Source organism: Micromonospora sp. NPDC047730, assembly GCF_043204765.1.
Lineage (GTDB): Bacteria > Actinomycetota > Actinomycetes > Mycobacteriales > Micromonosporaceae > Micromonospora.
In genome coordinates this window covers 400,354-455,765 of the sequence record NZ_JBIDCU010000003.1, presented here as the reverse complement: position 1 = coordinate 455,765, position 55,412 = coordinate 400,354, and the positions used below count along the sequence as shown (strand labels likewise).

At 73.2% G+C, this 55,412-nt stretch carries 52 protein-coding genes (2 of these 52 only partly in view); 27 read left to right on the top strand and 25 right to left on the bottom strand.

All coding sequences use genetic code 11. The annotated features are described in order from the left end of the window. Both ACGF5G_RS11425 and mdh read left to right on the top strand, forming a co-directional pair. Positions 1 to 555, top strand: the 3' portion of a protein-coding gene (locus tag ACGF5G_RS11425) for a bifunctional methylenetetrahydrofolate dehydrogenase/methenyltetrahydrofolate cyclohydrolase (RefSeq protein ID WP_393261439.1). The gene continues 306 nt to the left of window position 1, outside the view; the window shows 555 of its 861 coding nt (coding positions 307–861); its start codon lies beyond the left edge, outside the window; it ends in the stop codon at positions 553 to 555. 185 nt (positions 556 to 740) lie between these two features. Beyond that, positions 741 to 1,691 (top strand): malate dehydrogenase, encoded by a 951-nt coding sequence (gene mdh, locus ACGF5G_RS11420; RefSeq protein WP_350703967.1) that lies wholly within the window; start codon positions 741 to 743, stop codon positions 1,689 to 1,691. A gap of 59 nt (positions 1,692 to 1,750) precedes the next feature. Here the strand turns inward: mdh and ACGF5G_RS11415 are convergent, their stop codons facing one another. After that, positions 1,751 to 2,557 carry an MBL fold metallo-hydrolase gene (locus ACGF5G_RS11415; RefSeq protein ID WP_393261436.1) on the bottom strand — a complete coding sequence of 269 codons (807 nt, stop codon included), beginning with the start codon at positions 2,555 to 2,557 and terminating at the stop codon, positions 1,751 to 1,753. Positions 2,558 to 2,694: 137 nt separating this feature from the next. Between ACGF5G_RS11415 and ACGF5G_RS11410 the strand changes: the two genes are divergently transcribed. The 3 genes from ACGF5G_RS11410 (at position 2,695) to ACGF5G_RS11400 (ending at position 5,787) form a co-directional block, all read left to right on the top strand. Further along, positions 2,695 to 3,912: an NADP-dependent isocitrate dehydrogenase gene (locus ACGF5G_RS11410; RefSeq protein ID WP_350703963.1), complete on the top strand. Its 1,218-nt coding sequence runs from the start codon at positions 2,695 to 2,697 to the stop codon at positions 3,910 to 3,912. Between the two features lie 258 nt (positions 3,913 to 4,170). Continuing rightward, the gene (locus tag ACGF5G_RS11405) at positions 4,171 to 5,157 is read left to right on the top strand and encodes a LysR family transcriptional regulator (protein WP_393261433.1); all 987 of its coding nucleotides are present in this window, start codon (positions 4,171 to 4,173) and stop codon (positions 5,155 to 5,157) included. 87 nt (positions 5,158 to 5,244) lie between these two features. Further along, on the top strand, positions 5,245 to 5,787 hold the full coding sequence (locus ACGF5G_RS11400) for a DapH/DapD/GlmU-related protein (RefSeq protein ID WP_393261431.1): 543 nt from the start codon (positions 5,245 to 5,247) through the stop codon (positions 5,785 to 5,787). Between the two features lie 348 nt (positions 5,788 to 6,135). On the opposite strand, the gene galT is transcribed toward ACGF5G_RS11400, so the two are convergent. The 5 genes from galT to ACGF5G_RS11375 all read right to left on the bottom strand — a co-directional run bounded on the left by galT (position 6,136) and on the right by ACGF5G_RS11375 (position 12,010). After that, complete coding sequence (gene galT, locus ACGF5G_RS11395; RefSeq protein ID WP_393261428.1) at positions 6,136 to 7,263, bottom strand: galactose-1-phosphate uridylyltransferase; 1,128 nt, start codon at positions 7,261 to 7,263, stop codon at positions 6,136 to 6,138. Next, complete coding sequence (locus ACGF5G_RS11390; RefSeq protein WP_393261426.1) at positions 7,260 to 8,075, bottom strand: DeoR/GlpR family DNA-binding transcription regulator; 816 nt, start codon at positions 8,073 to 8,075, stop codon at positions 7,260 to 7,262. The genes galT and ACGF5G_RS11390 overlap by 4 nt, the downstream gene beginning before the upstream one ends. Positions 8,076 to 8,204: 129 nt before the next feature. Next, positions 8,205 to 9,734 (bottom strand): adenylyl-sulfate kinase, encoded by a 1,530-nt coding sequence (gene cysC / locus ACGF5G_RS11385; RefSeq protein ID WP_393261424.1) that lies wholly within the window; start codon positions 9,732 to 9,734, stop codon positions 8,205 to 8,207. Between the two features lie 119 nt (positions 9,735 to 9,853). Beyond that, positions 9,854 to 10,408: a DM13 domain-containing protein gene (locus tag ACGF5G_RS11380; protein WP_393261423.1), complete on the bottom strand. Its 555-nt coding sequence runs from the start codon at positions 10,406 to 10,408 to the stop codon at positions 9,854 to 9,856. Positions 10,409 to 10,495: 87 nt separating this feature from the next. Then, positions 10,496 to 12,010: a glycosyltransferase family 2 protein gene (locus ACGF5G_RS11375; protein ID WP_393261421.1), complete on the bottom strand. Its 1,515-nt coding sequence runs from the start codon at positions 12,008 to 12,010 to the stop codon at positions 10,496 to 10,498. Between the two features lie 223 nt (positions 12,011 to 12,233). Between ACGF5G_RS11375 and ACGF5G_RS11370 the strand changes: the two genes are divergently transcribed. The 5 genes from ACGF5G_RS11370 (at position 12,234) to ACGF5G_RS11350 (ending at position 16,426) form a co-directional block, all read left to right on the top strand. Continuing rightward, complete coding sequence (locus ACGF5G_RS11370; RefSeq protein WP_350703954.1) at positions 12,234 to 13,148, top strand: ABC transporter ATP-binding protein; 915 nt, start codon at positions 12,234 to 12,236, stop codon at positions 13,146 to 13,148. After that, positions 13,141 to 14,019 carry an ABC transporter permease gene (locus ACGF5G_RS11365; protein WP_363701158.1) on the top strand — a complete coding sequence of 293 codons (879 nt, stop codon included), beginning with the start codon at positions 13,141 to 13,143 and terminating at the stop codon, positions 14,017 to 14,019. Before ACGF5G_RS11370 ends, ACGF5G_RS11365 begins: the two co-directional genes overlap by 8 nt. Beyond that, a complete protein-coding gene (locus ACGF5G_RS11360; RefSeq protein WP_393261419.1) occupies positions 14,016 to 14,972 on the top strand; it encodes an ABC transporter ATP-binding protein in 957 nt (318 codons plus the stop codon). Before ACGF5G_RS11365 ends, ACGF5G_RS11360 begins: the two co-directional genes overlap by 4 nt. Before the next feature lie 2 nt (positions 14,973 to 14,974). Beyond that, positions 14,975 to 15,685, top strand: coding sequence for an ABC transporter permease (locus tag ACGF5G_RS11355; protein ID WP_393261418.1), 711 nt, complete (start codon positions 14,975 to 14,977; stop codon positions 15,683 to 15,685). A gap of 114 nt (positions 15,686 to 15,799) precedes the next feature. Next, a complete protein-coding gene (locus ACGF5G_RS11350; RefSeq protein ID WP_393261416.1) occupies positions 15,800 to 16,426 on the top strand; it encodes a hypothetical protein in 627 nt (208 codons plus the stop codon). A 36-nt stretch (positions 16,427 to 16,462) separates the two neighbouring features. On the opposite strand, the gene valS is transcribed toward ACGF5G_RS11350, so the two are convergent. Next, positions 16,463 to 19,027, bottom strand: a complete 2,565-nt coding sequence (gene valS / locus ACGF5G_RS11345; RefSeq protein WP_393261415.1) for a valine--tRNA ligase — start codon at positions 19,025 to 19,027, stop codon at positions 16,463 to 16,465. A 56-nt stretch (positions 19,028 to 19,083) separates the two neighbouring features. On the opposite strand from valS, the gene ACGF5G_RS11340 reads away from it, so the two are divergent. Beyond that, positions 19,084 to 19,743: a nitroreductase family protein gene (locus ACGF5G_RS11340; RefSeq protein WP_393261413.1), complete on the top strand. Its 660-nt coding sequence runs from the start codon at positions 19,084 to 19,086 to the stop codon at positions 19,741 to 19,743. Positions 19,744 to 19,806: 63 nt separating this feature from the next. On the opposite strand, the gene ACGF5G_RS11335 is transcribed toward ACGF5G_RS11340, so the two are convergent. The 5 genes from ACGF5G_RS11335 to ACGF5G_RS11315 form a co-directional block, all read right to left on the bottom strand. Continuing rightward, on the bottom strand, positions 19,807 to 21,381 hold the full coding sequence (locus ACGF5G_RS11335; RefSeq protein ID WP_393261411.1) for a trypsin-like serine protease: 1,575 nt from the start codon (positions 21,379 to 21,381) through the stop codon (positions 19,807 to 19,809). 131 nt (positions 21,382 to 21,512) lie between these two features. Then, positions 21,513 to 23,381 (bottom strand): ABC transporter ATP-binding protein, encoded by a 1,869-nt coding sequence (locus ACGF5G_RS11330; protein WP_393261409.1) that lies wholly within the window; start codon positions 23,379 to 23,381, stop codon positions 21,513 to 21,515. Then, positions 23,378 to 25,198, bottom strand: a complete 1,821-nt coding sequence (locus ACGF5G_RS11325) for an ABC transporter ATP-binding protein (protein WP_393261407.1) — start codon at positions 25,196 to 25,198, stop codon at positions 23,378 to 23,380. Before ACGF5G_RS11325 ends, ACGF5G_RS11330 begins: the two co-directional genes overlap by 4 nt. 48 nt (positions 25,199 to 25,246) lie before the next feature. After that, positions 25,247 to 25,747 (bottom strand): methylated-DNA--[protein]-cysteine S-methyltransferase, encoded by a 501-nt coding sequence (locus ACGF5G_RS11320; RefSeq protein ID WP_393261405.1) that lies wholly within the window; start codon positions 25,745 to 25,747, stop codon positions 25,247 to 25,249. Then, positions 25,744 to 27,204, bottom strand: a complete 1,461-nt coding sequence (locus ACGF5G_RS11315) for an AlkA N-terminal domain-containing protein (protein WP_393261403.1) — start codon at positions 27,202 to 27,204, stop codon at positions 25,744 to 25,746. Before ACGF5G_RS11315 ends, ACGF5G_RS11320 begins: the two co-directional genes overlap by 4 nt. A 142-nt stretch (positions 27,205 to 27,346) precedes the next feature. Here ACGF5G_RS11315 and ACGF5G_RS11310 point away from each other — a divergent pair, with 142 nt between their 5' ends. Next, positions 27,347 to 27,829, top strand: coding sequence for a hypothetical protein (locus ACGF5G_RS11310; RefSeq protein ID WP_393261401.1), 483 nt, complete (start codon positions 27,347 to 27,349; stop codon positions 27,827 to 27,829). Between the two features lie 80 nt (positions 27,830 to 27,909). Beyond that, the gene (locus tag ACGF5G_RS11305) at positions 27,910 to 28,644 is read left to right on the top strand and encodes a Type 1 glutamine amidotransferase-like domain-containing protein (protein WP_393261399.1); all 735 of its coding nucleotides are present in this window, start codon (positions 27,910 to 27,912) and stop codon (positions 28,642 to 28,644) included. A 3-nt stretch (positions 28,645 to 28,647) separates the two neighbouring features. Here ACGF5G_RS11305 and ACGF5G_RS11300 read toward each other — a convergent pair whose 3' ends face one another. Beyond that, positions 28,648 to 29,208, bottom strand: a complete 561-nt coding sequence (locus ACGF5G_RS11300; RefSeq protein WP_393261397.1) for an exonuclease — start codon at positions 29,206 to 29,208, stop codon at positions 28,648 to 28,650. A 133-nt stretch (positions 29,209 to 29,341) separates the two neighbouring features. Between ACGF5G_RS11300 and ychF the strand changes: the two genes are divergently transcribed. Further along, complete coding sequence (gene ychF / locus ACGF5G_RS11295; protein ID WP_393261394.1) at positions 29,342 to 30,427, top strand: redox-regulated ATPase YchF; 1,086 nt, start codon at positions 29,342 to 29,344, stop codon at positions 30,425 to 30,427. Positions 30,428 to 30,548: 121 nt separating this feature from the next. Here the strand turns inward: ychF and ACGF5G_RS11290 are convergent, their stop codons facing one another. Further along, positions 30,549 to 31,415 (bottom strand): SDR family oxidoreductase, encoded by an 867-nt coding sequence (locus ACGF5G_RS11290; RefSeq protein ID WP_393261391.1) that lies wholly within the window; start codon positions 31,413 to 31,415, stop codon positions 30,549 to 30,551. A 118-nt stretch (positions 31,416 to 31,533) separates the two neighbouring features. Between ACGF5G_RS11290 and ACGF5G_RS11285 the strand changes: the two genes are divergently transcribed. The 5 genes from ACGF5G_RS11285 to ACGF5G_RS11265 all read left to right on the top strand — a co-directional run bounded on the left by ACGF5G_RS11285 (position 31,534) and on the right by ACGF5G_RS11265 (position 34,769). Further along, positions 31,534 to 32,148: a TetR/AcrR family transcriptional regulator gene (locus ACGF5G_RS11285; protein ID WP_393261389.1), complete on the top strand. Its 615-nt coding sequence runs from the start codon at positions 31,534 to 31,536 to the stop codon at positions 32,146 to 32,148. A gap of 84 nt (positions 32,149 to 32,232) precedes the next feature. Next, positions 32,233 to 32,694, top strand: a complete 462-nt coding sequence (locus tag ACGF5G_RS11280; RefSeq protein ID WP_393261387.1) for a hypothetical protein — start codon at positions 32,233 to 32,235, stop codon at positions 32,692 to 32,694. Beyond that, complete coding sequence (locus tag ACGF5G_RS11275) at positions 32,681 to 33,241, top strand: DUF3995 domain-containing protein (RefSeq protein ID WP_393261385.1); 561 nt, start codon at positions 32,681 to 32,683, stop codon at positions 33,239 to 33,241. Before ACGF5G_RS11280 ends, ACGF5G_RS11275 begins: the two co-directional genes overlap by 14 nt. Beyond that, entirely contained in the window at positions 33,238 to 34,248 is a 1,011-nt protein-coding gene (locus ACGF5G_RS11270) for a hypothetical protein (RefSeq protein ID WP_393261383.1), read from the top strand. The genes ACGF5G_RS11275 and ACGF5G_RS11270 overlap by 4 nt, the downstream gene beginning before the upstream one ends. Positions 34,249 to 34,253: 5 nt before the next feature. Beyond that, a complete protein-coding gene (locus tag ACGF5G_RS11265) occupies positions 34,254 to 34,769 on the top strand; it encodes a pyridoxamine 5'-phosphate oxidase family protein (protein WP_393261380.1) in 516 nt (171 codons plus the stop codon). A gap of 493 nt (positions 34,770 to 35,262) precedes the next feature. On the opposite strand, the gene ACGF5G_RS11260 is transcribed toward ACGF5G_RS11265, so the two are convergent. The 3 genes from ACGF5G_RS11260 to ACGF5G_RS11250 form a co-directional block, all read right to left on the bottom strand. Next, a complete protein-coding gene (locus ACGF5G_RS11260; protein ID WP_091103067.1) occupies positions 35,263 to 35,625 on the bottom strand; it encodes a PH domain-containing protein in 363 nt (120 codons plus the stop codon). 34 nt (positions 35,626 to 35,659) lie between these two features. Further along, positions 35,660 to 36,397: a class I SAM-dependent methyltransferase gene (locus tag ACGF5G_RS11255; RefSeq protein ID WP_393261378.1), complete on the bottom strand. Its 738-nt coding sequence runs from the start codon at positions 36,395 to 36,397 to the stop codon at positions 35,660 to 35,662. 80 nt (positions 36,398 to 36,477) lie between these two features. Beyond that, a complete protein-coding gene (locus ACGF5G_RS11250; RefSeq protein WP_393261694.1) occupies positions 36,478 to 37,362 on the bottom strand; it encodes a LysR family transcriptional regulator in 885 nt (294 codons plus the stop codon). 86 nt (positions 37,363 to 37,448) lie between these two features. On the opposite strand from ACGF5G_RS11250, the gene ACGF5G_RS11245 reads away from it, so the two are divergent. Further along, positions 37,449 to 37,646 (top strand): hypothetical protein, encoded by a 198-nt coding sequence (locus tag ACGF5G_RS11245; protein WP_393261377.1) that lies wholly within the window; start codon positions 37,449 to 37,451, stop codon positions 37,644 to 37,646. Further along, on the top strand, positions 37,643 to 38,035 hold the full coding sequence (locus tag ACGF5G_RS11240; RefSeq protein WP_350703914.1) for a VOC family protein: 393 nt from the start codon (positions 37,643 to 37,645) through the stop codon (positions 38,033 to 38,035). Before ACGF5G_RS11245 ends, ACGF5G_RS11240 begins: the two co-directional genes overlap by 4 nt. Positions 38,036 to 38,047: 12 nt before the next feature. On the opposite strand, the gene ACGF5G_RS11235 is transcribed toward ACGF5G_RS11240, so the two are convergent. Continuing rightward, positions 38,048 to 38,353 carry a 4a-hydroxytetrahydrobiopterin dehydratase gene (locus tag ACGF5G_RS11235; RefSeq protein WP_350703912.1) on the bottom strand — a complete coding sequence of 102 codons (306 nt, stop codon included), beginning with the start codon at positions 38,351 to 38,353 and terminating at the stop codon, positions 38,048 to 38,050. Positions 38,354 to 38,536: 183 nt separating this feature from the next. Here ACGF5G_RS11235 and ACGF5G_RS11230 point away from each other — a divergent pair, with 183 nt between their 5' ends. Beyond that, positions 38,537 to 38,977 (top strand): (deoxy)nucleoside triphosphate pyrophosphohydrolase, encoded by a 441-nt coding sequence (locus tag ACGF5G_RS11230; protein ID WP_393261374.1) that lies wholly within the window; start codon positions 38,537 to 38,539, stop codon positions 38,975 to 38,977. A gap of 76 nt (positions 38,978 to 39,053) precedes the next feature. Here ACGF5G_RS11230 and ACGF5G_RS11225 read toward each other — a convergent pair whose 3' ends face one another. The 6 genes from ACGF5G_RS11225 to ACGF5G_RS11200 form a co-directional block, all read right to left on the bottom strand. Next, entirely contained in the window at positions 39,054 to 40,151 is a 1,098-nt protein-coding gene (locus ACGF5G_RS11225; RefSeq protein WP_393261372.1) for a succinate dehydrogenase/fumarate reductase iron-sulfur subunit, read from the bottom strand. Further along, positions 40,151 to 42,103 carry a fumarate reductase/succinate dehydrogenase flavoprotein subunit gene (locus ACGF5G_RS11220; RefSeq protein ID WP_393261370.1) on the bottom strand — a complete coding sequence of 651 codons (1,953 nt, stop codon included), beginning with the start codon at positions 42,101 to 42,103 and terminating at the stop codon, positions 40,151 to 40,153. The genes ACGF5G_RS11225 and ACGF5G_RS11220 overlap by 1 nt, the downstream gene beginning before the upstream one ends. A gap of 13 nt (positions 42,104 to 42,116) precedes the next feature. After that, the gene (locus tag ACGF5G_RS11215) at positions 42,117 to 42,923 is read right to left on the bottom strand and encodes a hypothetical protein (protein ID WP_350703904.1); all 807 of its coding nucleotides are present in this window, start codon (positions 42,921 to 42,923) and stop codon (positions 42,117 to 42,119) included. Positions 42,924 to 43,277: 354 nt separating this feature from the next. Further along, entirely contained in the window at positions 43,278 to 44,708 is a 1,431-nt protein-coding gene (locus ACGF5G_RS11210) for a TldD/PmbA family protein (protein WP_393261368.1), read from the bottom strand. A 37-nt stretch (positions 44,709 to 44,745) separates the two neighbouring features. After that, the gene (locus ACGF5G_RS11205) at positions 44,746 to 46,182 is read right to left on the bottom strand and encodes a TldD/PmbA family protein (RefSeq protein WP_357694407.1); all 1,437 of its coding nucleotides are present in this window, start codon (positions 46,180 to 46,182) and stop codon (positions 44,746 to 44,748) included. A gap of 83 nt (positions 46,183 to 46,265) precedes the next feature. Further along, positions 46,266 to 46,814, bottom strand: coding sequence for a Uma2 family endonuclease (locus tag ACGF5G_RS11200; RefSeq protein ID WP_393261691.1), 549 nt, complete (start codon positions 46,812 to 46,814; stop codon positions 46,266 to 46,268). 273 nt (positions 46,815 to 47,087) lie between these two features. On the opposite strand from ACGF5G_RS11200, the gene ACGF5G_RS11195 reads away from it, so the two are divergent. The 5 genes from ACGF5G_RS11195 to ACGF5G_RS11175 all read left to right on the top strand — a co-directional run bounded on the left by ACGF5G_RS11195 (position 47,088) and on the right by ACGF5G_RS11175 (position 53,194). Further along, complete coding sequence (locus tag ACGF5G_RS11195; protein ID WP_393261689.1) at positions 47,088 to 48,143, top strand: ABC transporter ATP-binding protein; 1,056 nt, start codon at positions 47,088 to 47,090, stop codon at positions 48,141 to 48,143. Positions 48,144 to 48,198: 55 nt separating this feature from the next. After that, positions 48,199 to 49,293 (top strand): ABC transporter ATP-binding protein, encoded by a 1,095-nt coding sequence (locus ACGF5G_RS11190; protein WP_393261366.1) that lies wholly within the window; start codon positions 48,199 to 48,201, stop codon positions 49,291 to 49,293. Next, positions 49,290 to 50,297, top strand: coding sequence for an ABC transporter permease (locus ACGF5G_RS11185; RefSeq protein WP_393261364.1), 1,008 nt, complete (start codon positions 49,290 to 49,292; stop codon positions 50,295 to 50,297). Before ACGF5G_RS11190 ends, ACGF5G_RS11185 begins: the two co-directional genes overlap by 4 nt. Positions 50,298 to 50,306: 9 nt before the next feature. Then, positions 50,307 to 51,293, top strand: coding sequence for an ABC transporter permease (locus ACGF5G_RS11180; protein WP_393261362.1), 987 nt, complete (start codon positions 50,307 to 50,309; stop codon positions 51,291 to 51,293). Between the two features lie 158 nt (positions 51,294 to 51,451). Then, positions 51,452 to 53,194, top strand: coding sequence for an ABC transporter substrate-binding protein (locus tag ACGF5G_RS11175; RefSeq protein ID WP_393261360.1), 1,743 nt, complete (start codon positions 51,452 to 51,454; stop codon positions 53,192 to 53,194). Positions 53,195 to 53,331: 137 nt separating this feature from the next. Here ACGF5G_RS11175 and ACGF5G_RS11170 read toward each other — a convergent pair whose 3' ends face one another. After that, on the bottom strand, positions 53,332 to 55,412 hold the 3' portion of the coding sequence (locus ACGF5G_RS11170; protein ID WP_393261357.1) for a prolyl oligopeptidase family serine peptidase. Its footprint extends 61 nt past the window's final position; the window shows 2,081 of its 2,142 coding nt (coding positions 62–2,142); its start codon lies off the right edge, out of view; its stop codon occupies positions 53,332 to 53,334.

Genomic DNA, 55,412 nt, shown 5'->3' with positions numbered 1-55,412 from the left:
CACCTCGACACCCAGCGGGTGCTGGAGCTGATCGACCCCGACAAGGACGCCGACGGCCTGCACCCGGTCAACCTCGGCCGGCTCGTCCTCGGCTACGAGGGCCCGCTGCCCTGCACCCCGCGCGGCATCGTCGAGCTGCTCCGCCGGCACGACGTGGCGCTGCGTGGGGCGAAGGTCGCCGTGGTCGGCCGGGGCAACACGGTCGGCCGCCCGCTCGGCCTGCTGCTGACCCGGCGCAGCGAGAACGCCACCGTGACGCTGTGCCACACCGGCACCCTCGACCTCGCCGCGCACACCCGCGCCGCCGACATCGTCATCGTGGCCGCCGGGGTGCCGGGCCTGCTCACCGCCGACATGGTCACGCCGGGCGCGGTGGTGGTCGACGTGGGCATCACCCGGGTGATCGGCCCGGACGGCAAGGGCCGCTACACCGGCGACGTCGCCCCGGAGACGGCCGAGGTGGCCGGCAAGCTGGTGCCGATGCCGGGCGGCGTCGGCCCGATGACCCGCGCGATGCTGCTGACCAACGTCGTCGAGCGCGCCGAACGCGACTGAGGCGTTAGGAAGGGCACCTTCCTAACGCCTGAGGTAGAGGAAGGGTCCCTTCCTTACACCTGCGGGGGCGACTGCGCCCGCGCGTACGGCCCATCGGGGTCATAACCGTCCGCCCCTGACCGGATCGGTGCCAGGATGACTGATACGGTCCGGAAAACCGACTGGTAGCAGGGAGTGGGACGACCATGGGTAAGAAGGTCACTGTCGTCGGGGCCGGCTTCTACGGCTCCACCACCGCGCAGCGCCTGGCCGAGTACGACGTCTTCGACACCGTCGTGATCACCGACATCGTGGAGGGCAAGCCCGCGGGTCTCGCCCTGGACCTCAACCAGTCGCGCGCGGTCGAGGGCTTCGAGACCAAGGTCGTCGGCGTGACCACGGGCCCGAACGGCGAGGGCTACGAGGCGATCGAGGGCTCGGACGTCGTGGTGATCACCGCCGGCCTGCCGCGCAAGCCGGGCATGAGCCGGATGGACCTGCTGGAGACGAACGCGAAGATCGTCCGCCAGGTCTCCGAGAACGTCGCCAAGTACGCCCCGAACGCCGTCGTCATCGTCGTGTCCAACCCGCTGGACGAGATGACCGCGCTGGCCCAGCTCGCCACCCAGTTCCCGAAGAACCGGGTGCTCGGCCAGGCCGGCATGCTGGACACCGCCCGGTTCACCAACTTCGTCGCCGAGGCGCTGAGCGTACCGGTGAAGTCGGTGAAGACCCTGACCCTCGGCTCGCACGGCGACACGATGGTGCCGGTGCCGTCGAAGAGCACGGTGAACGGCAAGCCGCTGCGCGACGCGATGCCGGCCGAGCAGATCGAGGAGCTGGTCGTCAAGACCCGCAACGGCGGCGCCGAGGTGGTCGCGCTGCTCAAGACCGGCTCGGCGTACTACGCCCCGTCCGCCGCCGCCGCCCGCATGGCCAAGGCCGTCGCGGAGGACTCCGGCGAGGTCATGCCGGTCTGCGCCTGGGTCGACGGCGAGTACGGCATCTCCGGCGTCTACCTGGGCGTCGAGGCGGAGATCGGGGCCGAGGGCGTCAAGCGGGTCGTCGAGACCGACCTGGACGCCGACGAGCTGGCCAGCCTGAAGGAGGCCGCCGAGGCCGTCCGCGCCAAGCAGGCCGACGTCGCCAACATGTGATCCGTCACGCGACGAGGGGGCACGCCGGTCCGCCGGCGTGCCCCCTCGTCGTCGCGCCCCTACAGCGCCACGAACGCCTCGCCGAGGTGCGGGGTGGCGAGCACCGCGGGGCCGCGCGCGGCCAGGTCGCGCAGCAGCGCCACCCGCGACGCGCGGGCCGCCGCGGCGTCCTCCTCGTGGGCGTACGCCAGCTCCGGGGCGACCAGTTGCACGGCGTGCACCAGCAGGTCGCCGGTGACCAGCAGCCGCTCGTCGTCGACCTCCAGCAGCACCGACTGGTGTCCGGGCGTGTGCCCCGGCGTCGGCAGCAGCCGTACCGTCGGATCGAGCCGCACCTCGCCGTCGACCACCCGGAGCTGGCCGGCGGCGCGTAACGGCGCGACCAGCCCGGCCGGCAGCCCGGGGTTGATGCTCTCCACGGCGGCCAGCTCGGCCCGTTGGAGCACGTAGTCGGCGTTCGGGAAGTATGGCGTGCCCGGCGAACCGGTGACCGCCCAGCCGATGTGGTCGGTGTGCAGGTGGGTGAGCACCACCGTGCGCACGTCGGCCGGGTCGATGCCGGCGGCGGCGAGTTCGGCCGGCAGCCGCCCGGGCACCGGCGCCCAGCTCGACGCGGGGGCGTCGGCCGGGCCGATCCCGGCGTCGACCAGGGTCACCGGGCCGTCCCCGGCGCGGATCGCGAAGCTGCGGAACGGCAGCCACCACCGCCCGTCGGCGGTCACCGTGGCCGGGTCCCGCCGGTCGGCCGCGCGCCAGTGTTCCGGCGTGGCGTCCGGGAACGCCTCGGCGCGGGGCTGGAAGAACGGGCCCTCGCCGTCGGTGAGCGCGGTGACCGTGATAGACCCGAGGGTGCGGCGCGGTGGCATCGGGCGATGGTGCCAGCGCGGTCCCGTGCCGTGCCACCCCGTTTTTCCGGCCGACCGAGGCCGGCTGGGGACTGCAAGCCAGTTTCCAGTACGCTCGTACTGCTTGAGCACGAGTCCCCCGAGAGGAGCGCCGGCCGATGGCGAAGATCAAGGTAAACAACCCGGTCGTGGAGCTCGACGGCGACGAGATGACCCGGATCATCTGGAAGCAGATCCGGGAGCAGCTGATCCTGCCCTACCTCGACGTCGACCTGCACTACTACGACCTGTCGATTCAGTACCGCGACGAGACCGACGACCAGGTCACCGTGGACGCCGCCAACGCCATCAAGCAGCACGGCGTCGGCGTCAAGTGCGCGACCATCACCCCCGACGAGGCCCGGGTCGAGGAGTTCGGCCTGAAGAAGATGTGGCGGTCGCCGAACGGCACCATCCGCAACATCCTCGGCGGCGTCGTCTTCCGCGAGCCGATCATCATGTCCAACGTGCCGCGGCTGGTCCCCGGCTGGACCAAGCCGATCATCATCGGCCGGCACGCCCACGGCGACCAGTACAAGGCCACCGACTTCGTCGTCCCCGGCCCGGGCACGGTGACCATCACCTACACCCCGACCGACGGCTCCGCGCCCGTGGAGATGGAGGTCGCCAACTTCCCCGGCGGCGGCGTCGCCATGGGCATGTACAACTTCGACGAGTCGATCCGGGACTTCGCCCGCGCCTCGATGCGCTACGGCCTGGACCGCGGCTACCCGGTCTACCTGTCGACGAAGAACACCATCCTCAAGGCGTACGACGGCCGGTTCAAGGACATCTTCGCCGAGGTGTTCGAGAACGAGTTCAAGGCCGAGTTCGAGGCCGCCGGCATCAGCTACGAGCACCGGCTGATCGACGACATGGTCGCCGCCGCGCTGAAGTGGGAGGGCGGCTTCGTCTGGGCCTGCAAGAACTACGACGGTGACGTGCAGTCCGACACCGTCGCGCAGGGCTTCGGCTCGCTGGGCCTGATGACGTCGGTGCTGATGACCCCGGACGGCCGTACGGTCGAGGCCGAGGCCGCACACGGCACCGTCACCCGGCACTACCGGCAGTACCAGAAGGGCGAGAAGACCTCGACCAACCCGATCGCCTCCATCTACGCCTGGACCCGGGGCCTGGCCCACCGGGGCAAGCTGGACGGCACCCCGGCGGTCACCGAGTTCGCCAACACCCTGGAGCAGGTCATCATCGACACCGTCGAGGGCGGCCAGATGACCAAGGACCTCGCGCTGCTCATCTCGCGGGACGCCCCGTGGCTGACCACCGACGAGTTCATGAACGCCCTGGACGAGAACCTGGCGCGCAAGCTCTCCGCCTGATCCTCCAGGCGCCCCTTGGCGGCACCGTCGTGGTGCTGCCGCCGGGTCACACAGGAGCCCGCCGGCACCCGCCGGCGGGCTCCTGCCCTTCCTCCCGGAGCCCTCTCCGCCTGTCGCTCTCCCCGCCTTCCCGACTCTTCGCCCAGGGAGGGGCGGGGTCGGGAGTGAGTCGGGCCGGGCCCGTGGCGCCGGAGCCTGGTCGAACAACCGGCCCACGGCGAGCCACAACGATCAGTTGTGCGCGCCTAGGGTGAACCGGTGGACACCGAGGCGTTGCGATCGTTCGTCCGGGCGGCCGAGCTCGGACAGTTGCAGCGCGCGGCCGAGGAACTGGGCGTCACGCAGCAGGCAGTCTCCAAGCGGATCGCCGCCCTGGAGCGCGAGCTGGAAGTCCGTCTGTTGACACGTACCGCCCGAGGGGTCGAGCTGACGCTCGACGGTCGGGCGTTTCTCCCCCACGCGCGGAGCATCGTCGCGGGTGTCGAGCGCGCCATCACCGCGGTCAGGCCGGGCTTCCGGGCCCTTCGGATCGACGTTCTCGGCCTGCGAAGCGCGCAGGCCGTCGTGCTGCACGACTACTGGCGGTCGCATCCCGAGATCAACCTCGACGTGGTGACCCTCCGGGTCGACGACCCACGCGTGGCGGTCGCCGCCGTCGAAGCGGGCGACGTCGACGCCTCGTTCCGTTCCGTCACCGCCCTGGACGCACTGCCGCCCGACGTGCAGATGATCCACGCGTTCGACTCTCCGCTGGAACTTCTCGTCGGCCCGGGGCATCCGCTCGCCTCCGCGCGAAGACTGACGCCACCGCAGTTGCGCAGGCACCGGATATGGGTGCCGGGGATCGCGCCCCGAAGCGAATGGGCGGATTTCTACGATCAGCTCACCACCGAATTCGACCTGCGCATCGACGCGGCAGGCCCGCACTTCGGCGACGAAGTGCTCCTGGACACCCTCGCGGCCTCCGCGGACGTGGCCACTCTCGTGGGGGCACGCGACCGGTATGTCTGGCCGACGAACCACGACCTACGCCGCATCCCTGTCGTGGGTCCGACCCTCGCGTACCCGATCTCTCTCATCCTCCCCAGAACGAATCCACATCCCGGGCTCCGGGGAGTCATCACCCATCTCCGAGCCCTGCCCGCGCTCCCTGGGACGGTCTGGCGCCCGTCCTGGGCGACGACGTCACGCAGCGGCGACAGCGGCAGCGCAAATGCTCGCCGGTCCCGGCCCCGACAAGGGTGACCCGATCGGCTGCTGGCAGCAGTCGTCGCGCCACCAGCGCGCCCGGTGAGTCCTGTCCGGTCACCGGTACACCAGAAAGGATCCTGCATGTCCAGCGACCGTCTCATGCGCATCCACGGCGCCGAGTTCCAGGCCATGGCCGAGAGGGTCCTGCGGGTCACCGAACTCACCTCCCGCCTGAACGTCCTGCCCTTCGACGACGAAGCGGGCAGGGCGGAACTGTTCGAACAGATCTTCGGCAGGCCGCTGTCGAGGAGAGTCACGATCTATCCGCCCTTCTACACGGACCACGGCCTTCACCTGGACCTCGCGGAGCGCGTGTTCATCAACCAGAACTGCACGTTCCTGGACTACGCCGGCATCCGGCTCGGCGAGCGCGTGATGGTCGGACCAAGGGCCACGTTCATCACCGTCGGTCATCCGGTCGATCCTGAGGAGCGACGGGGGTGGCTGAGCGGCGGGCCCATCGATGTGGCGGAGAACGTGTGGATCGGCGCCGGTGCCACGATCCTTCCCGGCGTCAGCATCGGCCGTGACGCCGTGGTCGCCGCCGGCGCGGTCGTGACCGACGACGTTCCGGCGGCGAGCCTGGTGACCGGCCGGAAGGCAACCGTACGACGACGGTGGTGACGACCTGTCCGGGGCCACACCGAGCCCCGCTCACCGCCGAGTTTCCGCTGCCGACGACGCCGTGGTCAGCGACATCCGGGGCCCTGGGCATTCGGGGCGGCGGCGTGTCGGGGGGTGACACGCCGCTGGCGTCACCTGCTTCGGCGCGCCTCGTTGACCTGGGTGGACGAGATGCCAGTCGCGTCCAGGAAGGTTGACCGCGGTCGCCTCGCGGCAAGCGTGCCGATCAGCCAACCTTCCCGGCTGTCGCGCACAGCCAGCCGTCCCTTCCCTGCGGGGGGCCCTGTCCCGGGCCCCCCGCGCCCTGTCTGCACCACCTTTTGCCTGACGCGCTGGTGCCACCAGACGTTAGGAAGGGGCCCTTCCTCTACCGTGGGCGTTAGGAAGGTGCCCCTCCTTTCGAACGGTGCGCAGGAGTTCGGCGGCGCGTTCCGGGGCGATGTCGTTGATGAAGACGCCCATGCCGGACTCCGAGCCGGCCAGGTACTTCAGCTTGTCCCGGGCCCGCCGGATGCTGAACAGCTGCAGGTGCAGGTGGCCCAGCTCGCGGTCGACGCGTACCGGGGCCTGGTGCCAGGCGGCGATGTAGGGCATCGGCAGGTCGAACAGCCCGTCGAAGCGGCGCAGCACGTCGAGGTAGAGCGGGCCGAAGGCGTCCCGCTCGGCGTCGTCGAGCGCCGGGATGTCCGGCACCGGCCGGTGCGGGGCCACGTGCACCTCGAACGGCCAGCGCGCCGCCGCCGGGACGTACGCGGTCCAGTGTTCGTTGGCGGCGACCACCCGGTCGCCCGCGGCCCGTTCGGCGGCGAGCACGTCGGCGTAGAGGTTGCGCCCGCCGGTGCGGTCGGCGTGCCGGCGGGCGGCGGCCAGCATCGCCCGGGTGCGTGGCGTCACGAAGGGGTACGCGTAGACCTGACCGTGCGGGTGGTGCAGCGTCACCCCGATCTCCACGCCCCGGTTCTCGAACGGGAAGACCTGCTCCACGCCGGGCAGCTCGCTCAGCACGGCGGTCCGGTCGGCGAGCGCGTCCAGCACGGTACGCACCCGGCGCGGCGGCAGGCCGGCGAAGGAGGCGTTGTGGTCGTCGGTGAAGCAGACCACCTCGCAACGGCCCCGGCCGGGCCGGACCGGGGTGAACGGCGTGATCTCGGCCGGCTCGTCGGCCACCCGGCCGCTCAGCGAGGGGAACCGGTTCTCGAAGACGGCGACGTCGTAGTCGGGGGCGGGGATCTCGCTGAGCCGACCGGCGGTGGTGGGGCAGAGCGGGCACTGGTCGGCCGGCGGGAGGAAGGTGCGGGTCTGCCGGTGCACGGCGACCGCCACCCACTCGTCGGTCAGCGGGTCGTGGCGCAGCTGCGACGCGGGCGGCGGCGGGGGCAGTTCGCGCCGGTCCGGCTGGTCGCGGACGACGTCGTCCCGCTCGTCGAAGTAGATCAGTTCGCGGCCGTCGGCCAGCTCGATCGCGGTGCGTTTCATCGCGCCACCCCCGTCGGCGTGGCCGCCCGCGCCCCGTCCGCCGCCGGCACGACCACCAGTTCGCCCACCCGGTCGCCGAGCGACCGCCGCGCCTCGGGAGGCAACCGGTCGTCGGTGACCAGCACGTGGGCGGCGGAGAGCTCGACGATGGCGGAGATGCCGACCGTGCCCCACTTGGTGTGGTCGGCGAGCACCACCAGCCGGTCGGCGGCGGCCACCAGCGCCCGGTCGGTCTCCGCCTCCATCAGGTTGGGCGTGGTGAACCCGGCCCGCTCGCTGATCCCGTGCACCCCGAGGAAGAGCAGGTCCAGGTGCAGCGACCGGATCGCGCCGACGGCCAGCGGCCCGACCAGGGCGTCGGAGGGCGTACGCACCCCGCCGGTGAGCACCACGGTCTGGTCCGGGCGGCCCCCGACGTGCAGGATCTCGGCCACCGGCAGCGAGTTGGTGACCACGGTCAGGCCCGGCACGTCGACCAGCCGGCGGGCCAGCTCGGCGGTGGTGGTGCCGGCGGACAGGGCGATCGCCGCGCCCGGCCGGACCAGTTCCGCGGCCCGCCCCGCGATGGCCGCCTTCTCCGCCAGCTGCCGCACCGACTTGGCCCGGAACCCCGGCTCGTCGGTCGAGCCGGGGCCGGCGACCGTGGCGCCGCCGTGCACCTTGGCCAGCAGGCCACGCTCGTGCAGCGCCTCCAGGTCGCGCCGGATGGTCATGTCGGAGACGCCGAACTCGACGGCCAGGTCGGTGACCCGTACCCCGCCCGTGGCGCGTACCCGGTCCAGGATGGCCGCCTGGCGCTGCTGAGCCAGCATCCGTCGCACCTCCGTGCTCCCCGCGCGCCCTCACGCGGTCAAACGTGTTCGAACAAAGACGAACACTAGCGCGGAGGAATGACCCACGGAAGGAACAGGGGCGGATCAACGGAAGGAAACGGGGGCGGCTCAGATGGACTGGAGCCGGGGTTCCACCCAGCCCGTCTCGGTCAGGTGGTGCAGGACGGCCTGGACCGCCTCGTCGACCGTCAGGTCACTGGTGTCGACCACCAGGTCCGCGTCGGTCGGCTCCTCGTAGGGGTCGTCGATGCCGGTCATCCCGGTGAGCAGGCCCGCCCGGGCCCGGGCGTACAGGCCCTTGCGGTCGCGCTGCTCGCAGACCTCCAGCGGGGTCGCGACGTGCACCAGCACGAAACCGGCCCCGGCGGCCAGGGCCATCTCCCGGGCGGTCGCGCGCGCCTGTGCGTACGGGGCGATCGGGCAGCAGATGCCGACACCGCGGTGCCGGGCGATCTCGGCGGCCACCCAGCCGATCCGCCGCACGTTGAGGTCGCGGTCGGCCTTGCCGAAGCCCAGGCCGGCGGAGAGCTCCCGGCGCACCACGTCGCCGTCGAGCAGTGTGATCGTCCGGTCGCCCTGCTCGCGCAGCGCGTCGGCGAGGCCGCGCGCGATCGTCGACTTGCCGGAGCCGGAGAGCCCCGTCAGGAAGACCACCAGGCCCCGGTGCCGTCGGGGCGGACGGGCCCGGGCCAGCTCCCTCGCCACCGCCGGCGGGGTGTGCCACTCGGGCAGCGGGAAGCCCCGGTCCAGCAGGTCGTCGATCTCCGCCTGCGTCAGGGCCAGGCGCCGGTTGCGCGGCGGGATGTCCTCCCGCCAGCGCCACTGCCCGTCGCGGTTGTCGTAGGCCAGCTCGCGCGGCACCAGCACCCGCAGGCCCGCGCCCGAGAGCATCTCACCGGTGGAGAGCAGGTGCGTCACCCCGTACGCCGCCGACACCCGGGCCCGCAGCAGCGCGTCGCTGATCTCGTCGCGGCGCCGGCTGAGTGGCACGGCGACCAGCGTGGCCGGCGGCATCCGGTCCCGGGCGGCGAAGATGCCGCGCACCAGCGCCTCCGGGGGCAGCCCACCGACGCCGTCCTCGCCGACGGGGATCATCACCAGCAGGTGGGCGCCGAGGGTGCGGGCGGCGTGGGCGATCTGGGCGAGCTGCGGCCGGTGCAACGGGCGGTCGGCGACCACCCCGAGCACCCGGCCGGGCGGCAGCAGCGCGCGTACCTCCTCGGGGGTGCGGCGCAGCCGCTGGAACGGGCCATGACCGCCGTCGCCGAGCCGGCGGACCGTGCCCCCGACGCCCGCCACCCCGTCGCGGACCTGCCAGGCGTCGGCGACCTCCAGCGCCGCGACCGGCGCGCCCTCGCCGTCGGTCAGCACCAGGGTGCGGCGCGCCTCGTCGCGCGGGTCCAGGCCCTGGGCGAGCGCCGAGGGCACCTGGAGCGTCACCGGCACCGGCCACGGGGTGCCGTCGGCGAGCCGGCCCCGGCGGCTCACCGAGACCAGGTCGGCGCGGGTCATGAAGCCGGTCAGCGGGGCGTACGCCCCGGTCAGCAGCAGCTCCAGGTCGGCGAGCTCGCCGGGGCGCGGCGTGTACGCCGGCGCGTCCCGGAGCACCTCGTCGGGCACCACCCAGCCGTTGCTCATCCATCCCCCAACCCGCTGACCGGCACACAGTTTCTCAGCCTGTCGGCGATCGGTCGAGAGCGCCACTCCACGCCACGCCACGCCACGCCGCGCCGCGCCGGCGGCCGGCGGCCGGCGGATCAGCGGAGCGGAGCCAGCGGTGCCGCGCCGAACGAGACGGCGAACCGCTTGCACCAGATCGAGACGCTGGTCACGCCGGTCAGGTCGACCTCGGCCGGGATGTCGTACCCCTGGTCGCCCCTGTTGCCCTTGAGCCGGCCCAGTTCGACCCACCGGCCGTCGTCGAAGACCCGCCAGCCGGCGGTGCCGCTCCGCACCGGTTGGTCGGTGAGCCAGACCCGCAGGTCCGGGCCGTTGGAGGTGGCCAGCCCGACCAGTTCCAGCCGGTGCCGCCCGTCAGGGGTACGGACGATCCGGGCGGTGCCCGAGGTGTCGTGCTCGTGGGTCACGAACTCGCCCCGGCTGACCAGGACCGGCCCGGTGGGGGAGGCCGTGGCGCCGGTGGTGGGAGCCGTCGGGCCCGGTGCCGCCTCCACGGTCGAGAGCGTCTCGTCGACCTCGTCGTCGGTGACCAGTTTCCAGGGCTGGAACCAGTAGAGGCCGAACGCCGACCCGGCGACGAGGACGACGGCCACGACCCAGGTCAACGGTGTGCGGAGCAGTCGCGTGAGCATGTGGACAGTCTGTCGGGCCGGTGCCGTCCTGTCACCGGTCGATGTCCTGCCGACCCGCCCGAGCCGGCCTCAAGCTGCCCCGGCCGGTCAGCGCCGCCTGATCCGGCGCCGCACGGCCCGGCGCAGCCGGTGCCAGAGCGCCCGCTCGTCCTCCACCACCGGGGCGGCGCCGTCGGCGGCGCAGCGCAGCAGCAGCGGCAGGCGGGCGTCCTCGGTCCAGCCGGCGCTGGTGACCCGGGCCTTCAGCGACCAGGTGCCCGCGGTGCGGCCCCCGTTGAGGGCGGTGAAGTCGATCGTGGCGGTGGCCCGGTGCACGACGTGCGCGGTGCCGTCGCCGGCGGGCACCCGCTCCGTGGCGAACGACACCGGCAGGAAAACCTCCTCGCTGGTCTGCCCGCGGCGGGCGACGACGTCCAGCCTGCTGCGGCCGAGCGCCCCGGTGAGGTCGCGCAGCTCCCGGTCCAGCCCGTCGACCGGGAGCACCAGCAGGTCCCGGCCGCCGTCCTCGGCGAAGGCGAGCGGCCGCCCGGCGGACACCAGCCGGGCGGAGACGTCGACGGTCAGCGTCCTGCCGGCCCGCTCGATGCGGTCGACGGCGCCGACGGCGCGGACGCCCGTCTCCCACTCGGCCAGCCGGCGCAGGTCCGCGACCCGGCCCTGCTCGGCGAGGTGCGCCAGCACCCGTTGCAGCGGGGGCAGGCCGGCGGCGACCCCGGGCGCGAACCGCTCCCGGATCACCCCCTGGATCTCCCGGACGACCTGGGCGAGCCACTCCTCGGGGGCGTCGAGCATCCGCCGGCCGCGTACCCGGTTGAGCATCTCGTTGCGCAGCCATCGCCGGTGCAGCCGGTCGCGCAGCGGCCCCGGCTCGGTGTGCGCGTCGACGATGTCGATCGCCTCCCGCAGGCTGGCGTAGTACTCCGCCGGGTCCAGCCGGCTGGCCGTGACGTTCCCGGCGTCGCCGCGGCGGGCGTGGTGGTAGCAGGTGTAGTCCGACAGCACGCACGTCCGCCTCGACAGGAGGTACGACCGGACCACCATCCGGTGGTCCTCCAGGCGCCGCGGCGGCCCCTCCGGGAACCGCAGCCCGTGCTCGTCGAGGAAGGCGCGGCGGAACATCTTGTGGCAGGTGAGGCTGTCGATCAGCGGCGAGTTGGCGAGCGTGGCGTCGAACCGGTTTCGCCGGAACAGCTCGCGCGGCACGCCGCGCCCGTGCCCGGCCATCCGGCCGACCACCACGTCGGAGTCGTGGGCCCGCGCGCAGCCGTACATCCGTTCGAGCGCCTCGTCGCCGAGCCAGTCGTCGTCGTCGGCGAACAACACGTACTCGCCCCGGGCGTGCGCGACGCCGAGGTTGCGCGGCCGGGACGGCCAGCCCGAGTTCTCGATGCGCAGCACCCGGAAGTGCGGGTGCTCGGCGGCGATCTTCTCGAGCCGCTCGGGCGTGTCGTCGGTCGAGCCGTCGTCGACGAAGACCGCCTCGAACTCCGTCGCAGGCAGCGACTGGCGCAGCAGCGAGGCCACGAGTTTCTCGATGTGCGGCCCGCTGTCGTGCGTGGGAACCACCACGCTCACCTTGGGCAACGGCGTTTCGCCGGTCATGATCCTCCCCGTGTGTCGGTCGCCGGCGGACCCCGGTCCGTCCCGGCCAGCGGTGACCCCGCTCTAGAGTGGACGCATCACCGGCCGTCGAGGTTGCGGGCGGATTTCCGTGAGGTTCCCGGTCACGGGGACCGGACCCTAGGGGACTCGGGCCGCGAGGATCAGGGGAGCGCCGGGGGCGTGCCGCTCCCAGCAGGGGCGTCGGCCTCCTACGCTGGACGTCGTGACACTGATCGCGACCGAGTCGCTGACCAAGACGTACGGGGGTGGGGTCACCGCGCTGGCCGACCTGACCGTCGCGGTCGAGCCGGGGATCATCGGACTGGTCGGCGCGAACGGCGCCGGCAAGTCCACGCTGATCAAGATCCTGCTCGGCCTCCTCGCCCCGACCAGCGGGCGGGTCCGGGTGCTCGGGCTCGACCCGACCACCGACTCCGCCGGGGTCCGCGCCCGGGTCGGCTACATGCCCGAGCACGACGCCCTGCCGCCCGACCTCTCGGCCGCCGAGCTGGTCACCCACCTTGGCCGGATCAGCGGGCTGCCGCGTACGGTCGCCCGCGAGCGGGCCTCCGAGGCGCTGCGGCACGTCGGGCTCTACGAGGAGCGCTACCGCCCGGTCGGCGGCTACTCCACCGGCATGAAGCAGCGGGTGAAGCTCGCCCAGGCCCTGGTGCACGACCCCGACCTGCTGCTGCTCGACGAGCCGACCAACGGCCTCGACCCGGCCGGCCGGGACGCCATGCTGGCCCTGGTGCACCGGATCGGCACCGAGTTCGGCATCTCCGTGCTGGTCTGCTCGCACCTGCTCGGCGAGGTGGAGCGGATCTGCGACACGCTGGTCGCCATCGACGGCGGGCGGCTGCTGCGGGCCGACCACATCTCCGCCATGACGTCGGCCACCGACGTGCTCGCCGTCGAGGTCAGCGAGGGCACCGAGGAGTTGGCCGCCCGGCTCGCCGCGCTGCGCCTGCCGGTACGCCGGGACGGGCGGCTGCTGCTCGTCGAGCTCGCCGACGACGCCACCTACGACCTCATCCTCGGCGCGGTCGCCGAGCTGGACCTGCCGCTGCACCGGCTCGACCAGCGCCGGCACCGGGTCGCCGAGCTCTTCGCCACGAGGGAGCCCAGCCATGCCTGAGCCCACCGGTGTCATCCACGACATCGGCTACCAGCGCTACACCGGCCCCCGCCTGGGGCGCCGGCAGGTCTTCGGCGCGCTCTACCTGCACGGGCTGCGTACGGCGTTCGGGTTCGGGCGCAGCGCCAAGGCCAAGATCTTCCCCTGGCTGGTGGTCGGCATCGTCACCGTGGTGGCCGCGGGCCTCACCGCGGTGCGCAGCCAGATCGGCGAGGCGGTGATGACGTACGCCCAGTTCGCCGACAACATGAGCTGGCTCGTCATCTTCTTCGTCGCGGTGGTCGCCCCCGAGCTGGTCTCCCGGGACCTGCGCAGCGGGGTGCTGCCGCTCTACTTCTCCCGGCCGCTGCCCCGGTCGGACTACCCGCTGGCCAAGCTGCTGGCGCTGGTGACCGCGCTCTGGCTGCTGCTCGGCGGCCCGCAGCTGGTGATGTTCCTGGGCGCCGCCTTCACCACCGACGACGGCATGCGCGGGGTCTGGAACGAGCTGCTGGACCTGCTGCCGGGCCTGCTCTACGCCGGGCTCTGGGCGGTGGTCTTCGCCTCGGTCGGCCTGCTCGTCGCGTCGCTGACCGGCAAGCGGGCGTTCGCGGCCGGCGGGATCGTGGCGGTGTTCCTGATGACCACCCCGGTCGTCGGCACCCTGTCGATCATGCCGTCCCGGACGGTCAACGAGCTGGCCTTCCTCGCCTCGCCGTCCACGCTGGTGCGGGGCGTCGGCGACTGGGCCCTCGGCGACCTGCTCCCCAAGGGACAGGAGGGGCTCATGATCGGCGACTTCGGCCCGGTCTACGCGGCCGCCGCCGTGCTGCTCGTGGCCGGCTGCGTCGCCCTGCTGCTGCTGCGATACCGGAAGGTGGCCGCCCGATGACCACGACGAGCGCCGAGCCCGCGGCGGGGGCCGCGACCGCCGCCAGCACCCTGGACCTCGCCGGCGTCTCCCGCTGGTACGGCAACGTGGTGGCGGTCAACGACGTCAGCATGACCCTCGGGCCCGGCGTCACCGGGCTGCTCGGCCCGAACGGCGCGGGCAAGACCACCCTGCTGCACATGATGGCCGGCTTCCTGGCCCCGTCGCGCGGCGCGGTGACCCTGGACGGCCGGCCCACCTGGCGCAACCCGGAGGTCTACCGCCGGTTGGGCCTGGTGAGCGAGCGGGAGGCGGTGCACACCTTCCTCAGCGCGTACGAGTTCGTGCTGGCGAGCGCGAAGCTGCACCGGCTGCCGGACCCGGCGGCGGCGGCCCGCCGGGCGATCGCCCTGGTGGAGATGGAGGGGGCGCAGGACCGCCGGATCGGCACGTACTCCAAGGGCATGCGGCAGCGCGCCCGGGTGGCCGCCGCGCTCGTGCACGAGCCGCAGGTGCTGCTGCTGGACGAGCCGTTCAACGGGATGGACCCGCGTCAGCGGCTGCACATGATGGAGCTGCTGCACCGCCTCGGCGACGCCGGCCGGACGATCCTGTTCAGCTCGCACATCCTGGAGGAGGTCGAGCAGGTCTCCGGCACCGTCCAGGTGATGGTCGCCGGCCGGCTCGCCGCCTCCGGCGACTTCCGCACCATCCGCCGGCTGATGACCAACCGGCCGCACGTCTTCGCCGTCCACTCCACCGACGACCGGGCGCTCGCCGTGGCGCTGATGGCGGAGGCGTCGGTGACCGGGGTGGAGTTGGGCCGCGCGGGGCTGACCGTGCGGGCCGGCGACTACGGCGCGTTCACCCGCGCGCTGCCGAAGATCGCCCTGGCGAAGGGCATCCGGGTGCGGCAACTGGTGCCCGAGGACGAGTCCCTGGAGAGCGTCTTCTCCTACCTGGTGGAGGCCTGAGCATGTCTACCGTTTCCTGGATCACCGCGCGGGGGCTGTTCGGGCGTCGCCGGTTCCTCCTGCTGGTGCCGCTTCCGGCGGTACTGGTGCTGCTCGCCGTGCTCTCCCGCTCGCTCGGGGTGGACCCGGGCGAGTGGGGCCCGCCGGTGCTGGTCGGCCTCGGCCTGGCCGTGGTGCTGCCGGTGGTCGCGTTGATCGTCGGCACCGGCGTGCTGGGGGCCGAGATCGACGACGGCACGGTCGTGCACATCCTGACCAAGCCGCTGCCGCGCTGGCAGATCGTGCTGCCGAAGCTGGCGGTGGCGACCGGCGTCACGGCGGTCACCGTCGCGGTGCCGCTCTACGTCGCGGGCGTGCTCGCCCATTCCGTACGCCTCGGCCTGGCGCTCGCCGCCGCCGCGGCGGTCGGGGCGCTGGCGTACTCGGCGCTGTTCGTGGCGCTGAGCCTGCTCACCCGGCGGCCCGTGCTGCTCGGCCTGGTCTACGTGCTCATCTGGGAGGGGCTGCTCGGCAACTTCGTCAGCGGCACCAAGGTCCTCTCCATCCAGCAGTACGTGATCGCCCTCGCCGATCGGCTGGCCCCCACCGGGCTGCTGGAGACCAGCGTCTCGGTGCCGGTGGCGGCGGTGATGACCGTGCTGATCAGCGTGGGCTTCACGGTGCTGGCGATCGACCGGCTCCGCTCGTTCAGCGTGGCTGGCGAGACGAGCTGACCCCCGCGTGACGGCCGTCCGGGCGGCCCGACCCCCGATGGTAGGGCTGGCCGGATGGACCGGGCCGCGCCACCCGGCGAGGCTGTGGAAGTGAGTGCGGAAGCGGGTCTGGTCATGTCGCGCGATTCCTACCCCGGTGCCGGCCGGCACTGGCTGGTCAGCCTGGCGGTCGCCGGGCTCGCGGCGGCGGCGACCACCACGGCCGCCCAGGCCAGCGGCCACTTCCACTGGTGGGCGGGGTTCGTACTGATCCCCGGGGCACTGATCGCCGCCGTCGGCGGGCCGCTGCTGGCCCGGGGCGGCGGGCGCGCCTTCGCCGGCTACGTGATCGCCTGCCTCGGCACGCTGGTGTTCGCGGTCGGGGCGCTGCTGATGTTCGGCGCCTTCGGCAGGGGCTGGCCGCTGATGGTCATCCTGCCGTGCCTGGCGGTCGCCGGCACCTACCACTGGCGGCCGCTCCACCCGCTGGCCCGGGGGTTGCACCGGGCGGTCGCCCTGCTGGCGCTGGCCGGCGCCCTGCTGCTCGGCGGGGCGCTGCAACTGACCCGCGTCGGCCTGGTCGACGTGGGGACCGCCCCGATGTGGGGCGCGTTCCTGATGCTGGCCGGGGTGATCGTGCTGGGCAACGCCGTCGAGCTGACCCGGCACCGGATGCCGTACCGACTCCAGGCGATCACCCTGCTGGTCGGCCCCGCCGTCGTCGCCTTCCTCCTCGGCCTGCGCCTGCTGCGCGGCTGGTGACCCCGCCGCGCCCCGTCGGGCGCGGCGGGGCCGCGCTCAGAAGGCGCAGGCGATCACCAGCTCGGTGGTGCGGTCGGGGAGCAGGTCCAGTTTCGTGATCCGGCCGGCGGCGCGGAGGTCGTCGGCGATCACGGTGAGCTGGTCCAGCAGGGCCGCCGGGCCGAGCGCCTCGGCCAGCGGCACCTCCGCCCGCATCGACAGTTTCCGCTCCGACTTGGCCCGGCGCACCTGGCTGAGCGCGTCCCCGGCCAGCCGCAGCAGCTCCGGCTCGCCGGCGCCCTCGATCGCCCGGCCCACCTCGTACGTGGTCGGCCAGGGCGCGCGGTGCACCGAGCCGTAGCGCCACCAGGACCAGACCTCCTCGGTCGCGTACGGCAGCACCGGGGCGAACAGCCGCAGCTGCACCGAGAGCGCGGTGGCCAGTGCCGCCCGGGCCGAGTCCGCCCCCGGCCCGGAGCCGTAGGCGCGCTCCTTCACCAGCTCGATGTAGTCGTCGCAGAACCGCCAGAAGAACGACTCGGCCGCCTGCAACGCCGCCGTGTGGTCGTACGCCTCCAGCGCGGCGGTCGCGGCGGCGACCACGCCGGACAGTTCGGCGAGCATGGCGCGGTCCAGCGGCTCGGTCGCCGGGGCGCGCAACGCGTCGGCGGCGCCCAGCCCGAGGGCGAACCTCGACGCGTTGAGCAGCTTGGTGGCCAGCCGCCGGCCGACCTTGATCTGGGCCGGGTCGAAGGCGAGGTCCATGCCCGGCTTGCCGTTCGCCGCCCAGTACCGCACCGCGTCGGAGCCGTGCTGCTCCAGCAACGCCATCGGGGTGACCACGTTCCCCTTGGACTTGGACATCTTCTTGCGGTCCGGGTCCAGGATCCAGCCGGAGAGCACCGCGTCCCGCCAGGGCAGCACCCCGTGCTCCAGGTGCGAGCGGACCACGGTGGAGAAGAGCCAGGTACGGATGATCTCCTGCCCCTGCGGGCGCAGGTCCATCGGGAAGACCCGCGCGAACAGGTCCGGGTCGGTCTCCCAGCCGCCCACGATCTGCGGGGTCAGCGACGAGGTGGCCCAGGTGTCGAGCACGTCCGGGTCGCCGACGAAGCCACCCGGCCGGCCGCGCCGGGACTCCTCGAACCCGGGCGGGGCGTCGCTGGACGGGTCGACCGGCAGCGCGGACTCGTCCGGCGTGAGAGGGTGGGTGTAGTCCGGCTCGCCAGCGTCGTCGAGCCGGTACCACACCGGCACCGGCACGCCGAAGAAGCGCTGCCGGCTGACCAGCCAGTCACCGGTCAGGCCGCCCACCCAGTGCTCGTAGCGGTGCCGCATGTGCTCCGGCACCCAGCGCAGCTCCCCGCCCCGGGCCAGCAGTTCCTCGCGCAGGGCGGCGTCCCGGCCGCCGTTGCGCAGATACCACTGCCGGGTCGAGACGATCTCCAGCGGCCGGTCGCCGCGCTCGTAGAACTTCACCGGGTGGGTGATCGGGCGCGGCTCGCCGACCAGGTCGCCGCCGTCGGCGAGCAGCTGCACCAGCGTCCGCCGGGCACCGTTGACGGTCTGCCCGGCCAGCGCCGCGTAGGGCTGCGTCGGCACCCCGGCGGGCGCCTCCGGCAGCAGCCGGCCGTCCCGGCCGATCACCACCCGGGTGTCCAGCCGCAGCTCCCGCCACCAGGTCACGTCGGTCAGGTCGCCGAACGTGCAGACCATCGCGATGCCGGTGCCCTTGGCCGGGTCCGCCAGCGGGTGCGCCCGCACCGGCACCTCGACCCCGAAGACCGGCGTACGCGCGGTGCCGCCGACCAGGTCCGCGTACCGCTCGTCGCCGGGGTGGCAGACCAGCGCCACGCAGGCCGGCAGCAGCTCCGGCCGGGTGGTGTCGATCAGCACCTCGCGCCCGGCCGGCCCGGCGAACCGCAGCCGGTGGTACGCCCCGGGCCGCTCCCGGTCCTCCAGCTCCGCCTGGGCGACGGCGGTGGCGAACCCGACGTCCCACAGTGTCGGGGCCTCCGCCTGGTACGCCTCGCCCCGGGCCAGGTTGCGCAGGAACGCCCGCTGCGAGGTCGCCCGGGCCACCCGCCCGATCGTCGTGTACGTCAGCGTCCAGTCCACGGACAGCCCGAGCCGCCGCCACAGCGCCTCGAAGACCTGCTCGTCGGCGACCGTCAGCCGCTCGCACAGCTCGATGAAGTTGCGCCGGGAGACTGGCGTCGGGTCCCGGCGGGCGGCGTCGTCGACGGGGGCGGCTGGCGGCACCCACGACGGGTCGTACGGCAGCGTCGGGTCGCAGCGCACGCCGTGGACGTTCTGCACCCGGCGCTCGGTCGGCAGGCCGTTGTCGTCCCAGCCCATCGGGTAGAACACCGCCCGCCCGCGCATCCGCTGGAACCGGGCCACGATGTCGGTGTGCGTGTACGAGAAGACGTGGCCCATGTGCAGCTCGCCGGATACGGTCGGCGGCGGGGTGTCGATCGCGTACACGTCCGAGCGCTCCTTCGAGCGGTCGAACGCGTACGTGCCTTCCTCCTGCCAGCGGCGCGCCCAGGTCTCCTCGAGCCCGTCCAGGGTCGGACGCTCGGGGACGCCGGCGCGGGCCGTCCTCGCCGTATCAGTCATCCGTCGATGGTAGGCACCGGCCAACGGCCGGACCACGGGTTAACCGGCGTGCCACGATGGATGTCGTGCCGACACTCCCGCTGAGCCCCGACGAGCTGCTCACCACCACCCGCTCGGTCCGCAGGCGGCTGGACCTCACCCGGCCCGTGCCGATGGAACTGGTCCGCGAGTGCCTGGAGATCGCCCTCCAGGCGCCGTCCGGGTCGAACCGGCAGGGCTGGCAGTGGATCTTGGTGACCGAACCGGCGAAGCGGGACCTGATCGGCCGGATCTACCAGCGCGCGGCGCACGGCTACCTCGCCTCGGAGCGCTCGGCCGCCCGGCTCTTCGCCGACGACCCGGAGCGGGCCGAGGTGCAGCGCCGGGTGGGGGAGAGCGTGGCCTGGCTCGCCGACCGGATGGGGCAGGTGCCGGTGCTGCTCGTCCCGTGCATCCAGGTGGACTCCGGCGAGCTGCCGGCCGGCAACCAGGCCGGGCTCTGGGGGTCGGTCCTGCCGGCCGCGTGGAGCTACATGCTCGCCGCCCGGGCGCGCGGCCTCGGCACCGCCTGGACCACGCTGCACCTGGCGTACGAGGCGGAGGTCGCCGAGCTGCTCGGGCTGCCCGCGACCGTGCGACAGGCCGCGCTGATCCCCACCGCGTTCCACACCGGGGAGGGCTTCCGGCCGGCGCGGCGGCAGCCCCTGGACGAGGTCCTGCACGTCGACCGCTGGTGAGCCGCCGGCGCGACGGTCGATCGGCCCGGTGCCGGCGACCCGGTCACCGGGCCGCCGGCCGGGTCAGCGGGGGACCGGGCCGCTCAGCGGGCCCTTGGTGGCCAGCCGGATCCGCAGGCCCCCGTAGGTGCGGGCGTTCGCCCGGTCGAGGATCGTGGAGACCGGGGCGTAGGAGTTGCGCTCGTTCGGGTTGGTGCACGCGCCCTGCCCCGGGTCGCCGTGCGACAGGATGCCCAGCGCCTTGCCGTCGGCCTCGGTGAAGAGCGGGCCGCCGCTGTCGCCCGGGCGGGCGCAGATGCGCACGTCGATGCCGCCGCTGGTCTTGCCGATGATCTCCCCGCAGCGGGTGCCGGGCACGTAGCCGGCCCCGGCCCCCGAGTCGACGTACTGCTCGCCGGCCTTCGGCGTGTACGCCGCCCCGGTGGCGCAGACCACCCAGCCGGGCTGGATGGCGCTCCACGGCACGTGCCCGGTGATCGCCACGTCGCGGCTGCCCCCGGTGGCGCACCGGGGGTTGTCCGGCACGCACCAGTAGTTGACCAGGCTGGGCACCTGCGTGGCCCCCGCCGGGTACGCCCACCGCCCGATCGCGCCCGGCTGGTACGGCATGATCGCGTAGTCGTACGGGTAGGCGTTCTCGGCCAGCCCCGACCTCGACGACTCGACCGTCATCGGCACCTTCGGGCCGAGGAACTGGTGCCAGGTGCGGTCCACCAGCTGGTGCCGCCCCCCGACGACGCAGTGCCCCGCCGTCAGCACGTACGGGTCGCGCAGCCCGACGAGCACGTTGAAGCCCGTCGTGCAGCCGCCCACGGTGCCGTCGTCGCGCGGCACGTCCAGCCGGATGCCGCCGCGCATCGGCGCCCGCGCGCAGTCGCGTGGGTCGCAGGCCTTCTGCACCACGCTGTCGGCGACCCGGGCCTGCGCGCGGGCCGGCACCCCGGCGGCGCGCAGCGCGTCGGCCAGCCGGGGATCGTCGGCGGCGATCCGGTCGCCGGTCAGCACGACGACCTCGTTGGCCCGCTCGTCCACCACCACGTCGGCGCCAGCCGTGGCGTCGAGCGCGGTGGCCAGCCGGGTCGCCGCCTCGGTGAGCTGCCGCAGCGGGTGGCGCACCGACACCACCCGGACGTGTGCCGCGTCCGGCATACCGGTCAGCGCCGCCCGGACCGGTTCGACGCCGGTGGCGGCGACGGTCAGCACGCCGCCGGCGGCCTGGTCCAGCCACATCCCGCCGTACGCGGCGGGGAACTCCGTGGCGAGCCGGGCGGCCAGCGGCGCGGACAGCTCCTGGAGGGCGAGCCGCCGGGCCGCCTCGTCGGCGTCGACCCGGTAGCGGTCGCGCAGGTAGGAGACCGAGGCGGGGCTGTCGGCGGCGACCTCGGCGGCCGGGCGGGCCCGGAGGGTCGCCGCCGCCCCCGGCGTGGCGCCACCTCCGGGGCGGCTGCCGAGCCCGCTGTCGGCGGCCGGCGCGCCCGTCGGGGCGGCGCCGTCGCCCGGCGACGCCGGGGATTCCTGCGCGGTGGGCGTGGCCGGCGTCCGGCCGGCGTCGCCGAACGGCATTCCGGCGACCGCCGCCGCCCCCAGCGCGCAGGCGACGACCACCCCGGCCACCATCACCCGTCGTCCGAACCGCACTCGCAACCTCCCCCGTCGCCGCCGTCGGGACGACCACCCGGTGGACCGCTCCGCTCGGCGCGGTGAGTCTAGTGGCACCGGTGATCTTCGTGGGGCCCGCCGACCGCAGGCGGCGGGGCGGCGACCAGAGCTCACACCAGCGAATCGCGCCACTGCCGGTGCAGGGCGGCGTAACGGCCGCCGGCGGCGGCGAGCCGGCCGGGCGGGCCGTCCTCGACGATCCGGCCGCCGTCGAGCACCAGCACCCGGTCGGCCGTCTCCACCGTGGAGAGCCGGTGCGCGATCACCAGGGCGGTGCGGTCGCGCAGGACGGTGCCGAGGGCGCGCTGCACCAGCCGCTCGGTCGGCACGTCCAGCGAGGAGGTCGCCTCGTCCAGGACCAGCACCACCGGGTCGGCCAGGAACGCCCGGGCGAACGCGACGAGCTGCCGTTGCCCGGCGGAGAGCCGGCCGCCGCGCCGGTGCACCTGCGTGGCGTACCCCTCCGGGAGGGCCGCGATGAAGTCGTGCGCGCCGATCGCCCGCGCGGCGGCCTCCACGGCGGCGTCGTCGGCGCCGGGACGGCCGAACCGGATGTTCTCCGCGACCGTGCCGCCGAAGAGGTGCGTCTCCTGGGTCACCAACACCACCGCGCGGCGCAGCTCCGCGTCGGCGACCTCGCGCAGGTCGACGCCGTCCAGGCTGACCGTGCCGGCGAGCGGGTCGTGGAACCGGGCGAGCAGCTTGGCGACGGTCGACTTGCCGGCGCCGGTCGGCCCGATCAGCGCCACGGTCTGCCCGGCCGGGACGGCGAGGTCGAGCCCGGCGAGGATGGGCGCGTCCGGCCGGTAGCCGAAGGTGACCGCCCGGAAGGCGACCGCCCCGCGCCCCGGCCCGGCGGGCAGCGGCACGGGCCGGGCCGGCTCGGCCACCGAGGGCCGCTCGTCGAGCACCCCGGCCAGTTTCTCCAGGGCCGCCGTGGCCGACTGCAACGAGTTGTAGAACTGGCTCAGCTCCTGCATCGGCTCGAAGAACCGCCGCAGATAGAGCAGGAACGCGGCCAGCACCCCGATCCCGGTCGCCCCGCCGAGCACCCGCCAGCCGCCGTAGCAGAGCACCACCGACACGGTCACGTTGCCGATCACCTTGATCCCCGGCGAGTACGTCGCCATCAGCCGGAACGCGTGCCGGCTCGCCACCCGGTAGTCGTCGTTGACCGCCGCGAAGATCCGCTGGTTGCGCGGCTCCCGGCGGAACGCCTGCACCGCCCGGATGCCCCGCATGGACTCCACGAAGTGGACGATGACCAGCGCCACGGTCTCCCGGGTGCGCCGCCACGCGTCTGCCGACGCCCGCGCGAACCAGCGGGACAGCCAGAACAGGAACGGGAACGCGAGCAGGGTCACCGCGGCCAGCGGCGGGTCCAGCCAGAGCAGGATGCCGGCCACCGACAGGATCGACAGCACCGCCAGCACCAGGCCGTCGATGCCGCCGCCGACCAGTTCCCCGATCGAGTCCAGGTCGCTGGTGAGCCGGGAGACCATCCGGCCGGAGGTGTACCGCTCGTGGAACGCCACCGACAGGCGCAGGAAGTGGCCGTACACCCGCTGGCGGAGGTCGAGCAGGATGGCCTGGCCGATACGCGCGGAGAGGGCGAGGAACCCCCGGCGGGCGGCGTACTCGACGACGGTGGCGGCGGCGAACGCGGCGGCGACGGCCAGCAGCGGGCCGGGCTCGCCGGCCCGCAGCGGCGCGATGGCCCGGTCGATGCCGAGCATGACGAGGTACGGCCCGGCCATCGCGGCGGCGTTCTGGCCGAGCAGCAGCACGACGGCCAGCCCGAGCCGGCGCCGGTGCGGGCGCAGCAGGTCGCGCAGCAGCACCCGGCTGCGGGCCCGGAGCCGGGCCACCGCCTCCGGCGCGGTGTCCTCGGCGTGGCTGCGGTCGGCGTCGGGGTCGGTGGCGACGCCGCGCCACCGGGCGAGGTCCGCCCCGCCCGGGTGGGCGGCCCCGCCGGTCACGACCGCACCAGGCCGCGACCGTCGGGCGGCACCGGGGCCGGCTCGGCGGAGAGCACCGCGCGGTACGCCGGCACGTCGGCGAGCAGCTCGGAGTGCCGCCCGACGGCGGTGATCCGGCCCCCCTCCAGCAGCGCCACCCGGTCGGCGAGGGCGATGGTGGAGGGCCGGTGCACCACCAGCAGGGCCGTGGTGTTGCGCAGCACCCGCTTCAACGCGGCCTCCACCAGCGCCTCGGTGTGCACGTCGAGCGCGGAGAGCGGGTCGTCCAGCACGAGCAGCGCCGGCCGGCCGAGCACCGCCCGGGCCAGGGCCAGCCGCTGGCGTTGCCCGCCGGAGAGCGACAGCCCCTGCTCGCCCACCCGGGTGGCCAGCCCCCACGGCAGCTCGTACGCGAAGTCCGCCTGGGCCAGCGCGAGGGCGGCCCGGACCTCGTCCTCCCCGGCCTCCGGCCGGCCCAGGGTGAGGTTCTCCCACACCGACATGGAGAACAGCGTCGGCTCCTCGAAGGCCACCCCGACCAGCCGGCGCAGCGAGGACAGCCGCAGGTCGCGCAGGTCGCGCTCGTCCAGGGTGATCCGGCCACCGGTCACGTCGTGCAGCCGGGGCACCAGGGAGAGCAGGGTGCTCTTGCCGCAGCCGGTCGCCCCGACCAGCGCCACGGTCTCGCCCGGCTCGACGGTAAGGTCGACCTCCCGCAGCACCGGCGCCCCGGTGCCCGGGTAGCGGAACGAGACCCGCTCGAAGCGCAGCCGGCCGCGCACCTCGGCGCGGCGCAGGGCGACCGCGCCCGGGGCGTCCACGATGGCGGGCGGGCTGTCCAGCACCTCCAGCACCCGGTCGGCGGCGGTCGCCGCCTCCTGGCCGTTGGCGACGATCCAGCCCAGCGACTGCACCGGCCAGATCAGCATCAGCTGGAGGCTGACGAACGCGACCAGCTCGCCGATGGTCAGCACGCCCCCGGCGGTGGCCGCCGCGCCGGCCACCAGCACCACGCCCAGGGTCAGGTTCGGCACCAGGTCGAGCAGGGCGGAGGTGCGGGCCAGCAGCCGGCCCTTGCCGACCCCGGTGTCGTGCAGCGCCCGGGCGCCGGCCGCGAAGCGGGCGGCCAGTTCCCGCCCCCGCCCGTACGCCTTCATCGTGCGCAGCCCCTGCGCGGTCTCCTCGACCAGCGTGGCCACGTCGCCCTGCTGGTCCTGCATCCGGCGGGAGGCGGCGTGGTAGCGCCGGGCGAAGCGCCGGGTGATCAGGAACAGCGGCACCGCGCTCGCCGCCACCAGCAGCCCCAGCGCGGGGTGCAGCCGGATCAGCAGCGCCACCACGGCCAGGTAGGTCACCAGGTTGAGGACCAGGAAGAACAGGCCGAAGGAGAGGAACCGGCGCAGCACCGAGAGGTCGCTGGTGATCCGGGACAGGAGCTGGCCGGACTGCCACCGGTCGTGGAAGCTGGCCGGCAGCCGCTGCAGGTGGGCGTAGACGTCGGCGCGGATCGCCGCCTCGATCCGCATCGAGGACGACGACTGCACCCAGCGCCGGATGAAGATCAGCAGCGCCTCGACCAGGCCGAGCAGCAGCGCCAGCCCGGCCAGCCGGAACAGCCCCGCCGGGTCCTGCCGCGCGACCGGGCCGTCCACCACCCGCTGCGTGACCAGCGGTACGGCGATGCCCGCCCCGGTGGCGGCGAGCCCGGCCAGCAGCAGCCAGCCGAACTCGGCCGCGTGGGGGCGCAGGTAGTGGCGCAGCCGCCAGAGGTTGCGCAGCGGATGCGGGCCGGCCTCGACCCCCCGGGGAGCCGGGTCGCCGTCGCCGTCCGCAGGCACTACCCGACGGTAGCGGCAAATGTGAATGGCGCCGCTGTCAGCTTCCCGTCACGGCCGCTCGTGTCCGAGAAGCCACTTCTTCACGTCCAGCCCCCAGCGGTAGCCGCCGAGCGTCCCGTCGGTGCGCAGCACCCGGTGGCAGGGGACGAACAGGGCGACCGCGTTGCGGGCGCAGGCCGCCGCGGCGGCGCGTACGGCCGCGGGGCGGCCGGCCAGCCCGGCGAACCCGGTGTAGGTCACCGGGTCACCCGGCTTCACCTCGCGCAGCACCTGCCAGGCGTGCGCCATGAACACGCCGCCGGTGTGCTGCTCCACCGGCACGGTGTCGATCGCGGTCAGCTCGCCGTCCAGGTAGGCCGCGACGGCGGTGGTGACCGGGCCGAGGTCGGCCCGGCGCCGCAGCGGCGCCCGCAGCGTCGGGTGCATCAGGGGGAGCAGGTGCTCGGGTTCGCCGGTGAAGCCCGCCGCCCGGACCGCCCCGTCCGGGCCGGCCACGATGCTGAGCGGCCCGGCGGGGGTGTCGACGACGGTGCTGTCGTTCATGCTCATGCTGCTCTCCAGAGTCGGATCACCGCGTACGAGCGCCAGGGGCGCCAGCGGTCGGCGTACGCGTCGAGGGTCTTCGGGTCGTCGGGCAGGCCGAGGGCGGCGGCGCCCCGGCGTACCGCGAGGTCGGTGGGGAGGAGGACGTCCGGGTCGCCGAGGGCGCGCATCGCGACGTAGCCGGCGGTCCAGGGGCCGATCCCGGGCAGCGCCAGCAGCCGCCGGACGGTCTCCTCCCGGTCCCCGCCGGGCGCCAGGTCCAGCGACCCGTCGGCGACGGCCCCGGCCAGGGCACGGATCGTCGCCCGCCGCCCCGCCGGCATCCCGAACACCTCGTCCGGCGCCCCGAGCACCTCCTCGGCGGTGGGGAAGCCGGCCAGCCACGGCCCGGGCCCCTCCCCGCCGTCGGAAGGGTCGGGGACGGGCGGGCGGAGATGGTCCAGCAGGCGGGTGAGGGTGGTGCGGGCCGAGCGGACGGAGACCTGCTGGCCGACGATCGCGCGCAGGGCCATCTCGAAGCCGTCGACCGAGCGGGGGAGGCGGATGCCCGGCTCGGCGGCGACCGACCCGGCCAGGGCCGGGTCGGCGGCGAGGGTGCCGTCGACGGCGACCGGGTCGGCGTCGAGGTCGAGCAGGCGGCGGCAGCGGGCCACCGCGGGGGCCAGGTCGCGCATGTCGGTGAGCCGCAGGGTGGCGGTCACGTGCCCGTCCGCCGGGGTCAGGGTCGCCTCGCCCGGGCCGTGCGGCAGCCGCAGGCCCCGGCGGTACGTCCTGTCGCGCACCTCCTCGACGCCGGGCAGCGCGCGCAGCGCGAGGACGTCCAGCAGCGCCCCCGCGTGCAGCGGCGGGCGGTACGCGAGCCGCAGCGTGATGGTGCCCGCCCCGCCCGGCGCGGCGCACCGGCCCCGAGCGGTACGCAGCTCGGACGGGGCCGTCCCGTACACCTCGCGGACCGTGTCGTTGAACTGCCGGACGCTGCCGAACCCGGCGGCGAACGCGATCTCCGCCATGCCCAGGCCGGTGGTCTCGATCAGGGTGCGGGCGGTCTGCGCGCGCTGCGCCCGGGCCAGGGCGAGGGGGCCGGCGCCCATCTCCGCCCGCAGCATCCGGTGCAGGTGCCGCTCGGTGTAGCCGAGCCGGGCGGCCAGCCCCGGGATACCGTCCCGGTCGACCACCCCGTCGGCGATGAGCCGCATCGCCCGGCCGACCACGTCCGCCCGGACGTCCCAGTGCGGGGAGCCGGGGGCGGCGTCCGGCCGGCACCGCCGGCAGGCGCGCAGCCCGGCGCCCTGGGCCGCCGCGGCCGAGGGGAAGAACCGGACGTTCTGCCGCTTCGGCGTCATCGCGGGGCAGGACGGCCGGCAGTAGATCCCGGTCGAGGTCACGCCGGTGTAGAACCAGCCGTCGAACCGCTGGTCGCGGCTGTCGACGGCCCGGTAGCACCGCTCGAAGTCCAATTCCACGTCACCGATGATGCCCCTGCTCGGCGCCCTCGGCTCGCGGAAATCGGACGCGGCCGTGCGGGTGGGAACGGGACGTCCGGCGCGGAAAGTGTCGGTTGTGGTCGGTACCGTCCGGGCCACCAACTCAAGAAGGGGTGCGGCAATGGCGAGCGTGGCGGGTCGGGAAGCGGCGTCGACACGGGACGGGCACCCCCCGCTGGACGACGCGGTGGTGCAGGGCTTCTACGACCGGATGCGCGCGGTCGCCCCGTCCGCCGTCGGCGCGATCGAGCGGGACCGGGCCGGTGACCCGGGGCGGGCGTTCGGCGACACCGCCTGCGGTCGGCTGGTGCGTTCGCTGGACGCCGACGGGCTCCGCGCGCTGGGCATGTGGGTGCACCACTGGTGCATGCGCTTCTACGACGACGACACCCGGGTGGCGCTGCGCCTGGTTCGGGAGATCGCCGGCCGGTCCGGGCTGGGCTGGACGGCCGACGAGGTGCGCTGGATGCTCCGCGAGTCGTACGCGGCCGGTCCCGCCGCCGACGCCCGCTTCACCCTGCCGCTCGCCGCCGCCGGGGCACTGGCCCCGGGCGCCCTGCGGATCGAGCCGGTCGTCCCGCGCCAGCCCGGCCCCCGCGACTGACCGCCCGCGCCAGCCCGGCCCGCGCCGCTGACCGACGGGGCGGCAGGATGGGCGGTGCCGACACCGACGGAAGGACGACCGTGCCCGCCAGCGAACCGACCATCCTCGCCACCAGCATGGGCATCTACGCTCCCCGCCGTGACGGCGGCGCCCGGCGGGTCAACCCCGTCTTCGACCTCGCCGCCGAGCTGGCCGGCGCCGGGCCCGAGCCGAGGCTCTGCTTCCTCAACCAGGCCGAGGGCGACCAGCCGACCACGCTGGCCCGGGTCTACGAGGCGTTCGCCGGCAGCCGGTTCCGGATGACGCACCTGGCGCTCTTCCCGATGCCGAACGTCGACGACATCCGCGCCCACCTGCTCGCGCAGGACGTGGTCTGGGTGGGCGGCGGCAGCGTCGCGAACCTCTGCGCGGTGTGGCGGGTGCACGGCCTCGGCGAGATCCTGCGGGAGTGCTGGGAGGCCGGCGTCGTGCTGGGCGGCGTCTCCGCCGGCTCGATCTGCTGGCACGCCGGCGGCGCCACCGACAGCTTCGGCACCACTCTTCGCGGCTTCGCCGACGGGCTGGGCTGGCTGCCCTACGGCAACGGCGTGCACTACGACAGCGAGGAGCAGCGCCGGCCGCTGATGCACCGGCTGGTCGGCGACGGCACGCTGCCGACCGCGCACTGCACCGACGACGGCACCGGCCTGCTCTACCGGGGCGAGCGGCTGGTCGAGGCGGTCGCGGACCGTCCGGGCGTCTGCGCGTACGAGGTCAGCCGCGGCCCGGACGGCAGCGTGCGGGAGACCCCGATCGGGCCGCGCCTGCTCGGCTGACTCCTACCGCTCCCGGCCGCGGCGACGCAGGACCGCGTCGAAGACCTGGGCCAGCTCGGCGGCGTCCTCCCCGGCGTGGTGGGTGTGCGGCACGTCGGTCAGGCCCAGCTCGTGCTTGACCGTGCCCTTGCGGGTACGCACCCACTCGCAGCCGGTCAGCCCCATCCAGTAGCTGCGCAGGTCGACACCGGAACCGGTGGCGCCGAACGGGCTGTGCCCGACGAACCGGGTGAAGTACCAGTGCACGAACATGCCGTCCCAGACGGCCGGGGCGGCGAGGAACACCGGGCGGCCGATCTCGCGCAGCCCGTTGACCCATCTCGCGGCGGCGCCCATCGCCTCCTCGGCCGGGGGCGCCTCCCGGAGCAGCCGGTCCCGGTCCAGCCCGGAGACGGCGAGCGCGGCCGGCACGAACTCGTCGGAGATCGGCTTCAGCTCCGTGTAGAAGGCCAGCTCCGGCCGGCCGGCGACGGCCATGCCGAGCGAGATCATGCTGTACGGCCCGGGGATCGGCCCGTCCGCCTCCACGTCGACCGCGACGTACAGCTCCGGCAGCCGGCTCATCCCGCCTCCTTGGGGTCGCTCGCGCGCAACCGTGGCACCGTAACAACGGTCGGGCGATCTCCGGCGGCCGTTTTCCGCCGGTGTGGAACCTGCCTGTCCAAGGGCGGCGGCGAACGGCGTAAGCTGGCTCGTCGTGAGTCTCACCATCGGCATCGTCGGCCTGCCCAACGTCGGCAAGAGCACCCTGTTCAACGCGCTGACCAAGAACGACGTGCTCGCGGCGAACTACCCGTTCGCCACCATCGAGCCCAACGTCGGCGTTGTCGGGCTGCCGGACGAGCGGCTGCACAAGCTCGCCGAGATCTTCAGCTCGCAGAAGGTACTGCCCGCCCCCGTGTCGTTCGTCGACATCGCCGGCCTGGTGCGCGGCGCCTCCAAGGGGCAGGGCCGGGGCAACGCGTTCCTGGCGAACATCCGCGACGCCTCGGCGATCTGCCAGGTGGTGCGGGCCTTCTCCGACCCGAACGTGGTGCACGTCGACGGCAAGGTCTCCCCGGCCGACGACATCGAGACGATCAACACCGAGCTGATCCTCGCCGACCTCCAGACCCTGGAGAAGGCGGTGCTGCGGCTGGAGAAGGAGGCCAAGCTCCGCAAGGACCGGGCCGCCGCGGTGACCGCCGCCAAGAAGGCCGTCGAGCTGCTCGACACCGGCGTCACCCTCTACGCGGGTGCCAAGGACGCGGGCATCGAGCTGGAGCACCTGCGCGAGCTGCACCTGCTCACCACGAAGCCCTTCCTGTACGTCTTCAACGTCGACGAGGCCGAGCTGGGCAACGCCGAGTTCCTCGACGAACTGCGCGCCCTGGTCGCCCCGGCCGAGGCCGTCTTCATGGACGCCAAGATCGAGTCCGAGCTGGTGGACCTGCCCGAGGAGGAGGCCCGCGAGCTGCTGGAGTCGATCGGTCAGCAGGAGCCGGGCCTGGACCAGCTCGTCCGGGTCGGCTTCCGCACGCTCGGGCTTCAGACGTACCTCACCGCCGGCCCCAAGGAGGCGCGGGCCTGGACCGTTCCGGTCGGCGCGACCGCGCCGGAGGCCGCAGGGGTCATCCACTCCGACTTCCAGCGCGGCTTCATCAAGGCCGAGGTGGTCTCCTACGCCGACCTGGTCGCCGCCGGATCGATGGCGGCGGCCAAGGCGGCGGGCAAGGTCCGCATCGAGGGCAAGGAGTACGTGATGCAGGACGGCGACGTCGTGGAGTTCCGCTTCAACGTCTGAAACCGGCCGGTTTCCCCAGGTCAGGAGGGCTCGCTCGCCGGGCAGGGCCTGGATCGGCCTCGTGCAGCTCGCCCGGGTCAGGCCCGCCTGACCCGCCGGCTTCGGCCCTCGCGACGACGGCTCAGGTCAGCGCGGCCCCCGGCGCCGGGACCGCCTTCTCGGCGGCGCGACTCACCTCTTCCCAGCCCGCCCAGGTGTCCATGCGTCGCTTGGAGATGTCGAAGGCGAGGTCGTAGACCATGCTGCCCAGCAGCAGTCGCAGCGGCGGGTCGTCGCTGGCGACCAGCGTCATCAGGGCCTCGGCGGCCAGCCGGGGCTCGCTGTCGATCGACCCCTCGGCCCACTGCTTCGCCAGTTCCGCGCGCAGCGCGTCGTAGGCGGGGTGCGGGGTGGTCGCCGTGCTGCTGGTGTAGAGGTCCGTCCAGTAGCCGCCCGGCTGGACGATGGTGACCTTGACGCCGAACGGGGCGGCCTCGGCGGCCAGCGCCTCGCTCATGCCCTCCAGCGCGAACTTGCTCGCGCTGTAGAGCCCCGTGCTGGGAAAACCGCCGAGCGCACCGATGCTGGAGATCTGCACGATGTGTCCGGCGCCCTGGGCCCGCAGGTGCGGCAGGACGGCCTGGCTGACCCAGAGCGTGCCGAAGAAGTTGAGGTCGAACTGGGCGCGGGCCTCGGCTTCGGTGAACTCCTCCACCATGCCGGCGAAGAGCGCCCCGGCATTGTTGACGACGATGTCGAGCCGGCCAAAGTGCCGGACCGCCCGGGCGACGACGTCGAGGACCGCCGCGCGGTCCGTGACATCGAGGCGCAGTGCCAGCAGCCGGTCGGGGTGTCGGGCGGCGAGGTCGTCGAGCGGCGAGACGTCGCGGGCCGCGCCGACGACCCGGTCGCCGGCGGCGAGCGCGGCCTCGGTGAAGGCGCGGCCGAGGCCACGGCTGGCCCCGGTGACGAACCAGACCCGGGATGCGGTGGTGCCTGAGGTTTCCATGAGCGTCCCTTCGATTGCACGAGACGGACCGTCTCGTCTCGCTGCTGGAGGCGACCATACCCGATTCGGCCCGCCTGTCAAGACGGACCGTCTCGTCTCTCTTGCTAGATTTGGACCCGTGCCCACGCAGAAGGTCGCCCCCGACGCCAGCCGCCGCAGCCAGACGGCACGACGAGCCATCCTCGCCGCCGCCTTCGACCTGGTCGGTGAGCTGGGGTACGCGAGGCTCAGCATCGAGGGCATCGCCGCCGCCGCCGGCGTCGGCAAACAGACCATCTACCGCTGGTGGCCCTCGAAGGGCGCGCTGCTGTTCGACGCCTTCCTCGCGCTCACCACCGAGGGGCAGGACGGCCAGAGCGGTGCCCTGCCCGACACCGGCGACCTAGCGGCCGACCTGAAGGTAGTCCTGCGGGCCACCGTCGCCGAACTGAACGACCCACGCTACGACCAGCCCATGCGCGCACTGCACACCGAGATCGTCCACGATCCCGCCCTGGCCGCCGACTACGCGAAGCGGTTGGACGAGCCCATGCGGGAGCTGAAGAAGGAGCGTCTGCGCGCCGCCCAGCGTGCGGGGCAGCTGGCCGAGGACGTCGAACTCGACGTGGCAGTCGACATGCTGTTCGGGCCGGTCCTCAACCGGTGGCTCCAGCGCACCGGCCCACTGACCCCCGAATACGCCGACCAGGTGGTGGACACGGCGCTGCGCGGCCTCCGGCCACGCGACCGGTAGTCCTCCGCTGCTCCCTCCCGCGAGGGAGAGGGTTCCCTCATCGACGGGAGGGGGCGGGGGCCCACCGCCAATACCGTCGTATCCATGGTCAATCACGTTCGCGCCCGGCGATGGCCGGCGTATTCCCTGGCGGTGCTGTTCCTCGGGTACGCCGCGGGAAAGGCCGTCTTCGCCGCGCAGTCCCGGCTCGGGTTCCCGGGTGGTCCGGTCGTGTCCGCCGCCGAGCACGAGAGCTACGCCCGCGACGTCATGGGCGTGGCCACCGCGCAGTGGTCGGCGACCGCTACCGGGTTGTTGGCCGCGTGCCTCGCCGTCGCCACGGTGACGACGCTGGGGCGCCGGGTGCCGAGGACGATGATGCTGCTGGCGCTCGCCGGCATGCTGCTGGCCGTCGGGGCCGGCGCGATGATCATGGTCGTGGATGGGTTCGTCGGCATCGGTGTGGGCTGGCAGTGGTACCACGCGATCCTCGGGCTCGTCGTGATCGGGCTGCTCCTGGAGACGATCCGGTCCTACGCGACGGCGACGAAGCGTGTCGCGGCCTGATCGCGCGCGCTGGGGCGCGTACGGGGCGGCGGCCTGTGCCGCGGCCTACGGCTCGATGAAACTCGCGCAGGCGCTGGGGGCCAACGCGCTGGCCGACAAGGACCCGCTGCCCCCGGAGCTGCGGGAGCGGCTGCTCGCGCGAGACCCGCTGTTCGTGGCGAGCCACTGGGTGCTGGCCACCGCCGCCGTGGTCGGCGTCGTGGTCGCGCTGGCGACGCTGCGGCCCTGGCGGGCGGCCCTCCCGCGCCGCCTGCTGCTCGCGATCGCCGGGACGCTGGGAGTCTTCATGGTCGCCCGGTCGATCGGGGTGCTGGGGTTCGGCTTCGTCGGTGACGCGCTGCTGTTGACCGGAGTCCGCCCACCGCCGGCCGAACACGCCGTGCTGGCTCGCGAACTGGCACGGTGGGACCTGCTGCTGTGGTCGCCGTTCTTCCTGCTCTGGGGGGTGTGCTGGACGGCGGCGGGATGGCGGCTGCACCGGAGGTCCACTGTGACCGGTGGTCCGGCGTCGGCGGTGGGTGCGGTGGGCCCTACCATCTCGCCATGATCACTCCGCCGTTGGCGCCCGACGTGCTCGCCCGCTACCCCGGGCTGGAGAAGCTCGGCCGCACGGCCACCAGGCTGCACCCCCGTCGCGGGGCGGTCACGGCCACCGAGAGCCACGTCGGAGGGCCGCTGCTGTGGCCTGCCGACGAGCCCTGGCCCACCTGCGCCACCCCGTGCATGGTGCAGGAGGAGGTGCCGATCCCGGCGGAGCTGTTGGCCCGGATGCGCGAGGCGGAGAGCCGCCGTACGGTGGCGCACGTGCTGGCCGACGGCGAGATCGAGCTGCACGAGGAGCTAGCGCGGCTGGTCGGCCCGGGTTTCAGCGGTTGGGGCTCGGTGAACGGCGGCCCGACGGTGGGCTACCGGTACGGGCCGCGACCCCACCCCCGGCCGAACCCGATGGTGGCGCTGGCGCAACTGCGCGCGGCGGACGTCCCCGACCTGCCCCGGCCCGGCGGGGCGGACCTGTTGCAGGTGCTGTGGTGCCCGTTCGAGCACGACACCCCGCCGTGGGGGCCGACCGTGGAGCTGCGGTGGCGGCGGGAGGCGGACGTCACCGCCACGCTGACGGAGCCGCCGCGCGGTGAGACCGGGACGGAAGGGTACGTGCCCCAGCCGTGCCGGCTGCACCCGGAGCAGATCGTCGAGTACCCGTACATCGAGGAGTTGCCGGCGGAGCTGCGGGCGCTTGCCGAGGCGGACGAGGACGAGGAGTACCTCGACACCTTCATGGCACCCGGTTGGAAGGTCGGCGGGTACGCCCGGTGGAGCCTCACGGACCTGAGCCCGACGCCGTGCCCCCGCTGCGCCGGTCCCACCACGCTGGCCCTCGTCATCGACTCCTCGGAGCACGGAGCCGACCGGTGGCGCCCGGCCCGAGCGAACGGCGCACCGGACGACGACGACCCGTACGAGCCGACCGGCGTGGTCGTCGGCCGCTACGGCGCGCTGCGCATCTTCGTGTGCCTGACCTGCCCGGACGTGCCGTTCCTGCTCGACCAGCAGTGAGGCCTGTGGTGTCGACGAACCCGTGGCTGTCCGGGCCGACCCCCACCGGGCGGCTGCCGCGCGAACGCCTGGCCGAGCGCATCCTCAACCTGCTCTCGTCGCAGAACATGTGCGTGCTCGCCACCGCCGGGCCGGACGGGCCACTCGCCACGCCGGTGCGGTACTACCCGCTCGGCTTCGCGGTGCTGTTCACTGCCGCCCCGGCGTCGCCGAAGATGCGCAACATCGCGGCCGACCCCCGGGTGTCGGTCGGCATCTTCGCGCCGCTGGTGGGACTGGCCAGCAGCCGTGGCGCCCAGGTGTTCGGCTCGGCCCGGGTGCTCAGCCCCGACGATCCGGACCGGGCGCACTACTGGTCGGCGTTCCGGTGGGAGAACGAGCACGTCGAGCGGGGCCGGTCGCTGACCGAGCCGCCCCGCGACACGCTCGTGGTGGTGGAGGCGGACCGCATCGTGTACACCGAACACTGGCTGCGACGCGAGGGCTTCGCACCGCGGCAGTTCTGGCGGCGCTCGGACTGAATGCCATCCGCCGGGCTCGATCGATCCGCGACCGCGCTCGGTCAGTCGGCGGAAGATCAACGCGGCGAGGGCGAGCCAGTCGGCCGCCACCAGCAGTCTTCAGCCCGGCGTGGCGTGGTACGGCTGTGGACGGTCCCTGGTCGGGAACGGCGCGGACCGCTGTGGTGCCGCCGTCCCTCGGGGTGACGAGGAGGTGCGACGGGCGAAAGCTCGACGCCCCGGTGGCGTCGGCGCCCCCGGCCGCCACCCGTCGTCCAGACGGGACGAGTGGAACACCATGGGTGTCAAACAGGTGCGTTGGCAGCCATGGTGTTCCACTCGCGGGAGTAGCGGGACAGGCCCCGTTGTCGCCTGCGGTCAGCCGCCGGCGGGGCGGGCCGGCTCGACCTGATCGGCGGCCAGCACAGGCAGGGCGTTCGTGACCGGGCCGCCACGCTGTTCCGCCGGGCTGCCGAGGCGGAGTGTCGCGCCCTGCTCGAGTGCGCCGGCCAGCTCAGCTGATGTGGTGCAAGATCACGTTGTGCACGTGGTGGCTCTTCTGGGCGCCGCGGAACTCCACCTCGTAGGTGTGCGTGCCGACGTGGATCGCGATCGCCCCGGTGGAGAAGAACGAGCCGCCCCAGGACTTGTTGCTGACCACGCTGACGCTCGTGATCTTCGAGTACGGGATGCTGGTGATGGCGTACCGCTTGCCGACGAAGGAGCGGTCCTGGATGATCACGCGCCGGTCGGTCAGGCCGATGAAGCCCGTGCCCGTGCCGACGGCGTCGTAGACGGCGATGATCTGTTCCCCCTGGAGCAGGCCGCTCTGGATCTGCTGGAACTGCTCCTTGCGGTCGTACGTCGCGTTGGCCATGACCTCACGGTAGGCCGGGCGTGCCAGCCCAAGATCACTCTCGGCGCGCCAGGACGAGGAACTCGCCGTCGCCCCGGCCCACCGGCTCTCCGCCCCAGCCGCCGTGGATCCGCTCGACTGCGAGCCCGGCGGCCCGCAGCGACCCGCGCAGCTCGTCCTCGGTGCGGAAGCGCAGGGTGGCCGAGCTGAGCAGCTCCTCGCCGTCACCGAACAGGTAGTGGTGGGTGAAGGCGACCGTGCCGCCGTCGACGGCGGTCACCTCCGTCCACGCCCGCACCATCTCGCCGCCCGGCAGGGTGATGCGCCGCCGCGAGTCGACCGGGTTCCAGCGTTCCCACCGCCGGTCCGCCGGGTCACGCGAGTCGAACGCCAGCCGGCCGCCGGGCACCAGCGCCCGGGCCAGGTCGGCGAGGGTACGCGCCCACTCGGCGTCGTCCACGAAGAACTGCGCCACGTGGCTGGTCATCACCGCCACGTCGTACGACCGGTCCGGCAGCAGCGCGGAGGTGCCCTCGATCCAGGTCACCCGGTCCGCGCCCCGCTTGGAGCGGGCGGCGGCCAGCGAGGGGCCGGCCGGGTCGACGCCGGTGACGGTGTGGCCGGCGGCGGCCATGCCGAGGGCGAGCCGCCCGGTGCCGCAGCCCAGGTCGAGCACCCGGGCGGCGGGCGTCTCGCAGACCCGGGCCAGAAACCAGTCGTCGTCGCGCGACCAGGGGCACTCGGCGTCGTAGACCCGGACCAGCCGCGGATGGTGGAACTCGCCGTGCCGCATCGACACCGATCATGCCATCCGGTGCTGGGTGCGGGCGACTTCGTTGCGGAACGACCGGCATCCGCCGAACGTGGCGCGGGTCAGCGTCCGTTCGCGTCGGTCGCGGCCCGGACGAACTCGCGGACCCGGGCCGTGGTGTTGCTCTCCCGCCAGACCAGGCCGCGCCGGATCGGCGGCGCGTCGCGGATCGGCACGTACGCCACGTCGGGGCGGGGGTAGTAGCGCCGGGTGTGCTCGCCCACGGGCAGCACGCCCCGCCCCATCGCGACCAACGTCAGCATCTCCGAGAAGGTGTTGCCGGCCGGCCCCTTCGGCACCGGCCGCCCCGACGGGGTGTGCTCGGGCGTGCGGTCGCGCTTGAACTCCACCGAGGTCACCGCCGGGTACTGCACCACCGGGTGGTCGCCGAGCACCTCCAGGGAGACGGACTCCTGCCGGGCCAGCGGGTGCCCCGCCGGCACCGCGAGCACCCGCTCCTCCTCCAGCAGCGCCGGCCCGCAGGCCATCCCGTCGAACGGGTACGCGGCCATCAGGATGTCGATCGAACCGTCCACCAGGCTCGGCCGCGAGTTGAAGAGCTGGACCTCGTGCACCTCGACCTGGCAGTCCGGGTGGCGCTGCGCGAACAGGGCGACGGCCTTGAGTAGCACCGGGGCGGTCCACTCGCCGAGGAAGGCGACCCGCAGCCGCCCGGTGACGCCCCGCCCCGCCTCGACGGCCCGGCGTACCGCCTCGTCCATGCCGACGACCAGCGGCGCCAGGTCGTCGGCGAGCTGCCGGCCGATGGGGGTGAGCTGCACGACCCGGCTGGTGCGGGCGAACAGCGGGGCGCCGATGCGACGTTCCAGCTTCTTGACCACGTGGCTGATCCGTCCGGTCGTCACCCGCAGGCGTTCGGCCGTCCGGCCGAAGTGCAACTCCTCGGCGAGCGTCAGGAAGGTCTCCAGCTCGTGGCGTTCCAGCACGTCGGTGTCCCGTCGTTGAATCCGGCTCAACGATCGTAGTGTGATCGCGTCTTGGTCGGCCGGGCCGGTCGGCGCATCGTGGGGGCATGGAAACGACGACAGTGACCGACTACCTGGCGGGCGTCGACGCCCCGCTGCGGGAGATCGGCGAGAAGCTCCTCCCCGTCATCGAGGCGGCGCTGCCGGGCGCGACCGGGGCGGTGTGGCACGGCCACCCGGTCTGGGGCCTCGGCGACCGGCCGGGCCGGCGACCCGTCTGCCCGGTGAAGGCGTACGCCGCGTGAGCGCCGTGCGGGTCACGGGCTTCGACCACCTGGTGCTCAACGTCTCCGACGTCGAGCGGGCGTTGGGCTTCTACTGCGACGTGCTGGGCCTGGCCCCGGTGCGGGTCGACGAGTGGCGGGCGGGCAAGGTCCCGTTCCCGTCGGTACGCGTCAGCCCGGAAACCATCATCGACCTCGTCCGTCGGGACCGGGGCGAATCCAACGTCGACCACTTCTGCCTGGTGGTGGAGCCGCTGGACTGGCAGCACGCCGTCGACGCGGGGGTGTTCACAGTCCTGGAGGGACCGGTGGGCCGGTTCGGCGCGCGCGGCAGCGCCACCTCCCTCTACGTGCGGGACCCGGACGGCAACTCCGTCGAGCTGCGCTGGTATCCCCAGGACGCCGCGTAGCCGACGCGTAGGTCAGGGCTGGGTGACCGCGCGGTAGGCGTCCTCGATGCGCGCGGCCAGCAGCACCTCGCGCTCGGTCAGCGGGGCGTTGCCGTGCCCGACCTTGATGTGCGTGTGGTCGGCGCGGCGGCTGATCTCGGGCCGCAGGTGCAGCGCGTCGGCGACCACCTTCACCCGCTCGGTGAGGGCCGCGTGCTGCGTGTCGTCGATCACGAGGGTCCGTCGGATCTGCTCACCCTCCCGGGTCCAACCGGTGAGCAGGGTGAGGGCGTCGCTGAGGTAGTCGTGCTTCGCCCGGCCGTTGAACAGCACGCGCATCACCGCACCTCCCAGGCGCCGTTGCCGGCTTGTGGCCAAATCGTCGCCGTCCCGTGTCTTGTCGGTGCCCTCTAGTCTGTCGTCGCACGGTGGGTGTGTCCACGCCCACACTTCCGTCTTCTCCTGCCCTGACGGTCGGCCACGCTACCCAAACCGCCGATTGATCTGGCACGCTGGACGCCCGTGCGGACCGAACGGGCTAACGGCGGCGGGCAGGCCGAACGACGGGACCTGAGGGTCGTCGTCGGGGCGGCGATCATCAGGAACGGCAGGGTGCTCGCCTGCGCCCGGGCCGCCCCGCCGGAGGTGGCGGGCATGTGGGAGTTCCCCGGCGGCAAGGTGGAGCCGGGCGAGAGCGAGACCGCCGCGCTCGTCCGCGAGTGCGCCGAGGAACTCGCCGTACGCGTGGAAATCGGCGACCGGGTCGGCCGCAACGTCCGGATGGCGCACGGCCGCTCCGTGCTCAAGGTGTACGCGGCCCGCCTGCTGCACGGCGACCAGCCGCAGGCGCTGGAGCACTCGGCACTGCGCTGGCTCTCCGCCGACGAGTTGGACAGCGTCACCTGGCTGCCGGCCGACGCCCCCATCGTCGCCGCCCTCCGCCCGATCCTCGTGCCCGGCTGAGCCGAAGCGGACACCCGGGCGGAAACGGGACGGGGGCCGGCGGCAACAGCCGCGGCCCCCGTCATCGTCGACGCCCTCAGTGCTTGTCCTGCTCCGGGTGGGCGAAGTTCAGGTGCTCCGGCGGCAGCGGGAAGGTCACGTCCTCGCCGAACGGCGACGGCGCCGCCGCCCGGTCGAAGGTGAGCTCCGTCAGCGGAAGCCTGCCGTGGGTGTCCACGGCCGGCGCCGTCGGCTTCGGCACCTCGCGGTGCCAGTTGACGCCGCGCTGCGCCTGCACCTCGGACTGCGGGTCGTGCGAGCCGCCCGCGTGCGAGTGCACGCCCCCGTGGGCCGCGCTGCCGTGCACCGCACCGCTGGCGTGCCCGCTGGTCACGATGGTCTGAGGCACCTGACCCCTCCGGAAGATCTTGCTACCAAGCCACACGAGGGGATCGTACCTGCGGTCGACGACCCGCTCCTTCATGGGGATGATCCCGTTGTCCGTGATCTTGATGTGCTCCGGGCAGACCTCGGTGCAGCACTTGGTGATGTTGCAGAATCCGAGGCCCTGTTCGGCCTGCGCGTACTCCTTGCGGTCGGTCCTCGCGTCGAGCGGGTGCATGTCCAGCTCCGCGGCCCGGATGAAGAACCGCGGCCCGGAGAACGCCTGCTTGTTCTCCTCGTGGTCCCGGATCACGTGGCAGACGTTCTGGCACAGGAAGCACTCGATGCACTTGCGGAACTCCTGCGAGCGTTCCACGTCGACCTGCTGCATCCGGTACTCGCCCGGGGCCAGGTCGGCCGGCGGCGCGAACGCCGGGGTCTCCCGCGCCTTCTCGTAGTTGAACGAGACGTCGGTGACCAGGTCCCGGATGATCGGGAAGGTGCGCAGTGGGGTGACCGTGACCGTCTCGTCCTCCGCGAAGGTGGACATCCGGGTCATGCAGCTAAGCCGCGGCTTGCCGTTGATCTCCATCGAGCAGGAGCCGCACTTGCCGGCCTTGCAGTTCCACCGGCAGGCCAGATCCGGGGCGTCGGTGGCCTGGAGCCGGTGGATGACGTCGAGGACCACCTCGCCCTCGTTCACCTCGACCATGTAGTCCTGCAGGTCGCCGCCGTTCTCGTCGCCGCGCCAGATGCGGAACTGGCGCTTGGCGCCGGGCTTGCCGGCCCCGGGGGACTTCTGCTCCGCCATTACTTGCCCGCCTCCTCGGCCTCGGCGTCGGCGACGAGGGCGTCGAACTCGGCGAGCTCCTCGTCCGTGAGGTACTTGGCCAGCTCCGCGCGGTCGAAGAGGCCGATCAGCTCCGCGCGCATCTTCGGCAGCGGCTTGCGCTCCAGGCGCACGGTGTCGCCGTCCAGCGAGCAGACCAGGTTGACCCGGCGCCACATCGGATCCATCGCCGGGTAGTCCTCCCGGGTGTGGCCGCCGCGCGACTCCTGCCGCTCCAGCGCCGCCTTCGCGGTGCACTCCGAGACCACCAGCATGTTGCGCAGGTCCAGCGCCAGGTGCCAGCCCGGGTTGTAGCGGCGGCCGCCGCTCGCGCTGACCTTGGCCACCCGCTCGCGCAGCTCCGCCAGCCGGCTCAGCGCGTCGGCCAGCTCGCCCTCGCGCCGGATGATCCCGACGAGGTCGCCCATCACCGCCTGGAGGTCCTGCTGGAGGGTGTACGGGCTCTCGCCGGTGTCCCGCTGCAACGGTGCCAGCGCGGTCTCCACCGCGGCCTCCACCGCCGCGACGTGGACCTTCGGGCGGGCCGGCAGGCTGTCGGCGTACGTGGCGGCGTGGCCGCCCGCGCGCTTGCCGAAGACCAGCAGGTCGGACAGCGAGTTGCCGCCGAGCCGGTTGGAGCCGTGCATGCCGCCGGAGACCTCACCCGCGGCGAAGAGCCCCCGCACGGTGCCGTACGCGGCGCCCGAGTCCGGGTCCACCTCCACGCCGCCCATCACGTAGTGGCAGGTCGGCCCGACCTCCATCGGCTCCTTGGTGATGTCGACGTCGGCCAGTTCCTTGAACTGGTGGTACATCGACGGCAGCCGGCGCCTGATCTCCTCGGCCGGCAGCCGGGAGGCGATGTCCAGGTAGACGCCGCCGGCGGGGGTGCCCCGGCCGGCCTTGACCTCGCTGTTGATCGCCCGGGCCACCTCGTCGCGGGGCAGCAGCTCCGGCGGGCGCCGGTTGTTGTCCGGGTCCTTGTACCAGCGATCCGCCTCGGCCTCGTTGTCCGCGTACTGCTTGCGGAAGACGTCGGGGACGTAGTCGAACATGAACCGCTTGCCGTCGGAGTTCTTCAGCACGCCGCCGTCGCCGCGCACCGACTCGGTGACCAGGATCCCCTTCACCGACACCGGCCAGACCATGCCGGTCGGGTGGAACTGGAGGAACTCCATGTTGATCAGCGTCGCGCCGGCGCGCAGGGCCAGCGCGTGCCCGTCCCCCGTGTACTCCCACGAGTTCGAGGTGACCTTGTAGGAGCGGCCGACGCCGCCGGTCGCCAGCACCACAGCCGGCGCCTCGAAGAGGACGAACTCGCCGGACTCCCGGTAGTAGCCGAACGCGCCGGCGACCCGGTCGCCGTCGAGTAGCAACTCGGTGATGGTGGTCTCGGCGAAGACCTTGATCCGGGCGTCGTACGAGCCGTGCTCCCGCTTGTCCTCCTGCTGGAGGGAGACGATCTTCTGCTGGAGGGTGCGGATCAGCTCCAGGCCGGTCCGGTCGCCGACGTGCGCCAGGCGCGGGTACTCGTGGCCGCCGAAGTTGCGCTGCGAGATCTTCCCGTCCTTGGTGCGGTCGAAGAGCGCGCCGTACGTCTCCAGCTCCCAGATCCGCTGCGGCGACTCCTTCGCGTGCAGCTCGGCCATCCGGAAGTTGTTGAGGAACTTGCCGCCGCGCATGGTGTCGCGGAAGTGCACCTGCCAGTTGTCCCGGCTGTTCACGTTGCCCATCGCGGCGGCGGCGCCGCCCTCGGCCATCACCGTGTGCGCCTTGCCGAAGAGCGACTTCGAGATGATCGCGGTCTTCTTGCCGGCGAGCCGGGCCTCGATCGCCGCGCGCAGGCCGGCGCCGCCGGCCCCGATCACGACGACGTCGTAGTGGTGTCGTTCGATTCGCGTGGTGGAGCTCGTGTGGTGGTGAGGATTGGTCATGTCAGGGGGCCCTCTAGTTGATGAACCGCAGGTCGTTGAACCAGCCCGCAGCGACCGCCATGACGTAGAAGTCCGTCAGGGCCAGGGTGCCGAGGGTGATCCAGGCGAGCTGCATGTGCCGGACGTTCAGGGCGGAGATGAAGGTCCAGGCCCGGTAGCGCACCGGGTGCTTGGAGAAGTGCTTGAGCCGCCCGCCGATGATGTGCCGGCAGGAGTGGCAGGAGATCGTGTACGCCCACAGCATGACCACGTTGCCGAGCAGGATGATGTTGCCCAGACCGAACCCGAAGCCCTTCGGCGAGTGGAAGGCCAGGATCGCGTCCCAGGTGTTGATCAGCGAGATGACGGCGGCGGCGTAGAAGAAGTAGCGGTGCAGGTTCTGGCCGAGCAGCGGGAACCGGGTCTCGCCGCCGTAGGACTGGTGCCCGTCCGGCACCGCGCACGCGGGCGGCGACAGCCAGAACGACCGGTAGTACGCCTTGCGGTAGTAGTAGCAGGTGAGGCGGAACAGCAGCAGGAACGGCAGGGTCAGCGCGGCGTCCGGGATGATCCACCAGCCGGGCAGGAAGCTGCCGAAGTGCGAGGAGCCCTCGACGCACCGTTCGGTGACGCAGGGGGAGTAGAACGGGGTCAGGTAGTGGTACGCGTCGACCCAGTAGTAGTCGTGCATGAAGACCCGGACCGTCGCGTACGCGACCCAAGCGCCGAGCCCGATCACGGTGAGCAGCGGGGCGAGCCACCAGCGATCGGTACGCAACGTCTTCGCCGCGATGGCGGCGCGCGCCCGCGCCCCCCGCGGCCTCGTTGCCGTTGATGTCATTCGAGTCGTCTCCCTGACGGGGCCCGCACGCGCGGGCGGATCAGTTTCCGGTCGGCACGCGGACCGGCGAACCCGCACCCGCTTGCCACGTCATGCGCACACCAACGACCGCGCCGGCGATACGGCGCAGCTAAGTGACACACGTTACGCCGATCTTTGCGGGCCGTCCGCGCAAGGCAGTGTCCCGTGTGTCCCGGCCGGTGGAAAGCCCCGAACGATGATCGATGTCCGGATGTTAAGAACCTCACCGGTCGCCTGTCCGTCGTACGCGCGCGACTCACCCGGAAGCGTCGCCGGCCCCGACTCCGCCGTGGAGCGGGCCGCCGGGCTCCGGTCTGTGAGCGGGCCGCGGGGTCAGCCGGAGGCGCCGCCCGTGAAGTTCCAGGAGGCCAGCCGCAGCGGTGGGGCCTCCCACCAGACGCCGTCCGTCCGGTCCGGCTGGCGTACCGCCCGGCTGCCGACGCCGAGCACCGCGCCGGGACCGAGGGCTCGGGGGTAGGACTCGGTGAAGCGCAGGTCGCGGACCGCCCGGGTCACCACGCCGTCCTCCACCAGCCAGACGCCGTTGCGGGTCAGGCCCGTGACGACCAGGCTCTTCGGATCGAGCACCCGGGTGTACCAGAGGTCGCTGACCAGCAGCCCCCGCCGCACCCGACCGACCATCCCGGCGGTGTCCCCGTCGACCACCGCACCCGCCACGCCGCCGCCCGCGCCCGCCGTGCCAGCGCCCGACGTCGCCGCCGGCGCGCCGCCGGTGGCCCCGGCACCCGTCGGCCCGGCCGCGTGCAGGCGCAGGTTGCGGGGCATCGGGCCCCACGTCGCGGCGCCGGCCAGCGCGTGCCCGGTCGAGGCCGCGCCGACCTCGACGGCGGTGCGCCGGTCGTGCGCCACCGTCCGGGTGGTGCCCGCCTCGACCAGGGTCACGGCGCGCCGGGGCGTGCCCTCGACGTCGAACGGCAGCCCGGAGCCGCCGAGCGGGTCGTCGACCAGGGTGACCGCCGGGTCGAACTGGGCCGCCCCCGGCTCGGCGAAGGACTGCCGCTCGGCGTACCGCTTGCCGTTGAAGCCGAACCAGGAGAGATTCTGGAGCAGGTCGGCGACGGCGGCCGGCTCCAGCACCACCTCGTAGCGGCCGGGCGGCAACTCGACCGGGTCGGCCGCGGCGCGCGCCTTGGCCGCGGCCCGGGCGCCGAGCGCGGCGCCGTCGATATCGGCCAGCCGGTCGGCGCAGAACCGGGCCACGCCGTCGGAGCCGCCGGTGCGGGCGATGCCGTCCATCGCCGCCTCGGCGGCACGGCCCCACGCCGAGTGGCCGGCCGAATTGGCGAACGCGGAGGAACGGTGCGCCGTGCGGCAGTAGCCGGCCGCCTCCAGCCCGCCGGCCGCCGCCACGAACGCGCGCACCAGCTCGGCCCGCTCGTCCGGCTCGGCGTACGCGGTGGCCTCGTCGAAGGTCGCGGCAGTCGGCGCCGGCGCCGGCGGGGCGAGGCCCGGCCAGGCCGGGTCGGGTGGACAGAGCCGCGCCGCGGCGAGGGTGCGCTCGACCAGCGCGCGCAGCCCGTCGGCGGTGACCACGCTGCCGCTGCCGGCGGCCGTGCGCCCGCCGACGTGCAGCCGCAGCCGGACCTCGACACCGGACTCGGCCACGTTCTGATGGATGAACGAGTTGGCGAACCGGGTCAGCGCCAGGTCGGCCCGGGTGACCACCGCCTCGGCCTGCGCGTCGGGCCCGCCGAGCCGGCGGACCAGCTCCACCACCTGACCGGCCATCTCCAGCTCACTCATGCTGCACCCTTTTCGTTCGCGACTGCGGGACTCGCGCTCACGCACGAACTCCTACCCGGACGTTGCGGAAGCGGGCCGGCGCGGCCGGGTGGCCGGTGTGGCCCACCTGGCCGGGTTGGCCCTTGCCGCAGTTGGGCGTGCCCCAGGCGACGGTCTCCGAGGAGAGCATGTCCATCGAACGCCAGAAGAGGGGACCGATGCCGGTGTAGGTGGGGTTGCGCAGCATCCGCCCACGCCGGCCCTTCTTCACCTCCCAGCCGATCTCGCAGCCGAACTGGAAGTTGAGCCGCTTGTCGTCGATCGACCAGGAGCGGTTGACGTCCATCAGCACCCCGTCGTCGGTGGCGGCGACGATCTCCTCCAGGGTGTGCGGGCCGGGCTCCAGGCCCACGTTGGTCATCCGCACCATCGGCAGCCGGGCCCAGCCGTCGGCGCGTACGCTGCCGCCGTGGTCCAGGCCGGCGACGGCGGCCGAGTCCCGGCCGGCGAGCACGCCCACCCAGCGCCCCTCGCGCACCGCGTCGCGCCTGACGGCCGGGGAGCCCTCGTCGTCGAAGCCGAAGCTGCCGAGCGCGCCGGGGATGGTGGGGTCGATGGTGACGTTCATGAGCTCGGAGCCGTAGCGCAGCGAGCCGAGCTGGGCCAGGTCCAACCAGGAGGTGCCGGCGAAGGCGGCCTCCCAGCCGAGGATCCGGTCCAGCTCGATGGCGTGCCCGACCGACTCGTGGATCTGCAGGGCGAGTTGCTCGCCGCCGAGGATGAGGTCGGTCTCGCCGGCGGGGCAGGGCGGCGCGGTGAGCAGCGCCCGGGCCTCCTCGGCGATCCGCGCCGCATGCGCGGCCAGGTCGAGCGAGGTGACCAGCTCCCAGCCGGTGGTGCCGTATTGGCCTCGGTAGCTCGGGTAGGAGCGGCGCTGGGTCTCCCCGTCACCGACGGCGGTGGCGGAGATGCCGCCGCCGCACTCGCGGATCCGCTGGTCGATCCGGTGCCCCTCGCTGGAGACGAACCACTTGGCCGTGTCCCAGACCTGGTAGAGGCCCTCGGCCACGTCGGCGCCGTGCTCCGCCATCGTCCGCGTGGCACCGACCAGCAGGTCACCCTTGTCGGAGAGCGGCACGCCGAGCGGGTCCACCACGCAGGGGGACGCCCAGCTCGCGGTCACCGCCGCGGCCGGCACCAGGTCGATCGGCGGCCCCGGGACCCGCGCGCTCGCCGCGGCGATCCGCGCGGCGCGCCGGCCGGCCTCGCGGGCGGCGGCGTCGGACAGCTCCGGTACGGCGTGGAAGCCCCAGCTCGACCCGACCAGCGCGCGGACGCCCAGCCCGATGCTCTCGTCCTGGGTCAGCTCCTCGATGTCGCCGTTGCGGGCCGACATGGACTCGTAGCGGCGGTGCATCACCCGGGCGTCGGCGTATCGGGCTCCCGCGTCGAGCGCGGCCTGCACCGCGGCGGCCGCCGCGTCGAACTCGGTCACGACGGCACCACCGGGTTGCGTTGATGATTCGCTCGCTGGCGCTCGCTCATGCGCCCGACCCTAGGCGAGCCCACCGACATCCGTCAGGCGAGCAGGTCCTCCGGCCGGATCGTGACCCGTACGGGCTCGGTCAGCTCCAGCTCGTCGCCGGCCTTGGTCACCGACCGCTCGACGTAGTGGGCGCCCTGCCGCTGGTACAGGTGCATGGTCAGGTTCTCCTGCTCCACGAGGAGGTACCACTCGATGCCGGCCGCCGCGTAGTAGTGCATCTTGAGCACCTTGTCGGTAGCGGCGTTGCTCGGTGCGATGATCTCGCACACCAGCCGCACATCGCGGGCGTCGATGACGAGCACGCGGAGATCGACGTCGTTGGTGATCACAAGGTCGGGTATCGGGATGCGTCCCGGCCGGAGCCGGACGTTCACCGCTTCCAGCACGCGTAGGCCGGCTGCCCGGACCGGTGCCCGGAGCGCGGCGCGCAACTCGCCAGAGATGTTCTGGTGAAGAGGGGTGGGTCCTGGGGTCACGTGAAGGCTCCAGTCGAAGAGCTCGACGCGGTCCTGCGTCTCGCCGAGGGCGAGGTACTCCTCTTCGGTCCACGGGCCGTCGTGGCCGAACACCGCCGCGGTCATGGTCACCTCCACCTCATCGACGGGATCCTCCCGTGACTGACGCAGCCATGGTCGCACCTGAGGTGCGTCGGATGTTTCAGTTGTGGCGGTGGATGTGCTGGTGGGGGTGTCGGAGCCCGTTGCAGAGTCGTTACGCTGTGGCCCGCTGACAGCCCTCGGTTTTGTAGCTTATTTTCACCCTCAGTGATTTCCTGTAGGTTCTCTTCGTCACTGAGGGAGGCGGTCGTGGGCAGTCCGGAGTCGGCGTCGTCCGGGGAACCGGGCCGCCCCAGCGTGCCGGAGCAGCGCTCCGGCCAGGATCCGTACCTGCGGGTGAGCGACCTGCGGGTCCGCTTCGACACCGAGGACGGCGTGGTGCGCGCGGTCGACGGGGTGTCCTTCGCGGTGGAGCGGGGGCGCACGCTCGGCATCGTCGGCGAGTCGGGCTCGGGCAAGAGCGTCACCTCGCTGGCCATCCTCGGCCTGCACAACGCCAAGCGGACCACCATCACCGGGGAGATCTCCGTCGGCGGGCGCCAACTGGTCGGCCTGCCGGAGGAGGAGGTACGCCGGCTGCGCGGCCGGGACATGGCGATGATCTTCCAGGACCCGCTGTCCGCGCTGCACCCGTACTTCACGGTGGGCAGGCAGATCGCCGAGGCGTACCGGGTGCACCACCCGAAGGCCGGCAAGCGCGAGGCCCGCCAGCGCGCGGTGGACATGCTGGGCCGGGTCGGCATCCCGCAGCCGGCCCGCCGCTTCGACCAGTACCCGCACGAGTTCTCCGGCGGCATGCGGCAGCGGGCGATGATCGCCATGGCGCTGGTCAACGACCCGGACCTGCTGATCGCCGACGAACCGACCACCGCCCTGGACGTGACCGTGCAGGCGCAGATCCTCGACCTGCTGGCCGACCTCCAGGCCGAGTTCCACTCCGCGATCATCATGATCACGCACGATCTGGGTGTGGTCAGCCAGGTCGCCGACGAGGTGCTGGTCATGTACGGCGGGCGGGCCGTCGAGCACGGCAGCGTCGAGCAGGTGCTCCGTCGGCCGCAGCACCCGTACACCTGGGGCCTGCTCTCCAGCGTGCCCTCCCTGCACGGCGACGCGGACGCGGACCTGGTGCCGATCAAGGGCAACCCGCCCAGCCTGATCAACCTCCCGCCCGGCTGCGCCTTCCACCCGCGCTGCCGGTACGCCGATCGCAACGGCGACCGCTCGCGCACCGAGGTCCCGGAGCTGCGCCCGGCGGGCGCGCCCGGCCACCTGGTGGCCTGTCACCTCTCCGCCGACGACCGGACCCGGTTGTACGCGGAGGACATCGCCCACGTGGGGGTGGCTCGGTGAGCGCGAGGAACGCAGCGGAGCGGAGTCCCGCAGTCGCGAACGAAGGTGGGCCCCGATGAGTGTGGAGACGGTCGAGCCGCTGCTGCGGGTGCGCGGGCTGGCCAAGCACTTCCCGGTGCGCAGCGGGCTGCGGAGCACGGGCCTGGTGCGGGCCGTGGACGGGCTGGACTTCGACGTGCGCCCGGGCGAGACGCTCGGCCTGGTGGGGGAGTCCGGCTGCGGCAAGACGACGACCGGCCGGATGCTGGTCCGCCTGCTGGAGCCCAGCGCGGGGAGCATCGAGTTCGCCGGGCGGGACATCACCCACGCCGGCCGGCGCGAGCTGCGCCCGCTGCGGCAGGACCTTCAGATCATCTTCCAGGACCCGTACGCCTCGCTGAACCCCCGGCACACCGTCGGCCGGATCGTCGCGATGCCGTTGCAGGTCAACGGGATCGACCCGCCGGGCGGGATCAAGGCCCGCGTGCAGGAGCTGCTGGAGCTGGTCGGGCTGAACCCGGAGCACTACAACCGGTACCCGCACGAGTTCTCCGGCGGCCAGCGCCAGCGCATCGGCATCGCCCGCGCCCTGGCGCTGCGGCCGAAGCTGATCGTCGCCGACGAGCCGGTCTCCGCCCTGGACGTGTCGATCCAGGCGCAGGTGGTCAACCTGCTCCGCGACCTGCAGCGCGACCTGGGCCTGGCGTTCGTCTTCATCGCGCACGACCTGGCCGTGGTGCGGCACTTCTGCCAGCGGGTCGCCGTCATGTACCTCGGCAAGATCGTCGAGATCGGCGACCGGGACGACATCTACGAGCGCCCGCAGCACCCGTACACCCGGGCGCTGCTCTCGGCGATCCCGGACGTCACCAAGCTCGGCCCGGCCGGCCGGATCCGGCTGGCCGGCGACGTGCCCACCCCGCTCAACCCGCCGTCGGGCTGCCGGTTCCGCACCCGTTGCTGGAAGGCGCAGGACATCTGCGCCACCGAGGAGCCGGCGCTGGTGCCCCGCGACGGCGGAAGCCAGGCTGCGGCCTGCCACTTCCCGGAGCGGGGGCCCGTCGAGGCCGCCCCGGCCGGGCAGCCGGCGACGTCGGCCGCCGGGCCGGCGGACGGCGTGGGCGGCGAGCCGGCGGGCACGGGTGCGGGCGTCGAGGAGGTGTCGAGATGAGCATGTCCCCGGTGGAGGGCGTGGCGCTGGCCGAGATCGACTCGGGTGGCGGCGCCGACGCGCCGAAGGAGAAGGGCTTCGTCGGCCGGTCGCCCGGCCAACTCGCCATGCTCCGGCTGCGCCGCGACCGGACGGCGATGGCCAGCGGGGCGATGCTGGTCTTCTTCGTGCTGGTGGCGCTCGCCGCGCCGCTGATCGAGGCGTTCTACGGGATCAGCCCGCGCGACCAGTTCCAGGCCAAGCTGGACGGCTTCGGCATGCCGCTGGGCTACGCCGGTGGCGTGTCGGGGGACCACTTCTTCGGGCTGGAGCCCAACCTCGGCCGGGACATCTTCATCCGGCTGGTGTACGGCCTGCGTACCTCGCTGCTGATCGCCTTCGCGGCGGCGGTGATCACGGCGGCCATCGGCATCGCGCTCGGCGCGCTCGCCGGCTACCTCGGCGGCTGGCTCGACGCGGTGATCAACTGGATCACCGACCTGACCCTGGCCATGCCGTTCCTGATCATCGCGCTGGCCCTGACCCCGACCCTGACGCTGCGCTTCTACGGCGAGCGGGACGCGGTCTCGCCCGCCTTCGGGGTCGGGGTGCTGATCGCCGTCTTCGCGATCTTCGGCTGGACCGGCACCGCCCGGCTGGTCCGCGGCCAGGTGATCGCGCTGCGCGAGCGGGAGTTCGTGGAGGCCGCCAAGGCCAGCGGCGCCGGGCTGGCGCACATGCTCTTCCGGCAACTGCTGCCGAACATCTGGGCGCCGATCCTGGTGTCGTTCTCGTTGGCGGTGCCGCAGTTCATCACCAGCGAGGCCGCGCTGTCGTTCATCGGGGTCGGGCTGACCGAGGAGACGCCGAGCTTCGGTCGGATGATCTACCAGAGCCTGGACTACCTCCAGACCGACCCGGCGTTCGTCTTCTTCCCCGGCATCATGATCTTCGCGCTCGTGTTCGCGTTCAACCTCTTCGGCGACGCGCTGCGCGACGCGCTCGACCCGAAGTCGTCCCGGTAGGGGTTTCCGATGGCGCGCTTCCTGATCAAGCGGATCTTCTCCGCGGTGCTCACCCTGTTCGCGGTGAGCGTGCTGACCTTCCTGATGTTCTTCGCGCTGCCCCGCGACCCGGTCAGCGGCATGTGCCCGAAGAACTGCAACCCCGAGCGGCTGGAGCGGGTCCGCGAGGAGTTGGGCCTGCGCGACCCGCTGATCACCCAGTACGCCGGCTACATGAAGGGCATCTTCACCGGGCGGGACCTGGGCAGCGCCCAGGGCGGCCGGTGCGACGCGCCCTGCCTGGGCTGGTCGTACGTCAACAACGAGGCGGTGCTGGACACCATCGCCCGGGTACTGCCGGTGACGCTGAGCATCGTGATCCCGGCGGCGATCCTCTGGCTGCTGCTCGGCGTCGGCCTCGGCATGGTCTCGGCGCTGCGCCGGGGCACCTGGCTCGACCGGGCCGCGATCGGCTTCTCGCTGACCGGTGCCTCGCTGCAGCTCTACTTCGTCGGCGCGGTGCTGCTGCTGGTCTTCGTCTACAACCTGCGCCTGCTGCCCGTGCCGAGCTACACGTCGATCTTCGACAATCCCCTGAAGTGGGCCAGCGGCCTGGTGCTCTCCTGGGTCGCGCTGGCCTTCCTCTTCTCCGCCATCTACGCCCGGCTGTCGAGGGCGCAGATGCTGGAGACGCTCTCCGAGGACTTCGTGCGCACCGCGCGGGCGAAGGGCCTGGCGAAACCGAAGGTGTACGGGCGGCACGCGCTGCGCGCCGCGATCACCCCGGTGGTCACCATCGCCGGCCTGGACGTCGGGGCGGCGCTGGGCGGCACGGTGATCACCGAGACCACCTTCGGCATCCAGGGGCTGGGGCGGACCGCCGTCGAGGCGGTGCGCGCCGGCGACCTGCCCACCATCATGGCGACCGTGCTCATCTCGGCGGTCTTCGTGGTGCTCGCCAACGTGCTGGTCGACCTGCTCTACGCCGCCATCGACCCCCGCGTACGGCTCGGGTGAACCGCCCGTCCCGGCCGGCACGCCCGCCCCGGGTGTCCGCCGGTCGGATGGCGGTGAAATTTATCGACAACTGTTACACAACTCGTAGGTTTTCTTCTTTACGATCCTCGGGACGTCGGCGTTCACGCCCGGCGGCACCTGGGTGGAGGAGGTAGGAGATGCGACCACGCGTGGCGGCCGCCGCAGGCGGCGCGATCGCTCTGGTTGTGGCATTGGGTGCGTGCTCGGAGAACACGGGCGAGGGCACCACGGTGGACACCAACCGGCAGCAGACCGGGGTCATCGCGACGGACCCGAAGGACTCCAAGGGCCCGGCGGCCGAGGTGCCGGGCGCCCAGAAGGGCGGCACCTTCACGATCATCCGGGAGACCCCCATCTCCCACCTGGACCCGCAGCGGACGTACTCGTTCGCCGGCCTGATGACGTCGCCGCTGTTCTCCCGTTACCTGACCACGTGGAAGGACGACGGCAAGGGCGGCCTGGTCCTCGTCGGCGACCTGGCCGAGACGCCGGGCACCAACGTCAACAACGACTGCAAGGTCTGGGAATTCAAGATCAAGGACGGGGTCAAGTTCGAGGACGGCCGCCCGATCACCTCCAAGGAGATCGCGTACGGCATCGCCCGCTCCTTCGACCCGGACCTGTCGGGCGGCCCCACCTACATCCAGGAGTGGCTGGCCGACAGCCCGCAGTTCGACACCAAGTGGGACTTCAAGAAGAACAAGACCTCGCTGCCCCCGGGCCTGAGCACCCCGGACGCGAAGACCCTGCGCTTCGAGTTCGCCAAGCCCCGCTGTGACCTGCCGTTCGCGGTCTCGCTGCCGACCACCGCGCCGCTGCCGGCCGACAAGGACACCGGCGTCAACCTGGACCACCAGCCGTTCTCGTCCGGTCCCTACAAGATCGCCAAGAACCAGGTCGGCGTGCAGATCACCCTGGACCGCAACCCGCACTGGGACCCGAACACCGACCCGGTGCGGCACCAGTACCCGGACCAGTTCGTCTGGAGCTTCGGCGCGACGGCCGACGCCGCGAACAACCGGGTGATCGCCGACAACGGCGCCGACCAGAGCGCCGTCGCCTTCAACTACGTGCCCGCCTCGCTGGTCGCCAAGGTCGCCAACGACCCGGCGCTCAAGGAGCGGACCATCCTCTCCCCGACGCCGAGCTCCAACCAGCTCGTCATCAACAACCAGCGGGTGAAGGACCTGAAGGTCCGCCAGGCGCTGAACTACGCCATCGACCGCGAGGGCCTGATCAAGTCCGTCGGCGGGCAGACCGTCGCCTCCCCGATGACCACGCTGATGCCGTCGTCGACGATCGGCTACAAGGCGTTCGACGCGTACCCGGCCGGCGCCAACGGCAACGTCGACAAGGCCAAGGAGTTGCTCGGCGGCCAGACGCCGGAGCTGGTCCTGGGCGTCGCGGACAACACGACCGAGCAGCAGATGGCCACCCAGCTCAAGGGCAACCTGGAGCGGGCCGGCTTCAAGATCACGGTCCGTAACATCCCGGACGACTCGAAGCTCGACGAGGTCAAGAAGAAGGACAACCCCTGGGACCTGTACATCGGTAACTGGGCGGCGGACTGGCCGAGCGGCGCCTCGATCCTGCCGGTGCTCTACGACGGCCGCACCATCAAGGCCGAGGGCAACAGCAACAGCGCGTACTTCAACGACCCGGCGATCAACGCCGAGTTCGACCGGATCCTGGCCCTGCCGCCGGGCGAGCAGGGCCCGGAGTGGGCCAAGCTCGACGAGCGGATCATGAAGGAGCACGCCCCGGTGGTGCCGCTCTACGTCGACGTGGCCTACCTCGTGCACGGCTCCAAGGCCGGCGGGGTCTTCGTCTCCAGCGTCTTCGGCTACCCGGCCTTCGTGAACGCGTACGTCAAGAAGTAACCCTCAGGCACCAACCGCACGGACGGGCCCCGGTCGACAACGTCGTCGACCGGGGCCTCCGCGCATCCGCCCCGCGCCGCCCGTCGTGTTAGGAAGGGCCCCTTCCTCTACCGCAGGCGTTAACAAGGTGCCCTTCCTTACAGGTGCCGGCGGACGAAGTCCAGCTCCAGCCTGAGCAGGCGTTCCGCGGTGCCGCCGGCGGCCATGTGGGTGGCCCCGGTCAGCGGGAGCACCGAGTGCGGCCGGCCGGTCGCCAGCAGCGCCGCCGAAAGGCGCAAGGTGTGCGCGGCCACCACGTTGTCGTCGACCAGGCCGTGCACCAGCAGCAGCGGCCGGGCCGACTCCGGATCGGCCACCGGCTCGCCGGCCAGCTCCACCAGCGAGTGGTGCGCGTAGATGTCCGTGCCGTCGTCCGGCAGGCCAAGGTAGCGCTCCGTGTACGCGGTGTCGTACAGCGCCCAGTCGGTGACCGGTGCCCCGACGATGCCGCACCGGAACAGCTCCGGGTGCCGCAGCACCGCCAGCCCCGCCAGCCAGCCGCCGAACGACCAGCCGCGCACGGCCACCCGGCCGAGATCGAGGTCGGGGTGCTTGCCGGCCAGCGCGGTGAGTGCGTCCACCTGGTCGAGCAGCACGACGTCGGCCACCCGCCGGTGGATCGCCTTCTCGAAGGAGGGGGCCACGCCCGGGGTGCCGCGGTTGTCGACGGTGACCACCGCGAAGCCGGCGTCGGCCCACCACTGGCGCTCCAGCCAGGCCGAGCGGGCGGCCAGCACCTCCTGGTGCCCCGGCCCGCCGTAGACGTCCAGCAGCACCGGCAGCCGCCGCCCGGTGACGTAGTTGTCCGGGTAGAGCACCGCCGTCGGCAGCCGCCGGTCGGTGACCCGCTCCAACAGCGGCAGCGGAGAATACGGCGGGGTCGCGGCGAGCGAACGCAGCACGCCCACCTCGCGCTCGCCCTGCCACACCGTCCACCGGGTGCCCGGGTGGTCGAGCGAGGCGCTGCCCACCACCAGGACGTCCCCGCCGACGGCGGCGGTGTGCCAGCCCGGGTCGGTGGTGATCCGGCGGGCGTCGACGCCGCCGCCGATCGTGGTGCGTACCCGGAACAGGTGCCGCTCGCTCGGCTCCCCGTCGCTCGCCTCCACCAGCAGGTCGGCCGGGCCGGTGCCGCCGGGCAGCCGCCCCACCACCCGCCGCACGTAGAGCGACGGCGGGGTGAGCAGGGTGCCGTCGGCGAAGAGGCAGCGGGCGTCGTACCCGTCGTGGGCCAGTTCCCCGCCGACCAGCACCCGGCCGTCCGGCAGGTGCGCCGGGGTGCCGGGGATCGGCTCCACCCAGCGCGGGTCGGCCAGCTCGGCGTGCACCTGCGTCTCGCCGGTACGCGGGTCGACCGCGAGCACCAGGCCGTGCTGCTGGGAACGGCGCAGCACGGTGATCAGCGGCCCGCCGTCGGCCCAGTGCACCGCGGTCAGGTACGGGTAGGTCTCCCGGTCCCAGTGCACGTCGACCCAGCCGTCGTCGAGGTCGAGCAGGTGCAGGCTGACCTCGGCGTTCGGGCCGCCCGCCCGGGGGTACGCGACCGTGGTCGGCGGGCTCGCCGGGTCGGCCGGGTCGTGCAGGTGCCAGCGGTCCAGCCGGGACTCGTCCACCCGGGCGGCCAGCACGGAGCGCCCGTCGGGCGCCCACCAGTAGCCGCGGAACCGGTCGAACTCCTCGGCCGCGATGTGCTCGGCCAACCCCCAGGTCACCCCGGAGTCCTCGCCGGCCAGCAGGGTGTCCGTGCCGTCGTGCTCGACCACCCGCAGCTGACCCCGGCGGACCCCCTCGGCGGCGTCGGTCACGTACGCCAGGCGCTGCCCGGTCGGGTCGGGCCGCGGGTCGAGCACCGGGCCGACGGTGGCCACCTCGACCACGTCACCGTGCACCAGGTCGGCCCGGAACAGCCGCCCGGCCAGCGCGAAGACCGCCACCCGGCCGGCGGCGTCCAGCGCGTACGAGCCGATGCCGGAGGCGCTCAGCCGCAGCCGCTCGCGCAGCGCGCGCTCGCCCGGGCTGAGCGCGTCGACGTCGACGTCCGCCCCGAGCAGCGTCGCCGGGTCGGCGACCAGCCGTTCCTCGCCGGTCGCCACGTCCAGCAGCCAGAGCGCGTCGGCCGGGTCCTCCGGGCCGGCCGAGCGCAGGAAGACCACCCGGGAGCCGTCGTCGGCCACGGCGA

What these genes read in the sequence shown, in the direction of transcription:
- mdh (WP_350703967.1), top strand. Translation starts at nt 741, where the DNA reads ATGGGTAAGAAGGTCACTGTCGTCGGGGCCGGCTTCTACGGCTCCACC.
- ACGF5G_RS11415 (WP_393261436.1), bottom strand. Translation starts at nt 2,557, where the DNA reads ATGCCACCGCGCCGCACCCTCGGGTCTATCACGGTCACCGCGCTCACC.
- ACGF5G_RS11410 (WP_350703963.1), top strand. Translation starts at nt 2,695, where the DNA reads ATGGCGAAGATCAAGGTAAACAACCCGGTCGTGGAGCTCGACGGCGAC.
- ACGF5G_RS11400 (WP_393261431.1), top strand. Translation starts at nt 5,245, where the DNA reads ATGTCCAGCGACCGTCTCATGCGCATCCACGGCGCCGAGTTCCAGGCC.
- galT (WP_393261428.1), bottom strand. Translation starts at nt 7,263, where the DNA reads ATGAAACGCACCGCGATCGAGCTGGCCGACGGCCGCGAACTGATCTAC.
- ACGF5G_RS11390 (WP_393261426.1), bottom strand. Translation starts at nt 8,075, where the DNA reads ATGCTGGCTCAGCAGCGCCAGGCGGCCATCCTGGACCGGGTACGCGCC.
- cysC (WP_393261424.1), bottom strand. Translation starts at nt 9,734, where the DNA reads ATGAGCAACGGCTGGGTGGTGCCCGACGAGGTGCTCCGGGACGCGCCG.
- ACGF5G_RS11380 (WP_393261423.1), bottom strand. Translation starts at nt 10,408, where the DNA reads ATGCTCACGCGACTGCTCCGCACACCGTTGACCTGGGTCGTGGCCGTC.
- ACGF5G_RS11375 (WP_393261421.1), bottom strand. Translation starts at nt 12,010, where the DNA reads ATGACCGGCGAAACGCCGTTGCCCAAGGTGAGCGTGGTGGTTCCCACG.
- ACGF5G_RS11365 (WP_363701158.1), top strand. Translation starts at nt 13,141, where the DNA reads ATGCCTGAGCCCACCGGTGTCATCCACGACATCGGCTACCAGCGCTAC.
- ACGF5G_RS11360 (WP_393261419.1), top strand. Translation starts at nt 14,016, where the DNA reads ATGACCACGACGAGCGCCGAGCCCGCGGCGGGGGCCGCGACCGCCGCC.
- ACGF5G_RS11355 (WP_393261418.1), top strand. Translation starts at nt 14,975, where the DNA reads ATGTCTACCGTTTCCTGGATCACCGCGCGGGGGCTGTTCGGGCGTCGC.
- ACGF5G_RS11350 (WP_393261416.1), top strand. Translation starts at nt 15,800, where the DNA reads ATGTCGCGCGATTCCTACCCCGGTGCCGGCCGGCACTGGCTGGTCAGC.
- valS (WP_393261415.1), bottom strand. Translation starts at nt 19,027, where the DNA reads ATGACTGATACGGCGAGGACGGCCCGCGCCGGCGTCCCCGAGCGTCCG.
- ACGF5G_RS11340 (WP_393261413.1), top strand. Translation starts at nt 19,084, where the DNA reads ATGGATGTCGTGCCGACACTCCCGCTGAGCCCCGACGAGCTGCTCACC.
- ACGF5G_RS11320 (WP_393261405.1), bottom strand. Translation starts at nt 25,747, where the DNA reads ATGAGCATGAACGACAGCACCGTCGTCGACACCCCCGCCGGGCCGCTC.
- ACGF5G_RS11310 (WP_393261401.1), top strand. Translation starts at nt 27,347, where the DNA reads ATGGCGAGCGTGGCGGGTCGGGAAGCGGCGTCGACACGGGACGGGCAC.
- ACGF5G_RS11300 (WP_393261397.1), bottom strand. Translation starts at nt 29,208, where the DNA reads ATGAGCCGGCTGCCGGAGCTGTACGTCGCGGTCGACGTGGAGGCGGAC.
- ACGF5G_RS11290 (WP_393261391.1), bottom strand. Translation starts at nt 31,415, where the DNA reads ATGGAAACCTCAGGCACCACCGCATCCCGGGTCTGGTTCGTCACCGGG.
- ACGF5G_RS11280 (WP_393261387.1), top strand. Translation starts at nt 32,233, where the DNA reads ATGGTCAATCACGTTCGCGCCCGGCGATGGCCGGCGTATTCCCTGGCG.
- ACGF5G_RS11270 (WP_393261383.1), top strand. Translation starts at nt 33,238, where the DNA reads ATGATCACTCCGCCGTTGGCGCCCGACGTGCTCGCCCGCTACCCCGGG.
- ACGF5G_RS11260 (WP_091103067.1), bottom strand. Translation starts at nt 35,625, where the DNA reads ATGGCCAACGCGACGTACGACCGCAAGGAGCAGTTCCAGCAGATCCAG.
- ACGF5G_RS11255 (WP_393261378.1), bottom strand. Translation starts at nt 36,397, where the DNA reads ATGCGGCACGGCGAGTTCCACCATCCGCGGCTGGTCCGGGTCTACGAC.
- ACGF5G_RS11245 (WP_393261377.1), top strand. Translation starts at nt 37,449, where the DNA reads ATGGAAACGACGACAGTGACCGACTACCTGGCGGGCGTCGACGCCCCG.
- ACGF5G_RS11235 (WP_350703912.1), bottom strand. Translation starts at nt 38,353, where the DNA reads ATGCGCGTGCTGTTCAACGGCCGGGCGAAGCACGACTACCTCAGCGAC.
- ACGF5G_RS11225 (WP_393261372.1), bottom strand. Translation starts at nt 40,151, where the DNA reads ATGGCGGAGCAGAAGTCCCCCGGGGCCGGCAAGCCCGGCGCCAAGCGC.
- ACGF5G_RS11220 (WP_393261370.1), bottom strand. Translation starts at nt 42,103, where the DNA reads ATGACCAATCCTCACCACCACACGAGCTCCACCACGCGAATCGAACGA.
- ACGF5G_RS11215 (WP_350703904.1), bottom strand. Translation starts at nt 42,923, where the DNA reads ATGACATCAACGGCAACGAGGCCGCGGGGGGCGCGGGCGCGCGCCGCC.
- ACGF5G_RS11210 (WP_393261368.1), bottom strand. Translation starts at nt 44,708, where the DNA reads ATGAGTGAGCTGGAGATGGCCGGTCAGGTGGTGGAGCTGGTCCGCCGG.
- ACGF5G_RS11200 (WP_393261691.1), bottom strand. Translation starts at nt 46,814, where the DNA reads ATGACCGCGGCGGTGTTCGGCCACGACGGCCCGTGGACCGAAGAGGAG.
- ACGF5G_RS11190 (WP_393261366.1), top strand. Translation starts at nt 48,199, where the DNA reads ATGAGTGTGGAGACGGTCGAGCCGCTGCTGCGGGTGCGCGGGCTGGCC.
- ACGF5G_RS11185 (WP_393261364.1), top strand. Translation starts at nt 49,290, where the DNA reads ATGAGCATGTCCCCGGTGGAGGGCGTGGCGCTGGCCGAGATCGACTCG.
- ACGF5G_RS11180 (WP_393261362.1), top strand. Translation starts at nt 50,307, where the DNA reads ATGGCGCGCTTCCTGATCAAGCGGATCTTCTCCGCGGTGCTCACCCTG.
- ACGF5G_RS11175 (WP_393261360.1), top strand. Translation starts at nt 51,452, where the DNA reads ATGCGACCACGCGTGGCGGCCGCCGCAGGCGGCGCGATCGCTCTGGTT.